General features: G+C 47.9%; 53 protein-coding genes and 3 riboswitches (1 of these 56 running past the window's edge). Of the genes, 45 read left to right on the top strand and 8 right to left on the bottom strand.

All coding sequences use genetic code 11. The features are described 5' to 3' along the window. The 27 genes from ADU24_RS20520 to ADU24_RS23210 form a co-directional block, all read left to right on the top strand. On the top strand, nucleotides 1–1,364 hold the 3' portion of the coding sequence (locus ADU24_RS20520) for a S8 family serine peptidase (RefSeq protein WP_053368384.1). Its footprint begins 928 nt before the window's first position; only the last 1,364 of its 2,292 coding nucleotides appear in the window; its start codon lies off the left edge, out of view; its stop codon occupies nucleotides 1,362–1,364. Between the two features lie 394 nt (nucleotides 1,365–1,758). Then, nucleotides 1,759–1,980, top strand: a complete 222-nt coding sequence (locus ADU24_RS20515) for an AtpZ/AtpI family protein (protein ID WP_053368383.1) — start codon at nucleotides 1,759–1,761, stop codon at nucleotides 1,978–1,980. A 6-nt stretch (nucleotides 1,981–1,986) separates the two neighbouring features. Further along, a complete protein-coding gene (locus ADU24_RS20510; RefSeq protein ID WP_053368382.1) occupies nucleotides 1,987–2,358 on the top strand; it encodes an ATP synthase subunit I in 372 nt (123 codons plus the stop codon). Nucleotides 2,359–2,381: 23 nt separating this feature from the next. Next, entirely contained in the window at nucleotides 2,382–3,092 is a 711-nt protein-coding gene (gene atpB, locus ADU24_RS20505) for a F0F1 ATP synthase subunit A (RefSeq protein ID WP_053368381.1), read from the top strand. Nucleotides 3,093–3,160: 68 nt separating this feature from the next. Next, nucleotides 3,161–3,373, top strand: coding sequence for a F0F1 ATP synthase subunit C (gene atpE, locus ADU24_RS20500; RefSeq protein ID WP_053368380.1), 213 nt, complete (start codon nucleotides 3,161–3,163; stop codon nucleotides 3,371–3,373). A 189-nt stretch (nucleotides 3,374–3,562) separates the two neighbouring features. Further along, nucleotides 3,563–4,078 carry a F0F1 ATP synthase subunit B gene (atpF, locus tag ADU24_RS20495; RefSeq protein ID WP_053368379.1) on the top strand — a complete coding sequence of 172 codons (516 nt, stop codon included), beginning with the start codon at nucleotides 3,563–3,565 and terminating at the stop codon, nucleotides 4,076–4,078. After that, nucleotides 4,075–4,611 (top strand): F0F1 ATP synthase subunit delta, encoded by a 537-nt coding sequence (locus ADU24_RS20490; protein WP_053368378.1) that lies wholly within the window; start codon nucleotides 4,075–4,077, stop codon nucleotides 4,609–4,611. Before atpF ends, ADU24_RS20490 begins: the two co-directional genes overlap by 4 nt. A gap of 24 nt (nucleotides 4,612–4,635) precedes the next feature. After that, complete coding sequence (atpA, locus tag ADU24_RS20485; RefSeq protein WP_053368377.1) at nucleotides 4,636–6,144, top strand: F0F1 ATP synthase subunit alpha; 1,509 nt, start codon at nucleotides 4,636–4,638, stop codon at nucleotides 6,142–6,144. Nucleotides 6,145–6,297: 153 nt separating this feature from the next. Further along, complete coding sequence (locus ADU24_RS20475) at nucleotides 6,298–7,155, top strand: F0F1 ATP synthase subunit gamma (protein ID WP_053368375.1); 858 nt, start codon at nucleotides 6,298–6,300, stop codon at nucleotides 7,153–7,155. A 104-nt stretch (nucleotides 7,156–7,259) separates the two neighbouring features. After that, nucleotides 7,260–8,681 carry a F0F1 ATP synthase subunit beta gene (gene atpD, locus ADU24_RS20470; RefSeq protein WP_053368374.1) on the top strand — a complete coding sequence of 474 codons (1,422 nt, stop codon included), beginning with the start codon at nucleotides 7,260–7,262 and terminating at the stop codon, nucleotides 8,679–8,681. A 20-nt stretch (nucleotides 8,682–8,701) separates the two neighbouring features. Beyond that, on the top strand, nucleotides 8,702–9,109 hold the full coding sequence (locus ADU24_RS20465) for a F0F1 ATP synthase subunit epsilon (RefSeq protein WP_053368373.1): 408 nt from the start codon (nucleotides 8,702–8,704) through the stop codon (nucleotides 9,107–9,109). 465 nt (nucleotides 9,110–9,574) lie between these two features. Then, complete coding sequence (locus ADU24_RS20460; RefSeq protein ID WP_053368372.1) at nucleotides 9,575–10,495, top strand: DL-endopeptidase inhibitor IseA family protein; 921 nt, start codon at nucleotides 9,575–9,577, stop codon at nucleotides 10,493–10,495. A gap of 517 nt (nucleotides 10,496–11,012) precedes the next feature. Then, a riboswitch (cyclic di-GMP riboswitch) is annotated at nucleotides 11,013–11,103 on the top strand. Nucleotides 11,104–11,282: 179 nt separating this feature from the next. Next, nucleotides 11,283–14,231, top strand: coding sequence for an LPXTG cell wall anchor domain-containing protein (locus ADU24_RS20455; protein ID WP_053368371.1), 2,949 nt, complete (start codon nucleotides 11,283–11,285; stop codon nucleotides 14,229–14,231). A 58-nt stretch (nucleotides 14,232–14,289) separates the two neighbouring features. After that, nucleotides 14,290–15,060 (top strand): class D sortase, encoded by a 771-nt coding sequence (locus tag ADU24_RS20450; protein ID WP_053368370.1) that lies wholly within the window; start codon nucleotides 14,290–14,292, stop codon nucleotides 15,058–15,060. 149 nt (nucleotides 15,061–15,209) lie between these two features. Then, nucleotides 15,210–15,302, top strand: a riboswitch (cyclic di-GMP riboswitch). Between the two features lie 15 nt (nucleotides 15,303–15,317). After that, complete coding sequence (locus ADU24_RS20445) at nucleotides 15,318–16,133, top strand: transglutaminase-like domain-containing protein (RefSeq protein ID WP_053368369.1); 816 nt, start codon at nucleotides 15,318–15,320, stop codon at nucleotides 16,131–16,133. Nucleotides 16,134–16,631: 498 nt separating this feature from the next. Further along, a complete protein-coding gene (locus ADU24_RS20440; RefSeq protein WP_053368368.1) occupies nucleotides 16,632–17,006 on the top strand; it encodes an NADH-quinone oxidoreductase subunit A in 375 nt (124 codons plus the stop codon). Next, on the top strand, nucleotides 16,997–17,509 hold the full coding sequence (locus ADU24_RS20435) for a NuoB/complex I 20 kDa subunit family protein (RefSeq protein ID WP_053368367.1): 513 nt from the start codon (nucleotides 16,997–16,999) through the stop codon (nucleotides 17,507–17,509). The genes ADU24_RS20440 and ADU24_RS20435 overlap by 10 nt, the downstream gene beginning before the upstream one ends. Before the next feature lie 3 nt (nucleotides 17,510–17,512). Beyond that, complete coding sequence (locus ADU24_RS20430) at nucleotides 17,513–18,745, top strand: NADH-quinone oxidoreductase subunit C (protein WP_053368366.1); 1,233 nt, start codon at nucleotides 17,513–17,515, stop codon at nucleotides 18,743–18,745. Nucleotides 18,746–18,748: 3 nt separating this feature from the next. After that, entirely contained in the window at nucleotides 18,749–19,849 is a 1,101-nt protein-coding gene (locus ADU24_RS20425; protein WP_053368365.1) for an NADH-quinone oxidoreductase subunit D, read from the top strand. Further along, on the top strand, nucleotides 19,849–20,859 hold the full coding sequence (gene nuoH / locus ADU24_RS20420; protein ID WP_053368364.1) for an NADH-quinone oxidoreductase subunit NuoH: 1,011 nt from the start codon (nucleotides 19,849–19,851) through the stop codon (nucleotides 20,857–20,859). The genes ADU24_RS20425 and nuoH overlap by 1 nt, the downstream gene beginning before the upstream one ends. A gap of 80 nt (nucleotides 20,860–20,939) precedes the next feature. Next, nucleotides 20,940–21,359, top strand: a complete 420-nt coding sequence (gene nuoI / locus ADU24_RS20415; RefSeq protein WP_053368363.1) for an NADH-quinone oxidoreductase subunit NuoI — start codon at nucleotides 20,940–20,942, stop codon at nucleotides 21,357–21,359. Beyond that, entirely contained in the window at nucleotides 21,356–21,865 is a 510-nt protein-coding gene (locus ADU24_RS20410) for an NADH-quinone oxidoreductase subunit J (RefSeq protein ID WP_053368362.1), read from the top strand. The genes nuoI and ADU24_RS20410 overlap by 4 nt, the downstream gene beginning before the upstream one ends. A 1-nt stretch (nucleotide 21,866) precedes the next feature. After that, the gene (gene nuoK, locus ADU24_RS20405) at nucleotides 21,867–22,184 is read left to right on the top strand and encodes an NADH-quinone oxidoreductase subunit NuoK (protein ID WP_053368361.1); all 318 of its coding nucleotides are present in this window, start codon (nucleotides 21,867–21,869) and stop codon (nucleotides 22,182–22,184) included. Between the two features lie 174 nt (nucleotides 22,185–22,358). Then, nucleotides 22,359–24,224 carry an NADH-quinone oxidoreductase subunit L gene (gene nuoL, locus ADU24_RS20400; RefSeq protein ID WP_053368360.1) on the top strand — a complete coding sequence of 622 codons (1,866 nt, stop codon included), beginning with the start codon at nucleotides 22,359–22,361 and terminating at the stop codon, nucleotides 24,222–24,224. Continuing rightward, a complete protein-coding gene (locus ADU24_RS20395; RefSeq protein WP_053368359.1) occupies nucleotides 24,224–25,744 on the top strand; it encodes an NADH-quinone oxidoreductase subunit M in 1,521 nt (506 codons plus the stop codon). The genes nuoL and ADU24_RS20395 overlap by 1 nt, the downstream gene beginning before the upstream one ends. Nucleotides 25,745–25,750: 6 nt before the next feature. Continuing rightward, nucleotides 25,751–27,268, top strand: a complete 1,518-nt coding sequence (gene nuoN, locus ADU24_RS20390) for an NADH-quinone oxidoreductase subunit NuoN (RefSeq protein ID WP_053368358.1) — start codon at nucleotides 25,751–25,753, stop codon at nucleotides 27,266–27,268. 51 nt (nucleotides 27,269–27,319) lie between these two features. Further along, a complete protein-coding gene (locus ADU24_RS23210) occupies nucleotides 27,320–27,478 on the top strand; it encodes a hypothetical protein (RefSeq protein WP_156324653.1) in 159 nt (52 codons plus the stop codon). Nucleotides 27,479–27,739: 261 nt separating this feature from the next. Here the strand turns inward: ADU24_RS23210 and galU are convergent, their stop codons facing one another. Then, nucleotides 27,740–28,618 carry a UTP--glucose-1-phosphate uridylyltransferase GalU gene (gene galU, locus ADU24_RS20380; RefSeq protein WP_053369028.1) on the bottom strand — a complete coding sequence of 293 codons (879 nt, stop codon included), beginning with the start codon at nucleotides 28,616–28,618 and terminating at the stop codon, nucleotides 27,740–27,742. Nucleotides 28,619–28,892: 274 nt separating this feature from the next. Here galU and ADU24_RS20375 point away from each other — a divergent pair, with 274 nt between their 5' ends. The 4 genes from ADU24_RS20375 to spoIID all read left to right on the top strand — a co-directional run bounded on the left by ADU24_RS20375 (nucleotide 28,893) and on the right by spoIID (nucleotide 33,108). Next, on the top strand, nucleotides 28,893–29,129 hold the full coding sequence (locus tag ADU24_RS20375; RefSeq protein WP_053368356.1) for a DUF1146 family protein: 237 nt from the start codon (nucleotides 28,893–28,895) through the stop codon (nucleotides 29,127–29,129). Nucleotides 29,130–29,703: 574 nt separating this feature from the next. Further along, entirely contained in the window at nucleotides 29,704–30,438 is a 735-nt protein-coding gene (locus tag ADU24_RS20370; protein WP_053368355.1) for a YwmB family TATA-box binding protein, read from the top strand. A 32-nt stretch (nucleotides 30,439–30,470) separates the two neighbouring features. Then, nucleotides 30,471–31,781, top strand: a complete 1,311-nt coding sequence (gene murA / locus ADU24_RS20365; protein ID WP_053368354.1) for a UDP-N-acetylglucosamine 1-carboxyvinyltransferase — start codon at nucleotides 30,471–30,473, stop codon at nucleotides 31,779–31,781. 295 nt (nucleotides 31,782–32,076) lie between these two features. Further along, nucleotides 32,077–33,108, top strand: a complete 1,032-nt coding sequence (gene spoIID, locus ADU24_RS20355) for a stage II sporulation protein D (protein ID WP_053368352.1) — start codon at nucleotides 32,077–32,079, stop codon at nucleotides 33,106–33,108. Between the two features lie 1,422 nt (nucleotides 33,109–34,530). Here the strand turns inward: spoIID and ADU24_RS20350 are convergent. Then, a complete protein-coding gene (locus ADU24_RS20350) occupies nucleotides 34,531–34,986 on the bottom strand; it encodes a VanZ family protein (RefSeq protein ID WP_053368351.1) in 456 nt (151 codons plus the stop codon). A 119-nt stretch (nucleotides 34,987–35,105) separates the two neighbouring features. Here ADU24_RS20350 and ADU24_RS20345 point away from each other — a divergent pair, with 119 nt between their 5' ends. From ADU24_RS20345 to ADU24_RS20335, 3 genes are all read left to right on the top strand, one after another. Continuing rightward, on the top strand, nucleotides 35,106–35,939 hold the full coding sequence (locus tag ADU24_RS20345) for a M23 family metallopeptidase (RefSeq protein WP_053369027.1): 834 nt from the start codon (nucleotides 35,106–35,108) through the stop codon (nucleotides 35,937–35,939). Between the two features lie 163 nt (nucleotides 35,940–36,102). Further along, nucleotides 36,103–38,112: a penicillin-binding transpeptidase domain-containing protein gene (locus ADU24_RS20340; protein WP_053368350.1), complete on the top strand. Its 2,010-nt coding sequence runs from the start codon at nucleotides 36,103–36,105 to the stop codon at nucleotides 38,110–38,112. 41 nt (nucleotides 38,113–38,153) lie between these two features. Further along, nucleotides 38,154–38,651 carry a GNAT family N-acetyltransferase gene (locus tag ADU24_RS20335; protein ID WP_053368349.1) on the top strand — a complete coding sequence of 166 codons (498 nt, stop codon included), beginning with the start codon at nucleotides 38,154–38,156 and terminating at the stop codon, nucleotides 38,649–38,651. Nucleotides 38,652–38,744: 93 nt separating this feature from the next. On the opposite strand, the gene ADU24_RS20330 is transcribed toward ADU24_RS20335, so the two are convergent. Then, nucleotides 38,745–40,226, bottom strand: a complete 1,482-nt coding sequence (locus ADU24_RS20330) for a DUF5667 domain-containing protein (protein WP_053368348.1) — start codon at nucleotides 40,224–40,226, stop codon at nucleotides 38,745–38,747. Nucleotides 40,227–40,302: 76 nt separating this feature from the next. Then, nucleotides 40,303–40,389, bottom strand: a riboswitch (cyclic di-GMP riboswitch). A gap of 214 nt (nucleotides 40,390–40,603) precedes the next feature. Here ADU24_RS20330 and ADU24_RS20325 point away from each other — a divergent pair. The 3 genes from ADU24_RS20325 (at nucleotide 40,604) to ADU24_RS20315 (ending at nucleotide 44,132) form a co-directional block, all read left to right on the top strand. Beyond that, nucleotides 40,604–42,208 carry a gamma-glutamyltransferase family protein gene (locus ADU24_RS20325; protein WP_156324652.1) on the top strand — a complete coding sequence of 535 codons (1,605 nt, stop codon included), beginning with the start codon at nucleotides 40,604–40,606 and terminating at the stop codon, nucleotides 42,206–42,208. A 15-nt stretch (nucleotides 42,209–42,223) separates the two neighbouring features. Then, entirely contained in the window at nucleotides 42,224–42,829 is a 606-nt protein-coding gene (locus ADU24_RS20320; protein ID WP_053368346.1) for a pyroglutamyl-peptidase I, read from the top strand. A 514-nt stretch (nucleotides 42,830–43,343) separates the two neighbouring features. Continuing rightward, nucleotides 43,344–44,132, top strand: coding sequence for a nucleotidyltransferase domain-containing protein (locus ADU24_RS20315; protein ID WP_053368345.1), 789 nt, complete (start codon nucleotides 43,344–43,346; stop codon nucleotides 44,130–44,132). Nucleotides 44,133–44,215: 83 nt separating this feature from the next. On the opposite strand, the gene ADU24_RS20310 is transcribed toward ADU24_RS20315, so the two are convergent. Further along, nucleotides 44,216–45,241 carry a Gfo/Idh/MocA family protein gene (locus ADU24_RS20310; RefSeq protein WP_053368344.1) on the bottom strand — a complete coding sequence of 342 codons (1,026 nt, stop codon included), beginning with the start codon at nucleotides 45,239–45,241 and terminating at the stop codon, nucleotides 44,216–44,218. Nucleotides 45,242–46,011: 770 nt separating this feature from the next. Here ADU24_RS20310 and spoIIID point away from each other — a divergent pair. The 5 genes from spoIIID (at nucleotide 46,012) to ADU24_RS20285 (ending at nucleotide 49,157) form a co-directional block, all read left to right on the top strand. Beyond that, nucleotides 46,012–46,284, top strand: a complete 273-nt coding sequence (spoIIID, locus tag ADU24_RS20305; RefSeq protein ID WP_053368343.1) for a sporulation transcriptional regulator SpoIIID — start codon at nucleotides 46,012–46,014, stop codon at nucleotides 46,282–46,284. A gap of 141 nt (nucleotides 46,285–46,425) precedes the next feature. Further along, a complete protein-coding gene (locus tag ADU24_RS20300; protein ID WP_053368342.1) occupies nucleotides 46,426–47,427 on the top strand; it encodes a rod shape-determining protein in 1,002 nt (333 codons plus the stop codon). Between the two features lie 366 nt (nucleotides 47,428–47,793). Further along, on the top strand, nucleotides 47,794–48,069 hold the full coding sequence (locus ADU24_RS20295) for a DNA-directed RNA polymerase subunit beta (protein ID WP_053368341.1): 276 nt from the start codon (nucleotides 47,794–47,796) through the stop codon (nucleotides 48,067–48,069). Nucleotides 48,070–48,156: 87 nt separating this feature from the next. Continuing rightward, a complete protein-coding gene (gene fabZ, locus ADU24_RS20290) occupies nucleotides 48,157–48,591 on the top strand; it encodes a 3-hydroxyacyl-ACP dehydratase FabZ (protein ID WP_053368340.1) in 435 nt (144 codons plus the stop codon). Nucleotides 48,592–48,932: 341 nt separating this feature from the next. Continuing rightward, complete coding sequence (locus ADU24_RS20285; protein ID WP_053368339.1) at nucleotides 48,933–49,157, top strand: hypothetical protein; 225 nt, start codon at nucleotides 48,933–48,935, stop codon at nucleotides 49,155–49,157. Nucleotides 49,158–49,581: 424 nt separating this feature from the next. On the opposite strand, the gene ADU24_RS20280 is transcribed toward ADU24_RS20285, so the two are convergent. Then, complete coding sequence (locus ADU24_RS20280; RefSeq protein ID WP_053368338.1) at nucleotides 49,582–50,019, bottom strand: YwpF family protein; 438 nt, start codon at nucleotides 50,017–50,019, stop codon at nucleotides 49,582–49,584. Nucleotides 50,020–50,281: 262 nt separating this feature from the next. Here ADU24_RS20280 and ADU24_RS22780 point away from each other — a divergent pair, with 262 nt between their 5' ends. Both ADU24_RS22780 and ADU24_RS20270 read left to right on the top strand, forming a co-directional pair. Continuing rightward, nucleotides 50,282–50,797, top strand: coding sequence for a single-stranded DNA-binding protein (locus ADU24_RS22780; RefSeq protein WP_082306992.1), 516 nt, complete (start codon nucleotides 50,282–50,284; stop codon nucleotides 50,795–50,797). After that, complete coding sequence (locus tag ADU24_RS20270; RefSeq protein WP_053368337.1) at nucleotides 50,794–51,024, top strand: hypothetical protein; 231 nt, start codon at nucleotides 50,794–50,796, stop codon at nucleotides 51,022–51,024. Before ADU24_RS22780 ends, ADU24_RS20270 begins: the two co-directional genes overlap by 4 nt. Nucleotides 51,025–51,372: 348 nt before the next feature. On the opposite strand, the gene ADU24_RS20265 is transcribed toward ADU24_RS20270, so the two are convergent. Both ADU24_RS20265 and ADU24_RS20260 read right to left on the bottom strand, forming a co-directional pair. Then, entirely contained in the window at nucleotides 51,373–54,366 is a 2,994-nt protein-coding gene (locus tag ADU24_RS20265) for a DEAD/DEAH box helicase (RefSeq protein ID WP_053368336.1), read from the bottom strand. Next, nucleotides 54,359–55,978, bottom strand: a complete 1,620-nt coding sequence (locus ADU24_RS20260; RefSeq protein ID WP_053368335.1) for an SWIM zinc finger family protein — start codon at nucleotides 55,976–55,978, stop codon at nucleotides 54,359–54,361. The genes ADU24_RS20265 and ADU24_RS20260 overlap by 8 nt, the downstream gene beginning before the upstream one ends. A 570-nt stretch (nucleotides 55,979–56,548) precedes the next feature. On the opposite strand from ADU24_RS20260, the gene ADU24_RS23200 reads away from it, so the two are divergent. Then, entirely contained in the window at nucleotides 56,549–56,713 is a 165-nt protein-coding gene (locus ADU24_RS23200; protein WP_156324651.1) for a hypothetical protein, read from the top strand. Nucleotides 56,714–56,800: 87 nt separating this feature from the next. Here the strand turns inward: ADU24_RS23200 and ADU24_RS20255 are convergent, their stop codons facing one another. Then, entirely contained in the window at nucleotides 56,801–57,289 is a 489-nt protein-coding gene (locus tag ADU24_RS20255; RefSeq protein WP_053368334.1) for a sigma-70 family RNA polymerase sigma factor, read from the bottom strand. Nucleotides 57,290–57,671: the final 382 nt, after the last annotated feature.

Below are 57,671 nucleotides of genomic sequence, written 5' to 3'. Positions count from 1 at the left end.
TGGGTTCACCGGGAACTGCATCCAAGGCAATTTCCGTCGGTGCGTCGACGCCTACTATGAAGGTTCCCACTATTATTATAGAAGAAACAGGGATAGGGTTCAGGATTGAAAAGCTGGCCGGTTCGGGAAAATGGGAACCTGGGGCCTCGGCGGAAATCGCAGACGGAAAATTCGGCAGCCTGGAGGAATTAAAAGGCATAAGGAATAAAATCGCCGTCATTAAGCGCGGAAAACTAACCTTCATGGAAAAAGCGAACAATGCGCTTAAGGCGGGAGCGAAGGCAGTCATTATTTATAACAATACAATGGGTACGTTTAACGGCAATCTTGAGGAGTCTGTTCCAATACCGGTTGGGACTGTGTCAGCGGCGGCTGGCAAGGAGATTTTAAAAAGCGGCGGTCTGGCAAGAATTGGACTCGTTGATGATAGTGATAAGGTTGCGGCGTTCAGTTCGCGGGGCCCTGTCACTGGAACGTGGGAAATCAAGCCGGATGTGGTTGCCCCGGGGGTGGGAATCACAAGCGCGGTTCCCGGGGGCTATCTTGCCCTGAACGGAACAAGCATGGCTGCTCCGCATGTGGCGGGAGTGTGTGCTCTCCTTAAACAGGAGCATCCGGAATGGGGGCCGGCGGAAATGAAGGCGGTATTAATGAATACGGCCCTTGTTTTGAAAAATAGCCGCGCCGAGCCGTACAGGGCATTTGAACAAGGAGCTGGAAGAATACAGGCGGACAAAGCAGCCGCTGCGGGGACACTCGTCCTCCCAGGCTCGCTCACATTTGGAAAAATTGGCAAGCCGTTTTGGAAAGCGAGCCGGAGCAGCGAGCTTGTTGTAAAAAATGTGAGTGGAAAGCCAATTCACTACTCGTTTACAGTTCCCAGCCCTGAAGATGGCCTGCGCTGGCAGATGCCCCTCCCCTTTACCCTGGACTCGGGGGAAGAGCGGAAGGTGCGGGTAGCAGTAACAATAGATCCTTCTCTTTTCAAAGGAAGGATTGTTGATGGGGCGCTTTTTTTACAAGCTGGTGGGCAGCCTGTCCGGATTCCTTTTATCCTCGCTCTTACAGAACCGGACTATCCAAGGGTAATGGGATTCGCCATGGCGGAGGGAGACAGTCCGGGAGCATTTCGGTATGAGGTTTACCTGCCTGGCGGCGCTGATGAATTCGGCATCGCGCTGTTCCGGCAAAGTGATTTGCGGTTTGTGGCCTTCCTGGATTATGGGAGAAAGATTGGCAGAGGGATGCTAAAGCGGGAAATCAATCCGTTGCCGCTTCCGGAACCGGGATTTTACATTGTAAAAGTGTTTGCTAGAAAAGCTGGGAAAGAGGACGTGTTTGAAACGACCATCCAATTTAATTGAACTGAAATACGCTCCCGGAATGGGGGCCTTTTTTATTAAAAAAACAAACCAATAACGGATGAATCCCATGGTGAAAATAGAGCGGGAATTAGTACAATTGTTATGGAACACAAATCCCCTTCACATATATTGGAAACTTTTGCTTTGCGCAAACCTTTACCGGAGTTGCGGTTTCGAAAAGAAAGTTAAATTTCCAGCATCTGTTTGTGAATCTGTTCACCACATTTGGATTGACATTACCAGGGTGCTATTGTATGCTTACAAAGGGCATAAAATGATAGGGTTTTCATGGTTTTCCTGGAGAAATGTAGAACATTGAAACAGGATTTTTTTCATACATAATTTTACGGTATTGTTGCCCGATTTCCATTCTCGAAAGCGAGGATGTGGTAGTATGCGACGAAACGATAGAACCCCTTTCCAGGCAATGGCGCTCATGTCTGGAATCCTGGCCCAGTTGGCAGGGTCCGTCCTCGTCGGCATTTTTGCAGGCAGGTGGCTCGACGGCAAGGCAGGAACCGCACCACTGTTTCTGATCATTGGCCTTTTCCTGGGATTGGCAGCCGGAATCTACGCCATGCTCCGCCTCGTTCAGCAATATTATTCAGGAGACTAACATGATATGTCCGATTTAAGGGCCATTTATTTCCGCATCAGAAGATACCTCTTTTTTTTGCTTTCATTATATGTGCTTGGCTGGGGATTTACAGGGCATAAACAAATTTTTGCCGGGCTCATATTAGGGACAGCCCTAAGCCTGTTCAACCTGTGGCTGATGGTAAGAAAAACAGATAAGTTTGGCGAAGCTGTGATGATGGGCAAAAAGGTCCGTTCACTCGGGTCTTTCAACCGGATGGCCAGTGCGGCCCTTGCGGTTATTATCGCAATGAAGTACCCGGACCATTTCCATTTAATCAGCGTTGTTGTGGGATTAATGACATCCTATATTGTCATTATGATAGATTTTTTTAAGCAAACCTTTTTACGCAAATAGCAAGAGAAGCGAGGTGAATACTATTGCATCATGAAAATCCTATTCGTGAATTTATGGGGCTCCACTTCAACCTGGCGAACATTCTGATGATTACGATTGCATCGTTGGTTGTGTTTCTGATCGCAGTCCTGTCAACACGCAGGCTGGCCATGAAACCTACCGGAATGCAAAACTTCATGGAATGGGTCATGGACTTTGTCAAAGGTATCATCAATAGTACCATGGACTGGAAAACAGGGGGTAGGTTCCATATCCTGGGGATTACCCTGATTATGTATGTGGCGATTTCGAACTTCCTTGGACTGCCTTTCTCAATCGTCTACAATAATGAACTATGGTGGAAATCACCGACAGCCGACCCTGTCATCACTTTGACATTGGCGATCATGGTTGTCGGGCTCTCGCATTACTACGGGGTGAAATTGAAAGGGGCCCGGGCTTACGGCAAGGAATTCTTCAAGCCGTTCTGGTTTATGTTCCCCATCAAGATCATTGAGGAATTTGCAAATACCCTCACGCTTGGCCTGCGTCTCTATGGTAACATTTATGCCGGTGAAATTCTCCTTGGGCTGATTGCCGGGAGCATGGCAACTGGATTTTGGGGGAGTTTGGCTGCAGTTATCCCAATGCTGGCCTGGCAAGGATTCTCTGTCTTTATCGGTGCCATCCAGGCGTTTATCTTTACAATGTTAACGATGGTTTACCTGGCCCATAAGGTCAGCAGCGACCATTAATATATACCTGTTCATTATATGGACAAACAAATAAACCTATTCAACATACATTAAGGAGGAGCTTTTTAATGGGTCTTTTAGCAGCAGCAATTGCAATTGGTTTGGCAGCACTCGGTGCAGGTATCGGTAACGGTCTAATCGTTTCAAAAACAGTTGAGGGCATTGCCCGCCAGCCGGAAGCTCGCGGTATGCTTCAAACAACTATGTTCATCGGGGTTGCGTTGGTTGAGGCGATTCCTATCATCGCGGTTGTTATCGCGTTCATGGTTCAAGGCCAATAATAGCTGGGCATTGTTCAATAATGGCGAAGATCATTCCATAATGAACCTTCGCCATTGCTTTATGCCCTGTTTTTATATTGGGTAAACAATGGAAAAATCCATATGAAGTTTATGACTAGGTAAACTATTTTTCACATACACGTATCCGGGACTTTTTCCGGAATGACTCTTGAAGGGAGTGACTCGAGGGTGTTGACAAGCAGTTTAGTTTTGGGTGCAGTAAAATTTAACGGCGGCGATATTCTTTTCCAGCTCGCCATGTTCATTGTGCTGATGGCACTGCTCAAAAAGTTTGCATGGGGTCCATTGATGGGCATCATGAAAGAGCGTGAAACCCATATTTCCAATGAAATCGGCCAGGCTGAAAAAGCGAACCAGGAAGCAAAGAAACATCTTGAGGAGCAGCGTGAACTTTTAAAAGAAGCGCGCCTTGAGGCACAAGGCCTTATTGAAAACGCCCGCAAACAGGGCGATGTCCAGCGTGAGGAAATCATTTCAATTGCCCGCGCCGAGGCAGACAGGATCAAGGAATCCGCAAAACTTGAAATCGAACAGCAAAAGGAACAGGCTGTCGCGGCTATCCGCGAGCAGGTTGCTTCCCTATCCGTCATGATTGCCTCGAAAGTTATTGAGAGGGAGTTGGGCGAACAGGATCAGCAAAAGCTGATTGACGAATTCATCCAAGAGGCAGGAAGAGGCCGATGAGCACATCGATAATCTCCAAGAGGTACGCGCTGGCATTGTTCCGTATTGCGAAGGAACGCAGCCTCCTCGACGCCATTGAAGAAGAAATTCGCGTTGTGAAAGATGTTTTTGCAAACAGCAAGGAATTGAATGCGATTCTTAACTCCCCAAGGCTTTCTTTGGATCAAAAGAAAGCCATTGTTAAGAGCGCGTTTACAAACCTTAACCCATTTGTCCAAAATACCCTTATGATCCTCATTGACCGCCATCGGGAAAATGAAATTCCCGGAGTCGCGGATGGCTTTATCGAGCTTGCAAATGATGCGAGGGGCATAGCCGAAGCGAAAGTTTACAGCACCCGTCCGTTGTCGGACGAAGAGAGCATCGCGCTTTCAGCTTCTTTTGCGGCAAGGGTAGGGAAAAAGGCTCTCCGGATTGAGAATATCGTTGATACCGACCTTCTCGGCGGCATCAAAGTCCGGATCGGAAACCGAATTTTCGATGGCAGCCTGCGAGGCAAGCTGGACCGTCTTGAACGTAAACTATTGACCTAAGATTTGTAGATAGGGGTGAAACTCATGAGCATCAAAGCTGAAGAAATCAGTGCGCTGTTAAAACAGCAAATCGAAAACTATCAGTCGGAAATTCAAGTGAGTGATGTTGGTACAGTCATCCAGATTGGTGACGGTATCGCCCGTGCTCATGGCCTCGACAATGTCATGGCTGGGGAACTTGTTGAGTTTTCGAACGGCGTTATGGGTATGGCGCAAAACCTTGAAGAAAATAACGTCGGTATCATTATCCTTGGACCGTATACAGAAATCCGTGAAGGCGATGAAGTCCGCCGTACAGGCCGCATCATGGAGGTTCCGGTAGGCGAAGCGCTAATCGGCCGCGTCGTGAACCCGCTTGGCCAGCCTATCGATGGAATGGGTCCAATCCATACAACAAAAACACGTCCAATTGAAGCGGTCGCCCCAGGGGTTATGGACCGTAAATCCGTTCATGAGCCGCTGCAAACCGGTATCAAGGCAATCGACGCCCTTGTTCCAATCGGCCGTGGACAGCGTGAGTTGATCATCGGTGACCGCCAGACCGGTAAGACGGCTGTCGCAATCGATACAATTTTGAAMCAAAAAGGCCAAAACATGATCTGTATCTATGTTGCAATCGGCCAGAAAGAATCAACTGTCCGTAACGCGGTGGAAACACTTCGCAAGTACGGCGCGCTTGATTACACAATCGTTGTAACCGCATCGGCTTCCCAGCCGGCGCCGCTTTTGTTCCTTGCTCCATATGCAGGGGTTTCGATGGCGGAAGAGTTCATGTACGAAGGAAAGCACGTCCTCGTCGTATACGATGACCTTTCCAAGCAGGCTGCCGCATATCGTGAGCTTTCCTTGCTGCTCCGCCGCCCTCCAGGCCGTGAAGCATACCCAGGGGATGTATTCTACTTGCACAGCCGCCTTCTTGAGCGTGCCGCGAAATTAAGCGATGCGAAAGGCGCGGGTTCAATCACTGCCCTTCCGTTCATTGAAACACAGGCGGGAGACGTTTCTGCTTATATCCCAACAAACGTAATTTCGATTACCGACGGACAGATTTTCCTTCAGTCCGACCTGTTCTTCTCCGGCGTTCGCCCGGCGATCAACGCTGGTCTTTCTGTATCCCGTGTAGGGGGATCCGCCCAGATTAAGGCGATGAAGAAGGTTTCGGGAACATTGCGTCTTGACCTCGCCTCTTACCGTGAATTGGAAGCTTTTGCCCAGTTCGGATCTGACCTAGATAAAGCAACCCAGGCAAAGCTTGCCCGTGGTGCCCGCACAGTAGAAGTGCTGAAGCAGGATCTTCATAAACCAATTGCTGTTGAAAAGCAGGTTATGATCCTTTATGCACTAACACGCGGATTCCTTGATGATATCCCTGTCGGCGATATCCGCCGTTTTGAAAATGAATTTTACACATGGCTCGACCACAACCGCAAAGAGGTGTTGGACCATATCCGCACGACGAAGGAACTTGCTTCGGATGATGATATGGCAGCTGCAATTAACGGCTTCAAAAAGACATTTGCAGTTTCGGAATAAAGGCTTTGGCATTGAGCCCTTCCTGATTGCCAGGCTTTCCCGCTTGCGGGATGCCTTTATGGGAGGGCGCCAGGGCCGGTATATTCTCCAACATTAACAGGCGGGGGCCCAAGCGGCTTTCGGCCTTAACTTTGATAAGGGTGGTGAGAACCAATGGCATCATTGCGCGACATTAAATCCAAGATTGTTTCCACGAAGAAAACGAGCCAGATTACAAAGGCAATGGAAATGGTATCGGCGGCAAAATGGAATCGTGGAGTCATGAATGCCAAGTCCTTTGTCCCTTATATGGAAAAGATTCAGGAAGTGACGGCTTCAATCGCTGTTGGCAGCAAGGATGTAAACCATCCTATGCTCCAGTCGAGGCCGGTCAAAAAGACTGGTTACCTTGTCATCACATCCGACAGGGGGCTTGCGGGCGCTTATAACAGCAACATCTTGCGCCAGCTGTACCAGACAATCAAGGATCGCCATAAATCAAATGATGAATTTGGCATTATTGCAATCGGCAGGGTTGGACGGGACTTCTTCCGAAAACGGGGAATGAATGTCGTACTTGACATAGTCGGCATTTCCGACCAGCCTTCATTTGACGATATTAAGGCAATTGCAAGCAGTACGGTGGGAATGTTTTCCGATGGCACATTTGACGAACTGTATATGTATTACAGCCACTACATCAGTGCGATTTCGCAGGAAGTAATCAAAAAGAAGCTGCTGCCGTTAACGGATATTGCCGCTTCCGGAAAGCTTACATCCTATGAATTCGAGCCAAATGCCGAGGAAATCCTCGAAGTTCTCCTCCCGCAATATGCGGAAAGCCTTATTTACGGCGCGCTCCTTGACAGCAAGGCCAGCGAGCATGCCGCGAGGATGACGGCAATGAGGAATGCAACCGACAATGCAAAAGAGCTTATCAATGCATATAGCTTGAAATATAACCGTGCCCGCCAGGCGGCAATCACTCAGGAAATCACGGAGATTGTCGGCGGAGCATCTGCTTTGGAGTAAACGTGCGGCACGAATGAGCGGCCAAGGCCTTTACGCCAGCCTGTTTTTTTATAAAGGCAGGGACACGGCCAAGGCCCCGGATTTTTCAGATTGGAGGGAAAACGATGAACACAGGACATGTCCTGCAAGTTATGGGACCGGTTGTTGACGTTAAGTTTGACAGCGGCAACCTTCCGGAAATCTATAACGCATTAAAAATCAGTTCCAAAGCGCGCAATGAATCAGAAGTCGATATCGACCTGACCCTTGAGGTAGCCCTTCACCTTGGTGACGATACAGTCCGTACCATTGCTATGGCTTCCACAGACGGGCTGACCCGCGGACTTGAAGTAGTGGACACAGGCGCTCCTATTTCCGTTCCGGTTGGGGATGTAACCCTAGGGCGCGTCTTTAACGTACTCGGTGATTCAATCGACCTGGATGCACCGGTTCCGGCAAGTGCCCGCAGGGATTCCATCCACCGCGAAGCGCCTACTTTCGAGCAACTTTCGACAGAAGTTGAGATTCTTGAAACGGGAATTAAAGTTGTTGACTTGCTTGCACCATACATTAAAGGTGGTAAAATCGGCCTTTTCGGTGGTGCGGGTGTAGGTAAAACCGTCCTTATCCAGGAATTGATCAATAACATTGCCCAGGAGCACGGTGGTATTTCCGTATTCGCCGGCGTTGGCGAGCGTACACGTGAAGGAAATGACCTTTACCACGAAATGACCGATTCGGGCGTTATTAAGAAGACAGCAATGGTATTCGGGCAGATGAACGAACCGCCAGGCGCGCGTATGCGTGTAGCGCTTACTGGTTTGACCATGGCTGAGTATTTCCGTGATGAACAGGGACAGGACGTTCTATTCTTCATGGATAACATTTTCCGTTTCACGCAGGCAGGCTCGGAGGTTTCCGCCCTTCTCGGACGTATGCCATCCGCGGTTGGTTACCAGCCGACACTTGCCACTGAAATGGGTAAGCTTCAAGAGCGTATTACATCTACCAATAAAGGTTCCGTTACTTCAATCCAGGCGATTTACGTACCGGCCGATGACTATACAGACCCGGCTCCGGCAACAACTTTCGCCCACTTGGATGCAACAACGAACCTTGAGCGTAAGCTTTCCGAGATGGGTATTTACCCGGCTGTGGATCCGCTTGCCTCTACTTCACGTGCGTTGGCGCCTGAAATTGTTGGCGAAGAGCACTACAATGTAGCCCGCCAGGTCCAGCAGACGCTTCAGCGCTACCGCGAGCTTCAGGATATCATTGCGATCCTTGGTATGGATGAGCTTTCCGATGAGGACAAGCTTATTGTACACCGTGCGCGCCGGGTTCAATTCTTCCTGTCGCAGAATTTCCACGTTGCGGAGCAGTTTACCGGCCAGCCAGGTTCATACGTACCGGTTAAGGAAACTGTTAAAGGCTTCCGTGAGATCCTTGATGGAAAATACGATCATCTTCCGGAAGATGCATTCCGCCTAGTAGGCCGCATCGAAGACGTTGTCGAAGCTGCAAAAGGCATGGGCGTAGAGGTCTAAACAAGCCAGGAGGGTGAAAGATGAGGACTATCAAAGTCAGTGTTGTTACTCCCGATGGCCCGGTTTATGACGCCGATGTCGAAATGGTAAGCACGAAAGCACAAAGCGGTGAACTGGGAATTCTTCCAGGGCACATTCCGATGGTTGCGCCATTGCAAATCGGCGCCGTCCGGATGAAAAAGGAAGGAAAGACTGAACTGGTTGCGGTAAGCGGCGGCTTTCTTGAAGTCCGTCCCGAGAAGGTAACCATTTTGGCCCAGTCCGCGGAACAGTCGGATGAGATTGATATCGAACGGGCTATGCGCGCGAAGGAGAGGGCCGAACAGCGCCTTCGGGAGCGCCAGCAGGAGCATATCGATTTCAAACGTGCGGAACTAGCGCTTCAGCGCGCCATTAACCGTCTGGCCGTAGCAGAGAGAAGATTTTAGGAACCATATATTAACTAGGACACCGCCCCCAAGATGGAGTGAAAGCTTCAGGTTGGGGGCTTTTTCTTTTGGAAAATAAACAATTGGGCTCTTCATAGGGGTTTGGGACCTAAGTTATCGTTTAGAGCCCGAGTGACTGGCTGCCCCTTGCTGTTCGGTCGCTAAGTCATCGTTTAAAGCCCGAATGACTGGCTGCCCCTTGCTGTTCGGTCGCTAAGTCATCGTTTAGAGCCCGGCTGCCCGGCTGCCCCTTGCTGTTCGGTCGCTAAGTCATCGTTTAGAGCCCGAATGACTGGCTGCCTGTTGCTGTTCGGTCGCTAAGTCAGCCTTTATAGCCTGAAAGATGTCATTATGGTAAAGAAACAAAAAGTGTTTTTTGTTTATAAAGGTAGGTAAAATATGTAACCTTTTCCATTCCAGCATCGACTTATCAATTGCATGACAAAATAGCTGGGAGGAATAAACATGAGAAACAATAAAATATTGATTACGGGTCTTACATTGGCATTGCTTGGAGCACCACTTTTCCAAAATACAAATGAGGCGTTTGCTGCCGGAACAAATAAAAGTGCTGCTGCACAAAAAGCAAAGGCATCAACTGAGTTATCCGCCAAACAAGCTGTAAAGTTGGCAGCGGATTTGGCTAGTGCCTCTGCTTACGTACAAATGGGAGGTTCCTATAAGGAAGGTGAGTATAAAACATTTGCTTACAAAGGAACTACTTACCGGTACCTTTCAAGCTCCATCGACACAAAAAAGGAATTGTTGGCTTACTTGAAGAAAACCTTAACACATCATGCGGCGGAAAAGTTCATAGCAGAGCGAGGCATTATCATATATAAGGGTAAGCTCGCCCAACCGGAAGCAGACGGGGGTTCACTTTTGAAATGGGATAAAGCCGAGGCTCAATTTGTGAGAAACGACAAGAATGTGAAGGTTTTCCGCCTCGTTGTCCCAGTTGGTGATACAGGTGAGAAGGCTGCCTATATTGTCAGGTACCACCACTATCCGGCAATTGGCTATAGAATAAGCAGCGAACCAGCGCTTGACCTGGATATTCCTTTTAACGTTAATCCGGCATTAGCCTTCTTTAAATATCTACTGGTAGATTCAAATGTATCCAAGCAACAATTCCTGAATCCTTCTACAACAGCCTGGGTTGATGAGTTCAAAAAAGGAATTAAAAAGGTTGAAGTCCGCGAACTGAAAGAAGTGGCCAGGGCGAAAAACCAGGTAGAATATGCGGCAAAGTTTTACGTTGAACTCGAAGCCGGATATAAAGGATCTTTAAAGCAAGGCGAGAACCAAATGTATTTCCTGATTCAGCCTACCGGTGACATGGAATTCAAGATTGCAAGCCATGGAACAGCCCCACATTTAAAATAATATAAAAAGAAACCTGTCCGATTTGGGCAGGTTTTTTCCTTCTTTTCGTTATGGTATTCCTTTTTAAAAACTATATCACTATTGCTTTCTCAAACCGACGAAGTTCTTTCTTTATAAATCATATTTTAGAAGGTTAGGATGGAACCCCTCATGACCTTTTGTTCTTTATATGAAAATTCTAAAAGGAGTTGATGGGTTATGTTTCTTTGGCATATAAAAAAAATCATAGGCTGTAAATAAGAGGCATATTTACTGCAGAATAACATTCTGAGCAAGGGTTTGAAAAGGTAAAAATATGTTCTTTATTTTGAACAAACTTCTTTAAAGTAATTCTCTATTAAGGTATAATTAGTAAAAAGGTCTACTATTATTCAAAAGTGGAATATCATAATTTGGGTATTTTTTACCTTTATACCAAATTAATTCTTGAAATGGTTTATTGAGTATTTAACCGGGTATTCAATAAACTGAAATGAGGTAAGCGCTTTAGCAAAATCCCTGTTCGCAATTACATACATGATGATAAAGGCAAACCATTCGAAAGGGTGGGACGCAAAGCCTCGGAGCCTGTTTCCGGTCTAATCCGGAATGGCCGTCCAGCTGCCAGATGTATATTCTGGCAGCTTTTTGGTGTTTCATATTATTTTTTAATAATAATGGAGGGTCGTAGAGACCTTTCATTGTTAAATAGAGTACCCAAAGAGGAGGTGTTTCGTTGTAAAGAGACGGAATATTCAGTTAGTTAATCTGCTAATAACATATATGAAGAGGACAGGAGGGTTTGTATTTGAAAAAGAATGCAGTAAAAAACGTTGCAATATTTCTTTCAGTACTACTAATGGTTTTTAACATTCTTCCTATGGGAGCCGCGCTAGCGAATCAGGGGGATGGAAAAGGTAATGGTGGTGAAACTAAAACCTTTACGCTAGATGCATCAAACCTTGTGGCTGGAACATACAAGGATTCAAGTGGCACGCTCGAGGTAACCTTAGAAGCTACCGGGGAAGGAAAGGTTTCCGGTTGGAAAACAAATCTTCCTGTAAGAGTAAGTGTTATAGCTGGAGGGAAGACAGTTAAACTCGAGGGGGGCTTTTCTGGTATTTTAGCTCCGGTCGATGGAATGGACATTACTAGTATTACTTTTTCTTATAATGTAAATACCGAAAATAAAAACGGCAAGGGAGACGAAAAAGAACCCGGAAAGGGCCAGGGCAATGGCAATAACCCGGGGAATGGAGATAATAATGGTGGCGGGCAAGGCGATGAAAATAAACCGGGGAAAGGAAATGACAACGGCGGCGGCCAAGACGGTAAGGCTAAAAAGAACAAATACAAGGTCAACTTGATAAAGGGCTGCAATCCGCTGGCCGAAAGCACATTCTTTATCCTTAAGGACAATACCAGGGTCAATCTTACTCAAGGCATGAATGAACTGGATATTGAGCTGGATGATATCGCCAAAGTAGGAGTAGTCCTTAAGGGCGGCAAGGAACTCGAATACAATAAAGATGAAGTATATGTCGAATCTCCAAAAAATGAAAATGGAACTAAAATTTTCAAAATTGAATGTAAAGAAAATGCAGGAGCCGCGGTTAAGCTTGTTGTCAAAAATTGCGTTGGAACTTTTGACCAGGCGTGGCTGATTCTAGATGGAAAAAACCCAATTGAGTTTACTTCCTTAAGCAATCTAATGCTTGTCCTGGATGAAAACCCTGATGATATCGTAGGGATCAGGTTAAAAGCCGGCGACAAAACAACCGATTATATGCTAACTGATGCAAAGGTAACAAAAGAAACGGTAAACGGAGTAATAGTGATCAAAATTCACTGTGACGAAAAGCCGCCGGTTGAAAAACCTGAAATGACAAAAGTCAAGGTGGTCCTAAAAGGCTGTATCGGTTTGGTTGATAAAGCATGGCTGATTCTTTCGGATGATAAAGAAAAGGAGTTCGCGTCCCTGGGAAAACTTCTCCTCGAGCTTGAAGGGAATGTGGCCCTCGAAGGAATCAAAGGAGTAAAACTGAAGGTTGGAGATAAAGAGACAACCTATCTTTTGGCTGATGCCAATGTAACTGAAGAGAAGGTTGACGGGAAAATTGTAATAACAATTAATTGCGGAGCTAAGCCTCCAGTTGAGAAACCGGAATTGACAAAGGTCAAGCTAGTTGTAAAAGGCTGTATCGGGCCTTTCAATAAGGCATGGCTTGTTCTCTCCAACGGAAAAGAAGTTGAATTCACGTCTCTTCTAAGCCTCCTTTTAACCCTGGAGGAAGGTATTAAGCTGGAAAATATCGTTGGGGTAAAACTACAAAATGGCGATACATCTAAAATGTATTTGTTATCTGATGCCAACGTTACAAAAGAAACAGTAAACGGCACGATCACAATTAAAATCAATTGTGAACAGGTACAGCCGCCAGTTGTGCCTGCGATTAACAAAATCAGGCTATTGATTGAAGGCTGCATCGGGCCGGTGGAAAAAGCAGTACTCGTATTGAAAAGCGGAACAGAGGTAGAAGTTGATTCGAATACACTTGAGCTCTTGCTGAATCTCGGCATCAGTGAATTAGAAGGATTTAAGCTGACCGTGTACGGCGAAGTTAAAATGATCAAACTGGCCGATCTTGCGGCGAACTTGATTACTTTAAAAGATGGGACTTTAACGGTAAAGCTTGATTGCAATCTTGCGGAAGGCGGCAGTGCTTTTACCCAAATCAAGCTGGATCTTTCAAACTGTATCGGAACGATTACTAAGGCCGAAGTTGTTTTGAAAAATGGAACAAAAATCGAAGTCCTGAACAATATGGTTGATCTTAAAGCGGCTTTGGCACTGGGTTTGATTGAGCGTGTTGAAGTAACAGTTAACGGGCAGGTTAAAACATTCATGCTATCTGAACTGTCTGATGCTTCAAAAACAGTTTTGAATGGGTTGTTGACATTAAAGCTGGAGTGCCCTGCAGCACCACCAGGAGATAACGGTGGGGGTGGCGGTGGAACACCACCGGGAGATAACAGCGGAGGTGGCGGCGGCACAACTCCTCCAGGGGATAACAGCGGAGGTGGCGGCGGTACGACTCCACCGGGAGACAATAGTGGCGGAGGCGGTACGACTCCACCAGCTCCACCAGTAATTGTTATTCCGGAAAACCCAACACCAGGTGGGCCAATCGTTGAGTCAAAAGAATTGGCATGGATTAAACTTTTGGCCAGTGGATGTGTAAACATTGGCACCAACGGAAAAATCCTTCTGAACAATGGAGAAGCAATTAACTTCACATTAGGTGAAGATGGCGCCCTCGTTAATGTCAACCTCAATTTGAGTGACATAAAAGGAATAGAGGTCGAATTGAACGGCACGCCGACGGCCTTCACGATGGACAAGCTCATGGCAAATAAGGTTGACAGTATTCTAAATGTAATGATGTCGTGTGAATCATTAACTCCTCCGCCACTTCCTGCTAATCCGGGCAACGGCGGTGGAACTGATCCCGGAACCGGTGGCGAGACCGATCCTGGAACAGTGGTGGATCCTGAAGACCCTGCGAGAGGCGGGGAAAGCGATGAAAATCCTCCAATAAATATTGGCGACAATGAAACGCCTGGAGGAAATGTTGGCGGGTTTGACGGATCGCTTCCGCAAACGGGCGAATCAAGCCCGATGCCATATTACTTTATTGGCATGCTGCTGGCTGTTGCTGGATTCGGAATGCTGCGGGCAAGCAAAGTGCGAAGCTAGATAAGATGGGGAGGGAGGAGGCTGAGCTCCTCCCTCTATTTCATTCAAGGAGTTGCAAATGAAAAAGACTGCGGCAATTTTACTAATATTAATTGGGCTTGGGTTATCACTATTTCCATTGTCCACCAGAATGTACAGTGAGTATATGCAGGAAAAACTGCTTGAGGAATGGGAGCCGTCGGACCGAGCTTCTGCGGCCGAGAGCAGTACCGCTGCGGAACACTATCGTGGCCTCGATGAAGTCTTTTCAGCCGGTCCAGATCAGGACGAGGGAAATCCAGCCGGCCCGGATGATGAAGTAGCTAAACCTGAAACTGGGAAACAGGGTAAGCCGGAACAGGCAGGACAAAATGGGATTCATGTTCCATCGGAGAACAAAAAAGCGCCAACCATAAAAGCTGCTTCGGGGAAAAAGCCGCAAACATCTTCCCAAGTGATTGGGGTTTTGCAAATTAAGAAAATCGGCTTGAAGATACCAATCCTTGAAGGAGCGACAATGAAGAACATGAGAAAAGGGGCGGGCCTTATTAATGGGACAGCTCTGCCGGGCCAGCCTGGTAATAGTGCGATTGCTGCGCATCGAAGCCGTAGCTATGGGCATATGTTTAACAGGCTGAATGAAATGGAAAAAGGTGATACGATTGTTATTAAGGATAAAAACAGGACGTATACGTACAAGGTATATAAAAAAATGGTTGTAAAACCGACAAATACATCGGTTCTTAACGCAATTCCGCAGAAGCGGACCATTACCCTCATTACATGTACCCCCATTAAAACAGCTACCCACAGGTTGATTGTCCAGGCGGAATTAATAGAAAGCAACTAAATGCCATCTTTTTCAACAAGGGTGGCATTTTTTTATTTTTTAAGCTCCTATGTTACAAATCCTGACAAATTTCTGAACTTTTGATAAAATGTATAGAAAATTTTGTAAGTATGAAATATACTACTACTATATCTATAGTAAAAACTTTTCAACGACAACGGCAAACCTATTGAAAAATAGGGACGCAAAGCCATAGGGCCTCAGTCTTTTCGCAGGAAGAGAGTGGCAGCCTGGCTACCGAAAGGAGAGTTATTTTTTTGCGTAAATTTTTTGTGTGCCTCTGTTTTATAGCATTTTTGATCCCTGCCTATACCATTTCAGCTCCGGCAGAAAAGGTTGCAGCCGACATGGTGGTACAGCCGGTTGATACAGGCCTGGTTTCTAAGGGGGTAATCGGAGTCAAGTATAGCAGCCAGGAAGGGAAAAGGGTAAAGGTTGCGATTGAAAAGTCCGGAAACGTCTATTATTATGACCTCCCGAATGATGGGACAATCAACTATCTTCCCCTTCAGATGAATAATGGAAGCTACACGATTAATGTTTACGAGCAGATTAAAGACACCAGCTACGTTCCCGTCCACCAAACTGCCGTACAACTGGCGCTCAAGGACCCGAACCAGGTTTACCTGCAATCCGTCCAAAACATTCGCTGGAATAAGTCAATGAAGCCGATAAAAAAAGCAGCTGAGCTGGCTTCAAAGCTTAAGAGGAACGAGGATAAGGTAAAGGCCATCCATAGCTATATAGTTAAAAATGTAAAATATGATTCTCAAAAACTAAAAACAGTTCAGCCTGGTTACCTCCCAAGTATCGAAGCTACATTCAAGGAGAATAGAGGAATCTGCTATGATTATTCTTCCCTGTTTGCCGCGATGCTTAGAAGCCAGGGCATTCCCGCAAAGGTGGCCATGGGATATACGCCGGGGGTTAAAGGATACCATGCCTGGAACGAAGTCTACATTAAGGAATTGAATAGATGGGTGGTAATTGATACAACAGTTGATGCCAGCTCCAAAAAGGTTTCAACGATCTTTAAAAAGGAATCCCTTTATTCAAAGGAAAAAGAATATTGAGCAAAACTGCCCGCCTAAATTTGCAAATGAAAGCAGGTTCAGGCGGGCATTTGTGTCCATAATTTGGATTAAAGGGTTGGAAGGAATGAATGAAATTATATAGAATAAAATGGAATGAGCTTAGGAACAGGTGGAAAAAATGCAACGGCTTTTCGACATTTTTTTGAAAAAAGCTAAATCGTGGTAAAAATGATGCTCTTCATTGACAAACCTCACTGACAGCCAGAATAGCCACATGTAAAGTTTAGTTGCGGACACATCCGTTTAAGTTTGTCGCGATGCGTGGAAAGCATTCATTATGGCATGTATGCCTTGTATCCAAGCTATATTCTTCCAGGCATTCTTCCGAAATTAGAAGGAATGTACTTGATTATAGGGAAGGAAGGGGGAGCCTCTTTTTGCCAATGGGCTTGTCGACACAGAAATGCAACAATGCTATAATGAATTCGGTTACAAATTTCATTAGTTTGAAAATTTTACAACATTGGAGGGATGGGCATGGAATACCTGAATTTATATCAGAATAACTATCTGATAGTTTTTGTGTTTCTATGTCTGGGGATTTTGCTGCCGGTAGTGGCATTGTTTCTGGGTAAGCTTCTGCGTCCGTATAAGCCAAGCGATGCGAAGTATACAACATATGAAAGCGGTATTGAACCGTTTCACGATTCCCGTGTACAATTCAATGTCCGCTATTATATTTTTGCCCTGATGTTTGTTATTTTCGATGTCGAAACGGTGTTTCTATACCCGTGGGCTGTAGCTTATGAAAAGCTCGGGATATTTGCGTTGATCGAAATGTCTATTTTCGTATTGATGCTTGTGCTCGGGCTTGTTTATGCATGGAAAAAGAAGGTGTTGAAATGGATCTAAAATTGGATAGCATCTCACCTCAGGAAATGGAAGAAATGAAAAGGAATGTGTTTTTAACGACGCTTGAGCAGGTTAAGGCATGGGCGAGGAGCAATTCCCTTTATCCGATGACTTTCGGGCTTGCCTGCTGCGCGATTGAAATGATGGGCAGCGGATCATCGCATTATGACCTCGACAGGTTCGGATCATTTTTCCGCACCTCGCCAAGGCAATCCGACGTCATGATTGTTTCGGGAACGGTTACAAAGAAAATGGCGCCAATCGTCCGCCGGCTCTACGACCAAATGCCGGAGCCTAAATGGGTGATTGCAATGGGTTCATGTGCTACTGCGGGAGGACCGTATGTAAAGTCTTATTCGGTTGTAAAAGGCGTTGACCAAATTGTCCCGGTTGATGTATATATCCCGGGTTGCCCGCCTAATCCAGCAGCGCTGATCTATGGAATCAACAAACTTCGAGAAAAGATTCGCTACGAGGCGAAGACGGGGAAGAAGGTGATCTAACCGATGAGCGGGGAGAAAGATCTGGAGCAATTAAAGAAAGAAGCGGTTGAGAAAGCAAAGGCAGCCGCAGCCGCAAAAAGGGCAGCCAGGGCAGCGCAAGCCGGGGGAAAATCCACGCAGGCGGATAAACCGGCTGATGCAGGTACCGCGACTGGCAAAAGCCAAAAGGAAAATGCGGTTGGGGAAGTTACCGAAAAGGAACATACCGAATCAACAGCCCGGAAACCAGTGGAGGAAGCCATTGAAGTGAAAGCGGTTCCAAACACTTCCGAACCTTCCCTGGCGGATGAAAAAGCAAAAGCAGCAGCCGCCGCGAAGGCAAAGGCAGCCGCAGCCGCGAAAGCAAAAGCGGCCGCGTTAGCGAAGCAGTCGGGAGAAGCTGCGCCAGAAGCAGGCGGGGCCGATGAAAAAGCAAAAGCAGCAGCCGCCGCGAAGGCAAAGGCAGCCGCAGCAGCGAAAGCGAAAGCCGCGGCGCTAGCGAAGCAATCGGGAGAAGCCGCGCCGGAAGCAGGCGGGGACGATGAAAAGGCGAAAGCAATCGCCGCCGCGAAGGCAAAAGCAGCCGCAGCAGCGAAAGCGAAAGCAGCCGCGCTGGCGAAGCAATCGGGAGAAGCTGCGCCGGAAGCAGGCGGGGACGATGAAAAGGCGAAAGCAATCGCCGCCGCGAAGGCAAAAGCAGCCGCAGCCGCGAAAGCAAGGGCCGCCGCAGCCGCCAAGGCCGGTGGGGAAGCAGAAACGGCCGCGCCGGAAGCTCCATCACCAAACCAGCCTTATCTTGATAAGTTCGTAAAAGTCATTGAAGAGCATCTTGGGAAGGACGTTCTTGAAGATTACTATATTAATAAACTTTCAAAAGATGTACCGACTCTGGTCGCCAAACCGGAAACCTACTATAAGGTGGCCCAGTTCCTTAAATTCAATGAACAACTCGGGTTCGATTATTTATCGGAGCTGCATGCGAGTGATTTTGAAACACATTTGGAACTATATGTGCATTTATTCTCATATAAAAACAGGCAATCTGTAGCCCTGAAAGTGAAGATTGACCGTAACGCGCCAACAATTGAATCCCTGCAGCCGCTTTGGGCAGGAGCAGATTGGCCTGAATGCGAGGCTTATGATTTACTGGGCATTACATTCACGGGACATCCGCATTTACATCGAATCCTGCTGGGAGAGGATTGGGTTGGCCATCCACTAAGAAAAGACTACGAGCAATACGACGTGGAGGTATAACCAATGATACGTACAGAAGAAATGCTGCTAAACGTAGGGCCGCAGCACCCGAGTACCCATGGTGTGTTCCGCCTTGTCGTCAAAATCGACGGGGAGATCATTACGCACGCCCAGCCGGTAATTGGCTACCTGCACCGTGGTACCGAAAAACTCGCTGAAGATCTTCAATATACACAAATCATTCCGTATACCGACCGCATGGACTACCTTTCAGCAATGACGACCAATTATGTCATCTGCCATGCAGTTGAAACGATGATGGGAATTCAGATTCCTGAACGTGCTGAATACCTCAGGGTAATCGCGATGGAATTGAACAGGGTTGCGAGCCACCTTGTCTGGTGGGGAACTTATTTATTGGATATGGGAGCGGTCAGCCCCTTCCTCTATGCTTTCCGGGAACGCGAAATGATCATCAATATGCTGAATGAACTATCCGGGGCGAGGCTGACTTTTAACTATATGCGTGTTGGCGGAGTTAAATGGGATGCTCCGGAAGGCTGGATTGAAAAAGTTAAGGAATTCATCCCTTATATGAGGGAACAGCTTAAAGGCTATCACCAGCTGGTGACAGGTAACGAAATTTTCATGAACCGGGTAAAGGGGGTCGGGCGCTATACGAAGGAAGAAGCAATCCAATACTCGCTTACCGGTCCAACCCTGCGATGCACGGGTGTAAAATTCGACTTGAGAAAAGACGAACCATATTCCATTTATGACAGATTCAAATTCGATGTGATCACAGAAGAGGGTGGGGATTGCTGGTCCCGATACCTTGTAAGGATCCGCGAAATTGAAGAATCGCTTAAAATTCTGGAACAGGCATGCGAACAATTTCCCGAGGATGGGGAAATCCTTGCCAAAGTGCCAAAAATCATTAAGGCGCCAAAAGGCGAAGCGTATGTGCGGATTGAATCGCCGCGCGGGGAAATCGGCTGCTACATTGCAAGTGATGGAAAAAAAGAGCCATACCGCCTGAAATTCAGGAGACCGTCATTCTATAATCTTCAAATCCTTTCAAAACTGCTTGTGGGAGAAAACATGGCGAACATGGTTGCCATTCTTGGAGCAATTGATATTGTCCTAGGGGAGGTGGACGGTTAATGGTAGAGAATCTTCTTACATCATCCCCTGGGCTATTGAACTTCGGGATTTTCTTCCTGCTTGCGACCGTTTTGCTATTAGTAGTGCTTGGATTTGTAACATACGGCATCCTTGCCGAGCGTAAAGTAATGGGTTATATGCAGCTCCGGCACGGCCCAAACCATGTTGGAGGCCGCTGGGGGCTTCTCCAGACTGTCGCCGACGTATTGAAGCTGCTTCTTAAAGAGGATGTTATTCCAAAGGTGGCAGACAGGCCGCTCTTCATCCTTGCGCCTGTCATTGCGTTTGCACCGTCTTTCATGGTGCTTGCCGCCATTCCATTTACGGACAAATTGCAGTTTGCCGATATTGGCGTCGGGCTTCTATATTATATAGCTGTCTCGGGAATCACGACGCTAGGAATTGTTACGGGTGGATGGGCCTCGAACAATAAATACGCGCTTTTGGGCGGTATGAGGGCCGCTGCCCAGATGATTTCTTATGAAATCCCGCTTGTCATGTCTGTAGTGGGGATTATCCTCTTAACAGGAAGCATGAACCTTAACGATATTGTGGATGCACAGCGGAATGGCTGGTATATCCTTCTTCAGCCAATTGGTTTTATTGTATTTTTAATCGCATCCGTAGCTGAATTGAACAGGACGCCATTTGACCTGCCGGAAGGGGAATCCGAGCTCGTTGCGGGTTACCATGTTGAGTATTCCGGTTTCCGTTGGGCATTTTTCATGCTTGCGGAGTACGTATACCTATTCGCAATGGCCGCTTTGACAACTGTGCTCTTCCTTGGAGGCTGGCTTCCTCCGCTGTCAATCCTGGATTTCATCCCGGGAGCGGTTTGGTTCTCGCTTAAATTCAGCATTGTCATCTTTATCCTGATCTGGTTCCGCGTAACGTACCCTCGTTTCCGGGCGGATAAACTGATGGAATTCGGATGGAAGGTCCTGCTGCCGGTCGCACTGGCTAACATCTTCCTCACCGCATTGATTAAAGAACTATTTAAGCTGTTTTAAAAATAGACGGGATAGGCACGATTTGCTTTCCCCGCAGGAAAAACAGATTTCTTCTATCACGCACCAAAGGGGTGAAAAACATGCTTGGATTGGCAAAAGGCTTAAAGTATACCCTTAAAAACCTGACCAAGGAAAAAATCACATACGATTATCCAAATAAACCGCTTCCTCTTCCGGACCGGTTCCGCGGAATCCAAAAGTTCTATCCTGAAAAGTGTATCGTCTGCAACCAGTGTGCAAACATATGCCCGACAGAATGTATTCAGCTGACTGGCAAAAAACATCCGGACCCGGCGAAAAAGGGGAAAGTCATTGATACGTATGACATCAACTTTGAACTTTGCATCCTTTGCGATTTATGTACAGAGGTTTGTCCGACTGAAGCAATCGTCATGACGAATAATTTCGAGCTTGCCGAGTATAGCCGGGACAACCTGTTTAAAAACCTTGAATGGCTGGATGAAAATGACGAGAATGTTCGGAAGGTGAATAAGGCATGATTTCAGGTGAATTTTTGGCTTTTATGTCACTTGCGCTAGTGGCAGTCATCGGGGGCGTGCTCTTATTGAACCTGACAAAGGTCGTCCATACTATCATCGCTCTCGTATTTACTTTTATCAGCATCGCCGGGATATTTGTCCTGCTGTCTGCTGAGTTTCTGGCGGCGGTCCAAGTCCTCATTTACTCCGGGGCAATTACGATCATTATGCTAATGGGCATCATGCTTACCAAGCATGACGATGAAAGTGAGGCTAGCACCGGGAAATGGAGGAGATTTATCGTCCTGCTCGGCGTCGCCGGGTTCGCGGCGGCGGTCTATTTTGGAATATACAATCTTGACCTTGGCCCTGGCTCAACCGAGCTGCATGTAAACAATACGGAGCAGATTGGGATTGCGCTCTACTCGAGGTATATTATCCCGTTTGAACTTGTTTCGGTTGTCCTGCTTGTTGCGCTTGTTGGCGCAATCATCCTAGCAAAAAAAGACGATAAGGAGGCGGAATAATATGAACTCGGGAGTTCCTGCTTCTGCCTTCCTCGCGCTTGCCCTGATTTTGTTCTGTATCGGACTTTACGGAGCCCTGACAAAGCGGAACACGGTTATTGTTCTTATATCCATCGAACTGATGCTGAATGCGGTTAACATAAACCTTGTCACATTCAGCAAGTATGGAATCACCCCTTCCATTGACGGGCAAATCTTCACTCTGTTCGCGATGGCGGTGGCAGCCGCCGAAGCTTCGGTAGGCCTGGCCATCCTGATTTCCCTGTATAGGAACAGGAAGACCGTGAACATAGATGAAATGGATATTATGAAAAACTAACGGTGATTCATTCCGGATCTATAAAAACGGGTTGCCGGCACCATGAGCAGGCTGCCTGGAATTCTTCCACCGCGGGGCCTGCACCTGCGGAAACCCTGTGCAGCAGGGTGAAATCAGGCGCGCAGCCAGAATTACTTCTGCATCAGAACGCGCGTTCATAAAGGGGATAGTGTATTGATGGAAAATGCATGGATCATACCGCTTTTCCCGCTTTTATCGTTTTTGATTCTTCTTCTATTTGGCAAACGGCTCAAAGAGGCAAGCGCCTTTGTCGGAATTGCGCTGACACTCGCCTCGCTGGCAATGTCGGTGGTGGTGCTTGTGGACCGGTTTTCGGCGCCAACATACAAGGCTGAGGCCGTATGGCTTACAATAGGGGATTTTCAACTAACAGCGGGCTTTGAAGTGAACCAACTTAATGCATTAATGCTGTTTATCGTGTCTCTCGTCAGCTGTCTCGTACATATCTACTCAAGGGGATATATGCACGGGGACGAGCGCATTCCGGTTTTTTACGCTTATCTTGGCTTGTTTACTTTTGCGATGCTCGGCCTTGTCGTATCGCCGAACCTTCTGCAAACCTATATTTTCTGGGAACTTGTCGGGGTCGGTTCGTTCCTGCTGATCGGGTTTTATTTTTACAAGGAAGAAGCAAAGGCAGCAGCCAAAAAAGCTTTTATTATGACCAGGATTGGCGATGTCGGGCTGTTAATCGGCATGATTCTATTATTCTGGCAAACCAAAAGCTTTGAATATGATGAAATCTTCGCTGCGGTGGATGCGGGAGCCATCACCGCGGGTATGCTTACGCTGATTGCCATCCTGATTTTTATTGGCGCTATGGGCAAATCAGGCCAGTTTCCGCTCCATACATGGCTTCCGGATGCAATGGAAGGCCCGACTCCGGTTTCGGCATTAATCCACGCCGCGACAATGGTAGCGGCCGGCGTCTATCTGGTGGCGGCCTTGTTCCCGCTTTTTGCCGCCAGTAAAACGGCTTTGCTGACGGTGGCAATTGTCGGTGCCTTTACCGCAATTTTCGCGGCGAGCATCGGCCTTGTTCAAAAGGACATCAAACGGGTGCTTGCTTACTCAACGGTCAGCCAGCTTGGCTACATGATGCTGGCCCTTGGCTCCGCTGGTTATGTTGCCGGCGTATTCCATCTCATGACACACGCATTTTTCAAGGCGCTATTGTTCCTTGCAGCAGGAAGTGTCATTCATGCAGTCCATACTCAAAATATTGAGGAAATGGGCGGTTTGTGGAAAAAGCTGAAACTTACTGGCCCGCTCTTCCTGATCGGGACGCTCGCTATCAGCGGTGTTCCGTTGTTCTCAGGCTTCTTCAGTAAGGATGAAATTTTGATTGCCGCTTGGGAAAACGGCCATCCTGTTTTATTCCTGCTCGCGCTTATCGCGGCATTCTTTACTGCGTTTTACATGTTCCGGCTTTTCTTCATGGTCTTCTGGGGCGAATCCCGTTCGAACATGAAGAATGTCCATGAATCACCAGGCAGCATGACAATGCCAATGGTTGTGCTTGGTGTACTTGCGGTCGTGGCCGGTTATGTCAACACACCATGGTTCGGTACCTTCCTCGGCGACTGGCTTGTGGATGGAAACCCGGCTTTGGGCCATGGCCATATTGAAGGCCCGGCCTGGATCATGATTGCTGCAACAGTTGTCTCGCTGGGCGGGATCTACCTTGCCTGGCTGATGTACGGGAAGCGTTCGTTGTCCCGCGACTGGCTCAGCTCGGCGGCGCCTGGTGCTTACAATGTCCTTTACAACAAATATTTCATCGATGAGTTTTACGAGCTTACCATTATCAATGCGACAAAAGTGGTCAGTCATCTTTTCCGCTACATCGATGTGTTCCTCGTTGAAGGAATTGCTTCTGCAGTTGCCGGGACAATCCGTGGATTTGGCAAAACGGGATCCAAGCTTCAGTCCGGGCAAATTCAGACATATGCGGCGGTCGCCTTTATCGGACTGGCCGTATTGACAGTCATCTTTGCGCTGACAGGGGGGTATTTGTAATGAACCTTTCTTATATACTGACTATTTTGGTATTCTCCCCGTTGCTCGGCATTCTCGTCCTGGCATTTTTGCCAAAAACGAACGAAAAAGCGATAAAGCTGGTTGGATTCCTTGCAACCTTGCCAGCACTGCTTCTGTCGCTTGCGGCCTATGCGCATTACCTCGCCGGCAAGGACCTGGCGGATTTCTCGACAAGGGCCGATTGGATTCAGTTTGGCGGTTTCAAGCAAATGGGAGAGAAGTACTTTTCCATTTATTATGAAATGGGTATTAATGGGTTCTCCATGCTGATGATCGTCCTGACAGCAGTTGTCGCTTCATTGGCCGCCATCGCATCGGGCATGGTCAAGAAGGAATGGAAAGGGTATTTCATGCTCTTCCTTCTTCTGGAAGTGGGCATGCTTGGCGTCTTTACAGCGCAAAACCTTGTCCTGTTCTTCCTGTTCTTTGAATTAACACTGATCCCGATGTTTTTCCTGATTGGAAAATGGGGTTATTTTGAAAAGGAAAAAGCAGCTTACAGCTTTTTAATTTACAACGGGCTTGGATCGGCTGTCCTGCTGATCGTCATCATGGTCTTGTTCACAAGGACAGGGACATCGAATATCGCCCTGCTGGAGCAACTGATGGGAAATCCGGACGCACAACTGATGGCTCCGATTTCGGATGGGGCGAAAATGGGGCTTTTAATTGCCCTACTGGTTGCTTTTGGAATAAAGCTGCCAATCTTCCCGCTGCACAGCTGGATGCTCCGCGTCCACGTCCAGGCGCCACCCGCGATTGTCATGATCCACTCGGGGATTCTTTTGAAAATTGGGGCCTACGGTTTAATCCGTTTCGGTATGGGCATTTTTCCGGAGCAGTTTAAACAGCTTGCAGTCCTGCTGGCCATCCTTGGCGTAGTGAATCTCCTCTATGGGGCATTCCTGGCTTTTATCCAAAAGGATTTCAAAATGGTTTTGGCGTACTCGTCAATTTCGCATATGGGTATTGTCTTGATTGGCCTTGCCGCATTGAATGAAGCGGGAATTCAGGGTGCAATCTTCCAAGTCATTTCGCACGGCTTGATTTCCGCCTTGCTGTTCTTCCTGGTTGGCGTGTTTTATGAGCGCCTTGATACGTCGCTCATCGCCAATTTGGGCGGACTGGCAAAAGGTATGCCGATTGCGGCGGGTATCCTTCTCGCCGGAGGGATGGCATCTCTCGGCCTTCCGGGGATGTCAGGCTTTGTCAGCGAGTTCATGGCATTCCTTGGGTTATTTAAGGAAATGCCAGTCCTTGCAGCCATTGGGTGCATTGGAATCATCATGACAGCTGCATACCTCCTCAGGGCAATCCTTGGCATCACGTACGGAATGCCGCACCGTGAATTTACAGGGGTCCTGGATTTAAAAGGGGTTGAATATGTGCCGGCTTTGACATTGCTGTTCCTGATTGTCCTGATCGGCGTATACCCAAGTGTGCTCAGCTCACCGCTGGAATCCGCACTTAAAACTATCATGCTTGGGCTGGGGGGTTGATGAACTATGGAACTCAAAGAATTGCTATCTTACAACTGGGGCATTATGGCGCCTGAGTTCATCATACTCGGTACAGCCGCGCTATTAACGATTCTCGATTTGTTTTTGCCAAAAAGCAGCGACCGCAAAATGTTCGGCTGGTTGTCCCTTGCTGCCATCGTGGCGGCCGGGATTTCCCTGGTCGGCATGCTTGATGCGCCAGTAACGTCCATTCTCGCTGATACGTACAGGCTGGATGGCTTCGGCAAGGTATTTAAGCTGATTCTTCTTGGAGGATCCGCGCTTGTCATGCTGTTGGCCGTCCATTATGAGCCGAAGGACGGATTCCAGGAGTACAAAGGTGAATTTTTCTACTTGTTCCTGACAGCCCTTCTCGGCGGGATGATCATGTCGTCAAGCGGCGATTTGATTACGCTGTTTGTCGGCCTGGAGTTATTGTCGATTTCTTCCTATATCCTCGCGGGTATACGGAGGAACCAGCTGAATTCGAATGAGTCGGCCATGAAGTATGTCATTAATGGAAGTATATCGACTGCAATCACGTTGTTCGGGATGAGCTATGTTTATGGGATTGGCGGCTCCACAAACCTTAAGGAGATTGCCAACACGCTTTCAAACATCTCTTCCACCCAGCAGGTCTATCTTCTTGGTATCGCATTTTTCATGATTTTGGTCGGGCTTTCCTTCAAAATTGCGGCGGCACCGTTCCATATGTGGGCGCCGGATGTGTACCAGGGAGCACCGATTCCTGTAACAGCTTTCCTTAGCGTCGTTTCCAAAGCGGCCGGTTTCATTGTCTTGATCAGAATCATGCTTACGGTTTTCGGCATGACAGTTTCTGAAGGCCCTGAATCATTGCCGCTATTGCTTAAATTGCAGGATTATATCGCATTCCTGGCGGCGGCGACAATGATAGTCGGGAATGTTGTCGCGCTTAGGCAGCGGAACATCAAGCGCCTGTTTGCGTACTCAAGCATCGCGCATGCGGGGTACATCCTTGTCGCGTTTACATCGCTCAGCTATTTTATGTTTGATGCAGTGTGGTTCTACCTGGTGGCATACACGTTCATGAATATTGGGGCGTTTGCTATCATCCAGCTGATGAGCGAAAAGGCTGGGTCGGAGGACATCAAGGATTTCGCCGGCCTTTACAAGAAAGCACCATTGCTTTCTGCCGCTTTTGGCATCTTGATCCTCTCGTTGGCAGGTTTTCCGGGTACCGCAGGATTCATTGGCAAAATGAACATATTCCTGAGCGCGTTCATTGATGAGAATAATCCGCACTATGTTCTCGCATCCATTATGATTGCAACGACAGTCGTATCGTATGTTTACTACTTCGGTATTTTGACGCAAATCTTCTTCCGTCCGGCGGTGGATGATACAAAATTCAAGGTTCCTGCAGGAATTCTCGCCGCTCTTGCAATTACAGTGGCGGCAAGCGTCCTGTTCGGAATCATGCCGAATCTTGCACTGGACTTCCTGCATAACAACTTCGGCGGTTTTGGGGAATTTTTGAAATAGGGAATTGGTGGCTGCCGGAACCTCCATGATTTCTTTACGCAAATCAGGAGGTTGGATAGCCCATTGGATGGCGGGCACCTTTGGGGGAAGGGGTTCGCCAGAGATCGAAAGCCATTCAGCTGCCTTTGGGGAAAGGCGGCTCTTGGCCATGAAGGACTTGCGGGTATCTTTGGGGGAAGAAAGCCGCATGTATTCAAAGGGGAAACATAGAAGCAAAAAGCAAAGGGCCGCTTCCTTCAATTTGGAGGCGGCCCCTAATTTTTTTTGGAAGGTATCCTGTATGTCTGGAGTAGTCTACGCCTCTTAAGAGCCCGGAAATGGAACACAGACTGTTTTTAAGGAGCAATCCTAGTCCCAGCCTACCAATCTGGATTTGGAAGCGTTAATCGGCTCCATATTGAAAAAGCCGCACCCAGGATTAGAGGCGCGGCTGTTTTCTCGTTTAACCGAGATTTTTAATGAGGCTGACCATCATCCCTCGTTCAGGTCGAGCTGTTTTTTCATAAACGCAAGCAAATCCTCTTTGAGTTCAGGCATTTTCAGCGCAAACTCCAGTGTCGTTTCAATGAAGCCTAGTTTTTCCCCGACATCAAATCGTTTCCCCTCAAATTCATAGGCAAAAACCCTCTGTATTTCATTGAGGCTTTGGATTGCATCGGTAAGCTGAATTTCCCCTCCGGCACCGATTTCTTGCTTATCCAGGAACATGAAGATTTCCGGAGTCAGGATATAGCGCCCGATGATTGCAAGATTCGATGGGGCGGTCCCTGGCTTCGGTTTTTCGACGAACTGCCTTACCTGGTAGCGGCGATTGTATTCCTCTAAAGGATCGATTACGCCATACCGATGCGTTTCCGATTCAGGCACCCTTTGAACCCCGATGACGGACGAAAGGGTTTCGTTGTATTGGTTGATAAGCTGCTTGAGGCAGGGCACCTCTGCCTGGACGATATCATCGCCCAGGAGGACGGCAAAGGGCTCATTGCCGATAAAGTTGCGGGCGCACCAAACCGCATGGCCAAGCCCGCGTGGCTCCTTTTGGCGGATATAATGTATATCCACCATATTTGATGAGGCCTGGACTTTTTCGAGCAACTCGAATTTTTCCTTTTCAAGCAGGTTTTGCTCAAGTTCGAATGCATGGTCAAAATGGTCCTCAATGGCCCGTTTGCCTTTGCCGGTAACGATAATGATATCCTCAATACCTGATTCTATTGCTTCCTCGACGATATACTGGATAGTCGGTTTGTCGACAATCGGAAGCATTTCCTTTGGCATTGCTTTTGTGGCAGGCAAAAAGCGCGTTCCAAGCCCGGCGGCCGGGATAATCGCCTTTCTTACCCTCTTCATAAAAATCACCTTCAAACCCAAAATTTTATGTATCCTTTTCCTGCTCCGCGGAGGGTCCAAAAGATTGCTTTTCCCTCGGGCTATCCATACAATAGTATTGGAGAGGCTTTAGATAGAAGCTTTTCTACTATCATATCATGAATGATTATTTCACACTAAATGATAACAGACAAGGGAATGCTCCTAAATATTCCCTTATCTTTTGCCTGTGTTTCTGTAAGTGCTTTATGCTCATCCGCCAAGGCACGAAAAGGCATGCAAAGGGGGCGTTTTATTGATTTTGGATCTCGGAACGGGCGCGTTGGTTGGAATTCTGGTGCATCTTTTGTGCATCACTTTGGCATGGTGGGCAATCCAGGCATTGAATTTCGAAAAACTGCTAAGGGCAAACCGTGTGATGCAGGCCAGGGTTTTGTACATATTGCTGGCAATTGCCATTGGTACCGCTGTGAGCAATTTCTTCCTCGATTACCTTCTGCTGTCCCGCCAGCTGCCGGCTATTTTTGATTAACGGCCAGGCCGCCTTCTTAAGTTCCTTTTTTTTAAAAATAATAAATGGGCCGTGGAAATTCATTATCAAAAGGCCTGTCAAATAAAGTATTCCTTCCATCAGCGGGGCTGTTCATTGCCTATCGATGGTTAGCTATGTTCTGCTCCAACACTGGAACGGGGATTAAACCGCAGTACCCCAGTTTGTTCTACTAAAACGGAGCGAGGCATGGAAGTTTTACCCGTACAGGTGTATTTTCATATGAAATTTTAAAACCAGGGCCTTCCATTGGCCTTGTTTTTGCTGTTATCAAGCGGATGTATTGCCGTTTGTCCAGGCCAGTTGCCTGTGGCTTCGTGATTGGGATAAAAATGCATTCCCGGGGTAACGGTTTTTTATGGAATTTGCGTTTCAAGCCAGCTATATAGGACTTAATACATGTGTTCAAGCTGGCACATTTTGAGTACAATCATTATTGTGCATTATTCTACAAAGTTCGCGTTTTGTCTGCACTTTGTCTAAAAGTGACGGGAATTCCCATGTATGCCCCTCAACCCCTTGGCAAAAATGTAAATGAGGGGAAGGGGATCGGTGCATGAATATAAAGCTGGGTTTATCAATTTTTGCCATTATTGGTTTTGTACTGTTTGAACTTGGGAATAGAACGATAGTAGCTGACAGTGCACCGGAACTAATCAAGCTTGCGGCTGTATTGGAAGCCGAAGATAGTTTGCTTAAGGAGTGGACGGTTTATTCACGCGAAATAATTGAGGACTCCGATTCACCCGGGAAATTGGAGGAGTATGCTGCGCGTCTTCAGGACAAGTTCCCAGGCTGGGAATGGTCCTTCTCGACAACCGGAGGGAAATGGGAAGCGGCGGCTGTATCCCCTCGATTCGATTATGGAAGGGAATATCTTCAAATTATTTCGACCCGCACACCCCACAAGGCAAATGCGTATATAATATATAGAGTCGCGGGCGGAGAATGGAATGAAGAAAGTGAAGCCTTTTTCGCAAAAGGCGGATTCAAGGATCGCCAGCATGACATATTTCGAGGCGAACCGCTAAATTTCTCTTGTATCACTGGCATTTTCAATGATAGAATGGAAAAGGCTTTATCCAAAAAAACCAGCAACATAATGAAACGATTAAATGCCGTTGAAACCGAAGCAATCAGGGAAAAGGATTTCTTCTCAATTTCGGCGTTTTCGCCATTGTTTACCGACACTTTTGAAAATGGAATGAATGTACAAATTGCTGTTCGCTCGACAGGGGGAAAGTATACGGCTGTGACAGTCGGAACCCCCATCATTACGATTGAATATTAATATAGTGAACATGGACGCGGAGGGGAATACACTTGGAAAAAATCATCGTCCGCGGCGGAAATAGGCTGAATGGAACTGTCAGGGTTGAGGGTGCCAAAAATTCTGTACTGCCTGTACTCGCTGCAACATTGTTGGCCAGTGATGGAAAAAGTATTATACGTGATGTCCCGGCTCTCTCCGATGTATATACGATCAACGAAGTATTACGACATTTAAACGCAGAAGTCGTGTTTGAAAATAATCAAGTTGTAGTAGATGCATCCAGAGAGTTGAAAGAAGAGGCACCATTTGAATATGTTCGAAAAATGCGTGCTTCAGTATTGGTAATGGGTTCGTTGTTGGCCCGCAACGGCCGCGCCCGTGTGGCATTGCCCGGCGGCTGCGCGATTGGTTCGCGCCCGATTGACCAGCACCTGAAAGGTTTTGAAGCAATGGGTGCGAAAGTGAAAGTCGGAAACGGATTTATTGAAGCGGAAGTTGATGGCCGCTTGAAAGGCGCAAGAATTTATCTGGATTTCCCGAGTGTGGGAGCTACTGAAAATATCATGATGGCGGCAACGCTTGCAGAAGGCACAACCATCCTTGAAAACGTCGCTAAGGAGCCGGAGATTGTCGACCTTGCCAATCTTTTGAACAAGATGGGCGCAAAGGTTGTCGGCGCGGGTACAGGCACAATCAGAATTGAAGGTGTGAACGTATTGTTCGGCGCGGACCATGCCATTATTCCGGACCGGATCGAGGCTGGCACGTTCATGGTAGCCGCGGCAATTACGGGCGGCAATGTCCTTGTCCAGGGGGCTGTTCCCGAGCATTTATCTTCATTGATTGCGAAAATGGAGGAAATGGGAATTACCATTAACGAGGAAGAGGACGGTGTCAGGGTAATCGGCTCTGATAATCTAAAGGCGGTCGATATTAAAACGATGCCGCATCCAGGCTTCCCGACCGACATSCAATCGCAAATGATGGCGTTGCTTCTCCGTGCGGAGGGCACATCCATGATTACTGAAACTGTGTTTGAAAACAGGTTCATGCATGTGGAAGAATTCCGCCGTATGAACGCAGATATTAAAATTGAAGGTCGATCGGTCATTATCCCGGGTAAATCAAACCTTCAAGGTGCGGAAGTCGCGGCAACCGACCTTCGTGCTGCAGCGGCTCTCATCCTTACCGGGCTAGTAGCGGAAGGGGTTACGAGGGTAACGGAATTGAAGCATCTCGACCGCGGCTATGTAAACTTCCACCAGAAGCTTGCGGCACTTGGAGCCGATGTGGAGCGTGTAACCGATACAGTCGAAGTTTACACTGAAGAGGAAACGCTTGTTACTGATTTGAATGCATAATATGTTCTTTAATAATCGCCATGTTTAGTGCGATTGCGGGAAAGCCGAAGGAAGGGGCTGTCAGATGTCTGACAGATGCCCATCTTCGGCTTTTCTTTTTGGAAAAAAAGTTCGTGCGGCGGTTTCCGCTTAAATTTAATAGGGCTTCCATTTGAACGATAGCGCCTGCCATTTAGTTCCCTGTGTAGGCTCCAAAACCCTATTTTCCAGTCATAACCTCCTGTCCATCGCCATATGTTTTATTGAAGCGGAGCCGGCTATGCCGGCCGTTTACTTTTCAAATGGAGGCTCGTTCATGAAAAATATGAAATCGATCATCGCACTAGCATCCTTCCTGTTTGCGGTAACGCTTGTAATCCCGGCATTGCTTGTTCTCCCCTACAAGGACAGGGGGGCGGACGGAAGCCTGGGTGAAAAACTGCAAAAAGCCCCAGTTGAAGAAAGCCGGCATGAAGCAGACGCGGCCGTTGAGGTCACGGTATACAGGACGGGGCTTAAAAAGGTTGAGAAGCTGCCTCTAAACAACTACCTCGAAGGTGTTGTAGCCGCCGAAATGCCCGCCGAGTTTGAAGAAGAAGCTCTGAAGGCACAGGCGCTCGCCGCCCGGACGTATATTGTCAAACAACTCATGGCAGAGGGAAAGACCGGCCTTCCTGAAGGGGCACAGGTGAGTGATACTGAAATCCATCAGGTTTATAAAAGCGATGCCGAGTTGAAGAAAGTATGGGGCAAGGATTACAACTGGAAAAGAAAGAAAATAGCCGAAGCGGTCCGCTCAACCGACGGCCAAATCCTCACATATAATGGAAACGCCATCACGGCAACATTTTTTTCAACCAGCAATGGCTTCACCGAAAACTCGGAGGAATACTGGGGAAATGCTTTCCCTTACTTGAGAAGCGTTGAAAGCCCATGGGATCGGAAATCGCCAAAGTTCAAAGACAGGGTTAGTATTTCCGTATCCGACTTTGAAAAACGGCTTGGCGTAAAGCTCGGCAATTCTAAAACAATTGGCAAAATAACCGGCCGAACCACAGGCAACCGAATCAGCAAGGTCGACTTCAACGGCAAGGTGCTCAGCGGGAGAAAGATACGCGATGAGCTAAACCTTAGATCCTCCGACTTTTCGTGGGAGCGGCATGGAAATGAAATCGTCATCACGACCCGCGGCTTTGGCCATGGCGTCGGAATGAGCCAATATGGAGCCAACGGCATGGCGGCCGAGGGGAAATCGTACCAGCAAATCGTCAAATACTACTACAAGGGAATCGAAATCMCCCCCGCCGACAGCCTGCTTGTAACTATTACGGCTTCAGCGAGGAAATAAGGAATAGGTTTTAGGAAGCCGGCCTTTTATGAGGTCGGTTTTTTCTGTTTTCACAATCCTAATTAGAGTTTAAAAAGTTCATTCAGGCAACTTCATGCGTACTATAGTTCGCATAGGCTAAATGCTGTTTAAGTGCTGAAGGATCACTTGTCGACAGCCTAACCCGATTCGGGGCCTCCGCTTGTCACACATCCGCGCTATCTCTGACAAGCCAACCCGATTCAAGCTTCTTTAAGTGAACATAAACCTGGAAGAGCCTTTTGATTAGCAATTTGGATTATGCCTTGCCAAGTGGTTCCTCACCCTCGGATTCCTAGCTTGTTCGCCTTTTCTTCGTGTAAAAAAGTTCACCTAAGGAAACAAAATGCGTACTATAGTACGCATAGGCGGTATGAGGCTTTTGTAAAGTGTACGAAAAACCCCTTATTTATAAGGGTTTTCTGTTTTATGAGAAATGAGTCCTAAGGTATGCCTATCCCTGATTAGTTCACAATCTGTTCGCCTTTTTCAGGGGCTAAGATAGTTCACCAAAGAACAAAATGCGTACTATAGTACGCATACGGATTTTTTGTAAGACCAATGAGAGATCCCTTGATTAGTAAATTGGTTATTGAAAGTTCGCTACTTCTGGAAAAATGCGCCTAGGCAATTTCATGCGTACTATAGTACGCATAGACGACATACGGATCTTTTCTAAAGCCCCGTGATTGACAGCTTGATTAGTGAATTTGGATATTTATAGTTCGCTTTTTATAGGTGTGGAAAAACTAACCAGGTTAACTTCATGCGTACTATAGTACGCATAGATGACAACGGATCTTTTCTAAAGCCCCGTGATTGACATCTTGATTAGTGAATTGGATATTGATAGTTCGCTTATTATAGTTGCGGAAAAATTAACCAAGTTAACTTCATGCGTACTATAGTACGCATAGACGACAAACGGATTTTTTGCAAAGCCCCGTGATTGACATCTTGATTAGTGAATTGGATATTGATAGTTCACTTTTTATAGGGGTGGAAAAATGCGCCAAGGCAGCTTTATGCGTACTATAGTACGCATAGACGACAAACGGATTTTTTGCAAAGCCCTGTGAGTGACATCTTGATTAGTGAATTGGATATTGATTGTTCACTTTTTATAGGGGTGGAAAAATGCGCCAAGGCAGCTTTATGCGTACTATAGTACGCATAGACGACAAACGGATCTTTTCTAAAGCTCTGTGAGTGACATCTTGATTCGTAAATTGGTTAGTAATAGTTCGCTTTTTACGGGGCCGGAAAAGTGCACCAAGGCAACTTCACGCGTACTATAGTACGCATAGGTAATGAAATTCAAAATAAAAAAGGATAGAGGCTAGGAATGAATTCATTACTGCCTCTATCCCGGTTTATTATGCCTTGGACCCAATAAGCTGGATGCTAGTCCAATATCCGCCCTCCCCGGCCAACGGCATCTCTCCATCGACAAAGCAATCCTCTAACCTTTGGAAACTTCCCCCTGAACAAAGCGCCATCCACAAAGTAATACACTACTGCAATCCCCAGGACGTCTTTAAAAAGGTCAAACAGCGATGCGGAGCGATAGGGGTAGAACGACTGGTGGATTTCATCCGTGAGCCCGTAAAGGGCAGCAGCGGCCGCGAGGAGCATATTTACACTTCTCTTGAACTTTATTTTCCCAGAAAGAAAGGCAAAGACGTACAATCCATACAGAATTGCGAACTCAATCAGGTGGAGTGATTCCTTGATTGTCCGGTCGAGGGACGAATCGGGAAGTTCGACGAAGTGGTTGCTTGGCAGGCTGGACATGATCCAAATCATGGCCATATAGATGAAAGGGAGCAGCCTGGACGCCCATGTTAAAACAAATTTCATAAAAATCCTCCTTCATGATGCATAAACTTGCGCCTGTTGGCAAAAAATATTCTAAAAATTTGTCAGGCAATGTATATAATTCTACCATTGTGTTCAGAATGATTGCTGAGGTGATGAAAATGAGAGAGGAAGAAAAAAAGCAATCTTCTCGAGGTTTTAAACGTTTTCTTAAAAAGAGCTGGGTAGTACCGGCAGTCTACATTGCAAGTGCGGCAATCATTCTGACAGGTGTCCTTTGGTATCAAATGGGCGGCAATTCAGCGGAAAAGTACAATTACAACAAAACTACTGAAAACGCCAAGAAGAAGTTCAACGAGCCAGCCCTTGAGGTGAACAAGTCGCTTGAGAACTTCGTGATGCCGGTTGCAAACAAGGAGAAGGCGGTCATTCAGAAAAAATTCTATGAAAACTCCGCCGACTCGAAAGAGCAGGAAAAAGCATTGGTTGTTTACAACAACAAATTTGTCCCGAACACCGGCCTTGACATTGCAATGAAGGATGGCTCCGCGTTTGATGTGGTCGCATCCTTAAGCGGCACGGTTACAAGGGTCGAGGAAGATGCGCTGCTCGGCAATGTAATTCAAATCCAGCACGACAAAGGTATTGTAACACACTATCAGTCCGTGAAAGACATCAAGGTCCAGGTTGGCGACCAGGTTGAAAAAGGGCAGGTACTTGCCGCGGCAGGCCAAAGCCTCGTAAACCAAAAAGGCGGCACGCACGTCCATTTTGAAATCCGTAAAGACGGCGTAGCGGTTAATCCGGCAAACTACTTCGACAAGCCGCTGAGCTCGCTCCAAAGCGAACCCTCCAATAAGAAAGAAGCAGCCGAGGGTGAAGGGAACAGCAACGCCCCTGTTGATGAAGAAGATGCCGATTCCGCCGGGGACGAGCTTAATGCACCATCAGGCGACTCCGACGGCAAAACGGATAACGTACAAAAAAGTTCATAATAACACAATGCAGAGGGAGGGTTAACCCTCTCTTTTTTTTTTGTGGAAAATTGGCCCACGCCCAAGTATCGGTTTTACGAAACACCCTGCACGCAAAGTGTCCTCCTTCGGGAATTTCCGCAAACTATGGTAAAATGAGACAAAACGAAAAGGGGGATGGGTGATGAAAAAGCTGTTCATTTTTGTTTCTGCCTTGATTCTGGCAGCCGCTCTGGCTGGCTGTACGGAGAAAAAACCCGACCCGGCAGACCGCTTTTCCGAATACGTGAAACTATGGAACAAACAGGATTTTGACAGAATGTATGGCTATTTGTCATCGGATGCGAAAGCTTCAATCAGCAAACAGGAATTTACGGAACGATATAAAAAGATTTATGGAGACCTCCAGATCGGCAATTTGAAGGTGAGTTTTTCAAAGCCGAAAGAAGACAAGCAGATGGAAGGCAAAGAAGCGACATACGGCTTTACCGCAAGCATGGACAGCATCGCCGGCCCGATTGAGTTTGGCCATGATGCGTACCTTGTGAAGGAGGAGCGGGACAAAAAGGAAGATTGGTATGTTGATTGGAATACAACCTATATTTTCCCCCAGCTTGGGAAGGGCGATAAAATCTCCCTGTCGACGCAAACCCCTGAGAGGGGCGAGATTTTTGACAGGACGGGCAATCCATTGGCGACAACCGGCCTTGTGTTTGAGGTGGGCATCGTTCCAAAGGATATGGAAGGGAAGGAAGCCGAAACAATTGCCCAGCTCGGAAAATTGCTTAATATGGAACCGGAAAGCATTGAAAAGGCGGTTAAGGCAAGCTGGGTAAAGCCCGACTATTTCGTGCCGCTTAAAAAGGTGTCAATGAACGATGAGGCTTTAATCGCGGAATTGATTAAGCTGGAGCCTGTCCATACGCAGAAGGTGGAGTCGAGGATTTATCCGTATGGGGCCGCGGCCGCCCATCTTGTCGGCTACGTTGGGAAATTGACAGCGGAAGAGCTTGAGAAGCTGGAAGGGAAGGGCTATTCCAGCGGTGACACCATTGGAAAGCGCGGCATCGAGCAGGTGTATGAGGAACAGCTTCGCGGGGTGCCCGGCATCCAGATTGTGATTAACAAGGAAGGTGGCGGGCACGAAGTCCTTGCGGAAAAGCCAGTCGTAAACGGCCAGCCAGTCAAGCTTACGGTCGATGCTGAGCTGCAGGTGAAAATTACCGAGCAGATGAAGGGGGAAGCCGGAGCTGTGGCCGCGATCAACCCTAAAACAGGGGAAACGCTCGCGCTTGTCAGCTCGCCGTCCTTTGACCCGAACCAAGAGGTGTTCGGGATGTCGGCGGCCGAACGGAAGGCTCTGAACGATGACCCGAATAATCCGAAGAACACCCGATTCAATAAAAGGTTTGCGCCGGGGTCGGTCATTAAGCCGATTGTTGCCGGGGTTGCGCTGTCCGCGAATGCGATCAACCCGGCCGACACGATGAACGTGAAGGGCTTGAAATGGCAAAAGGACGCCTCGTGGGGCGGATATTTTGTCACGAGGGTGCATGAAGCCGCCAATGTAAATCTGGAAAAGGCGCTCGTGTTCTCGGACAATATTTATTTTGCCCAGACAGCCTTGAAGATGGGTAAAGAGGGATTCGCCGAAGGACTGAAGAAGTTTGCGTTCGAGGAGGATTTCGGCTATCCGTTCCCGCTCCAGGCGTCGCAGCTAGGTTCGCTTGATAAGGATATGCTGTTGGCCGATGCCGGCTATGGGCAGGCACAGCTGGAGATGAACATTGTCCATTTGGCGGCAACGTATACGCCATTCCTGAACGGCGGGAATATGATTAAGCCTGTCCTGCTCCTTGATGACCAGCATGGGCAAGTGCTGAAGGAACAGGCCATCACACCGGAAGCGGCTTCAACGGTGGGCGCGATCCTCAGGAAGGTTGTAGCCGATCCGGGCGGGACAGCGCGTGCCGCGGAAATAAAAGGCTATCCTCTGTCCGGAAAGACCGGCACAGCTGAAATCGGCAAGGCGGTCCAGGGCGAAACCGGAAAGGAAAACGGCTGGTTTGTCGCCTACAACGCGGATGCGGGTGATATGCTTGTGGCCATGCTCGTCGAAAACGTCCAGAAGCGCGGCGGCTCGCAAATCCCGGTCAAGCTCGTCAAAAACATTTTTATGGAAGCGCAGAAATAAGAATTCACCGTAAATTAGGTTAGACGAGGAGGGGGACTGGGGTGGAAAGGCGGACTGTAGCCGAATCGGTAGCTCTAGTATTTTACAATGAGAGCCACCGGGATTATTTCGAAGGGTATACATTGCCTAAGGAGCAGAAGAAGTTCACGGCAATGCCTTTGGAGGCGTTAAAAGCATGCGAGGGGGACAGCGGCAGGCATCCTGTCGTGATTTTGCACAATGGAGAGCCTGCCGGGTTTTTCGTCCTGCATGAAGGGGAGGGGGTTGCCCCGTTTTCTGAGAACCCAGGAGCCATCCTCTTAAGGGGCTATTCCATCAACAGCAACTATCAGGGACTCGGAATCGCCAGCCATTCACTTCGGCAGCTTACGGATTTTGTTAAAAGGCATTTCACGGCTAAAACGGAAATAGTCCTTGCTGTCAACCACGGAAACCGCGCAGCACAGCACGTATACAGGAAGTCCGGTTTCGTGGACCGGGGCAGGCGGATTATGGGCCGGGTTGGCGAACAGTACATTCTTCATAAGGACCTTGTTTAATAGAGCATTGTTTTGAAGAGAGCCCTTTTAGGCTGGCGTTTTGAAAAAATAAAAAAGCACCACCCGATTGGATGGTGCCTCTGAGGCGGCGGATTATTTCCCGCCTTTTTGTTTTGTGTTTTCTTTTTCGGATTTCTCTTCTTTCACTTCTTTCACTTCTTTTTCAGGCTTCTGTTGATGGCCTTTATCGGAGCCGCCACCCGCTTCGCCATTTGTTTTTTCCTCTTTAGCTTGTTCAGAGGTTTCTTTACCTTTGTGGCCCGGATCAGCTGGCTTTTTTGCTTCCTCAGCAGCTTTTTCTTTTTGTGCCGGCTCGTTTTCCTTTTTATTCTGCCCCACTGTTTCTTTGGAGGCTGGAACCGGGGTTTGCGCCTTTACGTTTTCTTTTTCGACTTTGGCAGGCGCGCTTTCTTTCTTCGCTGTTCCGGAGGCTTTGCTAGTCGGGTTTTCCTTTTTAACAGTATCAGGAGACTGTTTTACCGGTTTTTCTTTCTTCACCACAGAAGAAATGACTGTATTTGTTTCTTTCTTGGACAAAGCCGATGCTGCTGTCATTGTCTGATTGGCTTCGGTATCTGCCGTTTCGGCAACTTTATCTGAAGCTGCTTCGCTGGCTGTTTTTTCTTCGGCTGTACCCTGGCCGTCTCCAGTTTGTCCTTCATTTGCCGGAGTACCGCCGTTATCCTCAGCTTGTTCCCTGTCCGTGCTTTCTCCGGATTCTGCAGGGGTTTCACTTTCCTGCCCGTCATCCTCTTTCTCTTCGTCCCTCGCAGCAAATCGTTCTTTTTTGGCAGTCAGGACAGAAAGTTTCTTCTCGAGCTTTTTCGCCTGTTTGGAATCTTCATCTTCTCCCGCTTCCGCAAGTGATTTTTCCAGGTAGGCAATTTTTTTATCAAGGACGATAGATTTGATTTGGCCCATCGTAACACCAAGGCCGGCCATAACTTCATCAATGTCCTTTTCTTCCAGCAATGCTGTTAACTCTTCAATCGTTTTTCCGCTAAGTTCTGATAGGGAGATAATTTTTGTGATTTCCCCATAGCCAAAGTCCTTTGTACGAAGCTCCTTGACGGTTTCAGTATCAAAGCCTTTGATAACGTTCGCGACCAAATAAGCTTCGTCAATAACCTTTGCTGCCTCTTCCAGCTCTGCTTCTTCAAGCTGGCCTTCAATTGCCTCGTCAAGTTCAGCTGTTTCTTCGAGTTCGTTTGTTAATTCCTCTTTCACTTCTTCCGAGGCATCTTCATCGGAGATAACCTCAGATACAGCTTCTTTCGCGGATTCCAGGAGTTTGGCATAATCCGCTACAGCGCCGCTTACAAATTCGGTCTTTTCGCTTTCCGTCATCAAGGCTGCTTCGGCAAGGCGTTCCTTTGCAAATTCCATCAACAGGCTCGCTTCCCTTTCCGAATCGAACGTAAAGAAAAGCCTTAGGTCTTCAAAGAACTGGTCGAAGTGATACATGAACTGATCAGGGGTTGTTCCCGCCGTCCCTTCAAGCTCTGTGCTTGCACTTGCGGTTGTCCCAAACGCAAAGGTTGCCGCCAAGGCGGCACTAAATACAAATTTCTTCATCTCTTTCTCTCCCACGATTTAATTACAATTAAAACCGAAGGGAGATTAAGAAGATGGATTCGAACCTTCTTAGCTCTTCGGCAGCTGGCTGGCATGACCGTTTATGGTCGAAGCCCCTGTAGCTTTGCGGCGCCGGGTTTCCCCAGGTGTGCCCTTTCGGAGTTTAATTGCAATTTTAGTATAAAATAAATTTCCTATTTAAAAAATAGTAAAAAAATTGTTTTCTATTTTTCGGAACCTTTAGACAGTTTAATAGGTCATTTGGTATACTTTTCGTGTAACGAAGTAATTCCAGTTTTACCAGATTTAAACCATGGCTCCATGTGTAAACAGAAGGAATGTAAAAAACTATGTTCTTTTGCCGGGGGGAAGAGGGTTTGTCACTATTAAATTATCCATTTGCATCACGCCGGATGGCGGCTGTTGCAAGAAATGGAATGGTTGCGACATCACAGCCGCTTGCGGCCCAGGCCGGGCTGAGCATTCTTCAACAAGGAGGAAATGCGATTGATGCGGCGATTGCAACAGCGGCCTGCTTGACGGTTGTCGAGCCGACATCGAACGGGATTGGCGGCGACGCATTTGCACTGGTCTGGACGCAAAACAAGCTTTACGGTTTGAATGGAAGTGGTCCGTCACCTGCAAGCATTTCAATCGACAAGGTCAAACAGCTAGGGCACGAGAAAATGCCTTCGGCCGGCTGGGTCCCTGTTACGGTTCCCGGGGTGCCGTCATCATGGGCAATGTTGTCCGAACGTTTTGGAAGGCTGCCACTTACAGACGTTTTGCGGCCTGCCATCGAGTATGCCGAAAATGGTTTCCCGTTATCGCCTATCACCGCGAAGTACTGGGCAAGGGCTCATAAAATTTTTCAAACAAGGCTGAACGGACCGGAATTCGATGAATGGTTCAGGCTGTTTACGCCAGACGGCAGGGCGCCGGAGCCGGGAGAGATGTGGAAATCCCCAGACCATGCCAATACACTGCGGGAAATTGCGGAGACAAAGGCGGAAAGCTTCTACCGCGGCCGTCTTGCTGAAAAGATTTCCGCTGCTTCAAAAGCAGCCGGTGGTTTCCTTGGTAAATCTGATCTTGCAGCCTATCAGGCGGAGTGGGTCGAACCGATTTCTGTCAATTACAAAGGATATGACGTTTGGGAAATCCCGCCGAATGGGCAAGGACTGATTGCTCTTATGGCATTGAATATTTTAAAAGAATACAATTTTACACACCGTGAAAGTCCGGACGCCATCCATATTCAGCTTGAAGCGATGAAGCAGGCGTTCGCGGATGGCAAGGCATATATTTCCGACCCGCGCACGATGAAAGCAAAAGTGGACGACTTTTTATCAGAAGAATACGTGAAAAATGCCCGATCCAATATCCAGGAAACAGCACAGGTACCCGAGCCAGGCAGCCTTCCAAAAGGAGGCACCGTCTATCTCGCAACAGCAGACGGGGAAGGGAATATGGTTTCTTTTATCCAGAGCAATTATATGGGCTTCGGTTCAGGGATTGTGGTGCCTGGCACCGGGATTTCAATGCAAAACCGCGGATGTGATTTTTCGCTCGATCCGAACTATGAGAACTGCCTGCAGCCGGGCAAAAGGAGTTACCATACGATTATTCCGGGCTTTCTTACAAAGGACGGGGAAGCGATTGGACCGTTCGGGGTCATGGGGGGCTATATGCAGCCCCAAGGCCATGTACAAGTCGTAATGAATATGGTCGATTTCGGGCTGAACCCGCAGGCTGCCCTCGATGCTCCGCGTTGGCAGTGGATTGAGGGGCTTCGGGTCGATGTGGAGCATGAGTATCCTAATTATGTCATCCAGCAGCTTGCCGCCAAGGGCCATGCGATTTCGGTAGCCTATGATTCGGGCGGTTTCGGGCGCGGGCAGATTATTGTCCGGGATCCTAAGACAGGTGTGCTGACGGGCGGTACCGAGCAACGGACCGATGGGAGCATTGCCAGCTGGTAGAGGAGGATTTTTCAAGTGAAGAAATTGCTTTTGACAGGCTTTGAGCCATTTTTGTCCTTTCCTATCAATCCGACGGAAAAGATTGTTTCCGCATTGGACGGGCAAGAAGTTGGCGGTTACAAAATCACGGGTTTGCTTTTGCCAGTAGACTACAACTCGGCTTCAGGCCGGCTTTTGGAAAAAATCCGCGAAGAGGGGCCGGATGCGGTCATCTCACTTGGACTTGCTGCAGGGCGCTCATCGATTACGCCGGAGCGGATTGCAATCAACTGCCGGGACGGAGCCGCCGATAACTATGGAGTTGCGCTTGAGGATGCGCCGATTGTCGAGGGCGGGCCGGACGGCTACTTTTCGACACTTCCAATCAGACGGATGGTAAACGCACTGAAGGAAAGCGGCTTTCCCGCCGAAATTTCCAATACTGCGGGAACCTACCTTTGCAACAATGTTATGTATGCCACGCTTCATGAACTAGCGGAAACTGGCAAGGAGGTACCCGCCGGTTTCGTCCATATTCCCGCGTCCCATAAGCTAGCTGTAGCTGGGAAAAAGACCATGCCGTCCTGGAGCGACAGAGACCTGCTTGACGCGGTGAAGGTTTTAATAGAGGCGCTGGATTAAGGAGAATTAATAGTGGCTCGTTTAGAGCGTTTTGGATAGAATTCGGCGGCTGAAACGGTCATGACGGCGATTCTAGAGAACGTTCGATAAGGTTTGCGTGCTGAAATGGTCTTTACTCAGCTTATAAGGCAATTAAACGAATTTTAAAATGAACCAGGGGACCGAATACCCTGGTTTTTGTTATACTATTAGGAATCTGACAGGGAAAGTTTTCCGAATGTTGGTCAAATCTATTTGTTTGCTGATAAAGTTTGCCTGTTTACTGATAAACCATTAGCAATTACTGATAAAGCTTGTCCATTTACTGATAATCCATTCCGATTTACTGATAAAAGACAACTAACGGCTGATAGAGTACCCAAAAACAGATAAAAGACAACTAACGGCTGTTAGAGTGCCCAAAAACTGATAAAAGGCGACCTACGGCTGATAGAGCTTTGAAAATCTGATAAATGACTCAACAGCTGTTACAAACGAAAAACCATTCCAGGAGGAAACCACTTTGTGAGACCACATCCGCGATGTCCTTGCCACAATTGAAAAAGATTACAACGTAAAAATATTGTTTGCCTGTGAGTCCGGGAGCCGGGCCTGGGGGTTTCCGTCCAAGGACAGCGACTACGATGTCCGGTTTATCTACATTCACACACAGGACTGGTATTTGTCGATTGACCAGGGGAGGGATGTAATCGAAATTCCAAAGCATGATCCCATTTCCATTCCGATTGATGAGCTGCTTGATGTAAGTGGATGGGAGCTAACGAAGGCGTTTAGATTATTTCGAAAATCGAATCCGCCATTGCTGGAGTGGCTCCGTTCTGGCATAGTGTATGGTCAGTCGGGTACGGTAATCGATAAATTAAGAGAACTGAGCAGCAACACTTACTCGCCGGTTTCGGGAATCCACCATTATCTCAATATGGCAAAGGGAAATTACCGTGATTACCTAAAGGGCCCGTCGGTAAAAATTAAGAAGTATTTTTATGTTCTGCGCCCAATCCTGGCGGCAAACTGGATTGAAAAATACAATACAATCCCGCCAATGGAGTTTATGGAGCTTGTGGAAGATATTCTTCCGAATGGTTCCCTCAAGGATGAAGTGATGATTTTGCTGAAGCGAAAAATTGCCGGTGATGAGCTGGACCAGGAGCCAAGGATTGAAGCAATTAATCAATTTATTGAAGGGGAAATTAGCCGCCTAGAGGCATATGCCAAAACACTCAATGTCAAAATTGAGGACCCCACCGAACAGCTGAACCGGCTTTTCCGCGAGACGCTGGAGGAAGCCTGGAGCATTCCGTAAAGGAATATGGGAAAATCCGAAGCACTATGACAAATCCATCCTAAAACAAAAAACACAGCCTCGCCGGCTGTGTTTTTGTCATCTTATTTAGGTGAAACTTCGTATGCGCGCAGGATGATTTCCATCGCTTTTTTACCTTCTTCACCGTTGACAAGCGGTTCCCTGTTGTCGTTGATGGCATCGATAAAGTCCTTGTAGAGCGGCGTGTGGCCTTCTCCGTAGACGCTGTCGATATCGGTGCTTGTGTCTTCCTTGTCGTAATCGCGCTCATCGGCAAATTGCCATGTTTTGATTTCGTTGACTGCAAGGCCGCCGATGACGACAGTTCCTTTTTCGCCAAAAATGCTCAGTGTTTCTTCAAGGTTTTTCGGGTAAACAACGGCGCTGCCTTCGACAATACCGATCGAGCCGTTCTTGAACCTGATTAGGATGGCGCCGAAGTCCTCCATTTCAATATCGCGAAGGAATGTTTCACGCTCGGCATGGATACGCTCAATTTCAGAGCCGCCAAGCATCCACTGCAACAAGTCAATGTTGTGAATGCACTGGTTCATCAAAGTCCCGCCATCCAGCGCGGCAGTTCCCCTCCATGGAGCCTGCTTGTAATAATTCATGTCACGTGTCCAAAGGATTCGCGCCGTTCCGCTCATAATGCGGCCGAAGCGGCCCTCCTCGATAGCCCTTCTTAGCTTCTGGATTGGAGGGTTGAACCTGTTCTGGTGGGAAACGCAGATTTTCTTGCCTTTCTCCTTCGCAACCGCAATCATCTTATCCGCATCTTCTACGGAAAGCGCCATTGGTTTTTCAACAAGCACATGGGTGCCGTTGTTCATGCAGTCAATTGCATGCTTGGCATGGTAGCCGCTTTCTGACGCGATGGTGACAACGTCAAGCTGCTCCTTTTCAAGCATTTCTATGTAGTCAGTATAAACCTTCACGTCGGAACCCTGAACTTTTTCCTCGTACTGTTCCTTCCGTTGCACAGCCATTTTCTCATCAATATCGCAAACCGCTGCCAACTCGGCATACTCATTGTTGTTAATCAATGCTTCGACATGCTTGTATGAAATTCTTCCACATCCAAGTATCGCAAACCTTAATTTCGTCATTGTATCCTCCTGTTTGGCAAGTGAAATTTTTGGCCCGGATTATACCGGGCACTTAAAGACCTACGGATATTGTATCAAATTGAATCGTGAAAGGAAAACAACGATGTATCGGTGTACGGACTGAAGGAAACCGGGTACTCCTATCAACCTAGTCACTGCGGCCGGTTTTTTTGTGATAATTGCCCGGTTTTCCGGCTGATTTTTGCACTTGCCTTTTTTGTAAAAGTCGAGCAGGTATCGGTCGGAAATCTGCTATTGCCCTTTTCGTAAAAGTCGCCCAAGCAGCTTAATCTCTTTTTTCATTGTGTCCTTGACATGGGTACCAGTTTAACCCGCTGTTATCTCTTTTGTAAAATCCACCATGGTATCCAGTGATTATGTGCAGATGTAGATCGGGGTTCCCAGCTGTTTTCCTCGTGGAACCGGGTGTGTCCGGGGAACAAAAGGGTGGGGAGGAACGGGGTGCATTGCCCCCTTTTTCAAAAACTTCCCGACACTCCTTGTCCGGTGTGCATATTCGCCTATCCAAGCTAATAAACTGTTATCAAACCTKTACAAGAGAGTGTTTGAGGTGAAGAGTCGTTTTGAGGAGAACGTGTATTTAGCCAGGGATTTGTTTAGACCTCACAGGGTCAGAGGGCAGGGCTTTTTTTGTAAAAAAGGCTGCCGTCTGCCGCGCCGGTCCATGGGTGCGGAAGGCAGAATTTCGTCGAAGTGATAACGGGTCTCATTTCACACTTCTCACATCCAACTAAGGGAGGGCGAGTGGTGTGCACGATTACATCAAAGAGAGAACTATCAAGATTGGAAAGTATATCGTGGAGACGAGGAAGACGGTTCGCGTGATTGCGAAGGAGTTCGGCGTATCCAAAAGTACGGTCCATAAAGATTTGACGGAAAGGTTGCCTGAGATTAGTCCGGAGCTTGCAAATGAAGTAAAGGAAATCCTTGATTACCATAAATCAATCCGCCATTTGCGGGGCGGGGAAGCAACGAAGATGAAGTACCAGAAGGAAGATGCGGAAAGCGAGCCTGTTAAGTAGTCTTTTACCATTAAAATGTAACAAATTTCGTCAAAATTCTCCTTAAACGCCTTTAAAAGGTATTGAAAACGGAATCGTTATGATACAATAGAAAATTAGGACAGTATGTGGAATCCGTTTTCGAGGAGGAAGAAAGAAGCAATGTTTGCAAGGGATATTGGGATAGATCTGGGAACGGCCAACGTGCTTATTCACGTGAAGGGCCGGGGAATTGTGCTGAATGAACCATCCGTTGTTGCGATTGATAAAAATACAAACCGTGTACTTGCTGTTGGGGAAGAGGCGCGCCGTATGGTTGGGCGTACACCTGGCAATATTGTTGCAATCCGCCCGTTGAAGGACGGGGTTATCGCCGACTTCGATGTGACGGAGGCCATGCTGAAGTACTTTATTAACAAGCTTGACGTGAAAGGCTTTTTGTCGAAGCCGCGCATCCTGATTTGCTGCCCGACGAACATTACGAGCGTTGAGCAAAAGGCGATCAAGGAAGCTGCGGAGAAAAGCGGCGGCAAGAAGATTTACCTTGAAGAAGAGCCGAAAGTGGCTGCGATCGGGGCAGGAATGGATATCTTCCAGCCAAGCGGCAACATGGTAGTTGACATTGGTGGAGGAACGACCGATGTCGCCGTCCTTTCGATGGGTGACATTGTTACTTCCTCCTCCATTAAAATGGCTGGCGATAATTTCGATATGGAAATCCTCAGCTATATCAAACGCGAGTACAAGCTGTTGATTGGTGAGCGGACGTCTGAGGATATAAAGATAAAAATCGCCACCGTTTTCCCTGGGTCGCGCAAGGAATCACTGGAGATCCGTGGCCGGGATATGGTCAGCGGCCTGCCGCGTACTATTACGGTCCATTCCGAGGAAATCGAATTGGCCCTTCGTGAATCGGTAGCGGTAATCGTCCAGGCGGCGAAGAGTGTCCTCGAACGAACTCCGCCTGAGCTTTCTGCCGATATTATCGACCGCGGCGTAATCCTTACCGGAGGTGGCGCCCTTTTGCACGGGATTGACCAGCTTCTTGCCGAGGAACTGAAGGTACCTGTATTGGTTGCCGAGAATCCAATGGATTGTGTAGCGATCGGGACTGGCGTGATGCTCGATAACATCGACCGGATTGCCAGAAGGAAACTGGGTTAAAAGTGAATGGATTACAAGCCTGGCAGGAGTTTTAGCCGGGCTTTTATTATTTATTGGAGAGGGAACATGAAAGTTTTTGCCGATTTGAAGAGTGGTTTGTGAAGAAATTTAGCTATTTTCAACCCCGGAAGGCTTTGGCTAAGGATACCTAAAGCCCTACCCGGATTAGTTGCCATTTCACGCCCGAATGAGTTAAACCGGCGAATATGAGTTGGCTGTGCTGTATAAAGTGTTTCTAAATTAAGGTATTGGTGAAAAAGGATGTTTAATTTGCTGTTTTTCCTTATAATAGGGATAGAGAAATTTCGATACATTTTTCAAAAAGGAGCCTGGTTTGCCATGGTTCCCGAATAAAAGGAGTTCACTATGTCTTCTATCTCATATAAGCAGCAAGGGCCGAAAACACGCGAACAGTATAAAAAGTCGAAGAAGGAAAGAATGGGAAAAGCCACCGGGAACCGGAAATACGTACGGGTCAGGCTTATTCCAATCTGGCTCAGGATTATCCTGTTCATCCTTCTGATTTTCCTCTGCGCTGTGGGCGGGGCGATGTTCGGGTATGGAGTGCTCGGGGATGGAAATGCCGGGGATGTTTTTAATAAGTCAACATGGACACATATTCTTGACCTTATCAAGAAATGAATAAGGAGGAGGGGAGAAATCCCTTCCTTTTTTTATTGAGAAACAGTAGAATGGTTTTATTAGTTCATATTATGAGGAGGTACTAATATGCTTGATATTAAACAAATTAAAGAAATCATCCCTCACCGTTATCCATTCCTGCTTGTAGATAAAATTGTTGAAGTCGAAGAAGGGAAACGCGCGGTCGGCATTAAAAATGTCAGCGCCAATGAGGAGTTTTTTAACGGCCATTTTCCGGATTTCCCGGTCATGCCAGGGGTCCTGATTGTCGAAGCGCTCGCCCAGGTTGGTGCTGTCGCCATGCTAAAACGTGAGGAAAACCGCGGCAAGCTTGCATTTTTCACCGGCATCGACAACTGCCGCTTCAAAAAGCAAGTCTATCCCGGAGACCAGCTTCGCCTTGAAGTAGAAATGATCCGATTCCGCGGCCCAATGGGAAAAGGCAAGGGAATCGCCACAGTCGACGGAGAACTCGCCTGCGAAGTCGAAATCATGTTCGCCCTCATCGACCAAAACAAATAATTCACTGTGCAATCTAAATTCGGTGGCTTAAATCAGGTGCCAATCGGGTGCCAGGCACCGTAGTGGGCACCAAAGTGTGGCGGCATAGTGGCCACATATTAATGATGGGTATTTTGGCTTATTTTTGCTTGAATGGGTTTATTGTTTTTGATTTTGGTTTATTTAGTAAGAACATTAAAGCATACAGTGCCGCATACTTTCCTTCAAAGACTGTAACTGGCACTGTATGTTTATTGTTGTTTTATACCGACTTCCATTTCCGGATGCAAGTTCCTTTCGATTTTGGGCATTTTAAGAGAAGCCGATGACCGGCCTAACTCAAAATGAAAGGAGCTTTTACTATGAAAAAGATAGTGTCCATTCTCCTCACAGGGACGATTTTCGGAGCGATGCTAACGCTAACAGGCTGTGGAACGAATGACGATGAACAAAATCCTCCGTCTCAGAATCGCATCCAGGACTATAAAGGGAACGATGTAAATCCGAATAATGACGGCAGGGTTGACGAAGATGGCCTGCCAAGCGATGCAAATGATGACAACAACGGCAGGAAAAAGCACCGCTAAAAGCAATCAAGCGAAAAATAAGGACGGAGAAATCTTCCGGCCTTTTTATATTTCCAGCAGGAACAAGTTCCAGCATGAACCAGGAATTCACCGGCTCCCATCTTATAGACCCTCCCTGCGGTCCACAGCCCTCTCCAAATCCCGTCAATTTCCGCGGGGATTTATTTCGCAAACTCCCTGTACTGCGCGCAATCCAGGAAATTCAATCAAACGTTTGATTGAATTCCAATTGTCGAAAAGATTGTGTGCGCATGAAGTTATTCGCCACTGGATGAAGGTGAGAGAGATTTCAGTATGCAAGGCCGCACTAAATCATCATTTGGCAAACCATTTATCCAGCAAAAATGCCATCCAAATCCCCCATCCCAATAAAAAAACAGCCCCAATGGAGCTGCCCTTGTTTCGTTCATTCAAACCCCAAACCTCAAACCTCGGTTTTCCTGGTCTTCAGCTTCGGTTTGCGCTGCATTTTGTCCTTGAATTCATCAAGCAGGATGTTTCCCTTATAGCCCTGGTCAAGCAATTGGCCAAGAAGGATTTCGGCATAGTTGTTTTTCGTTTTTCTTAGCTGGCCTTCCAGGAGGACGCTGATATGCTCTTCAAACTTTTTCAGGGAGCAAACCCTGGTCTGGAAATATGCCGGATCGTTATCCTTGTGCGTAATAACTGCCTGCACGATAAATTCATTTCCCGTGTCAGACAAATTTTTAAAATAGTCATGATGCTCGAGTCCGGTATAGGCTTCAAGAAGCCAGTTGGAATGCTCGTCTTCCTTGTTGATAATCAAACCGCTTTCCAGGTTGATTTCCGTTGACTCCTCGCCATCGAGGATTTCAAGTGACACCAGTTTAAATGTTTTCACTCCAGCAACCCTCCCTGCAATGATTTTGCCTGTATTATAACATAATCGCCCATTCAAGCGTCGACCTGGATTTGTCGAAAAGTAATATCCGAAATGCTGAATATCGCGAAAATTGGGGGAAAACAGCGGCAAAAGTTTCTCTTTGCAGCCTGGAAACTGCTTTTTAGGGCAAAAAGTAGCCCCAAAATCGTTTTTTGCCGGTTTTACATAAATCCCCCATAGGCGTTAAGATGGACGCATCAACGAAAGGAGCTGGAAGCTAATGATAAACCAAGTAACGCTTGTGGGGCGGCTGACCAAAAATCCGGAATTGAAGCTCACAACGGAAGGTACGCCGGTTTCAAATGTCATTCTGGCCGTGAACAGGCAATATAAAAATAGCAATGGCGATTATGATACCGATTTTGTTCAGTGCACCCTTTGGAAAAAAGCCGCGGAAAACACCGTTCAATATTGCCGCAAGGGTTCGGTGGTCGGGATCACCGGAAGAATCCAGACACGGCATTATGACAACCAGGATGGAAAACGGGTTTATGTGACCGAGGTCGTTGCCGAATCCATCCGTTTCCTGAGCAGCAAGCCGTCCGAGGCAACTTCGCATGAAATGGAAAATTCGAGGGCAGTCCCAGTCCCTGTCATGGGTGCCCAGCAAGCCCCTCAAGCCGCTCAAATTCCGGCGGCAAGCCATGATCAATACCAACGCTCCCAGCCGGTTCCACCGCCGTTTACTTTTGAAAAGGAGCCATCCGACGCTGCAAAGGAGGAGTTCCCATTTTGAATAGAAACAAGAGCAATGTAGGGGAGAGCCTTGAAATGCTGCTCGAAAGCCTGATTAGAATGACCGGGAAAACAAATGAACATGTCAGCAGCCTTCACAGCAGGATACTCATTTTGGAAAACCGGCTTGCTGAATACGAGAATGAATGGAAACAAACATGCGACGGCTGCCCTTCAAAAATGCCGCAGCTGCCTTTAAAGGAACAAGGATTCCTCTTTCGCCTCTAGTCCCCCGCATCGGCTTCGCATCATTACGATGTATGCCCCTGCCGAGAGTCCCTCCCTTTTAAAAAAACTTCACCAAAGATCCCCGCAGAAATAAAATCAATTGGCTCCCCGAAACCTACCCCAACTCTACCGGCGCATTGATTCGCCGGCTTTTTTTTTCGAAAAAAATTATCCTTTCCCTGACAAAGGGGCCAAACATCATAATAATATTGTTACAGAATCCGTGAAAAAAACAACCTGAATGTATATTTTTAAATGCCATGGACATACTGGATAAAAACCCCCTGTTATATAGGAAAAGGCCGCTGAACTGCCAATTCAGCGGCCTTTTCCGTTTGCGGAACCCTATTATTTCAAAAAGACGAGATTGCGTAATTCCTCTGTCGACAGTTCGGTAATCCAGTTTTCACTCTGGATAATCTGATCGTTGAGGTGCTGTTTTTTCTCAAGCATCGCATCAATTTTTTCCTCCAGCGTCCCTGTGCAGATCAGCTTGTGGACGTGGACGAACCGCTGCTGGCCAATCCTGTAGGCGCGGTCGGTCGCCTGGTTCTCGACGGCTGGGTTCCACCAGCGGTCATAGTGGATGACATGGTTGGCAGCGGTCAGGTTCAGCCCTGTGCCGCCGGCTTTCAGGCTCAGCAGGAACACAGGAAATGCATGCTCCTGGAACTGGGCGATCATTTCGTCCCGTTTCGCTTTCGGCACGCTGCCGTTCAAGAATGGAACATCAATACCAAACTTTCTCTTCAACGCGGCTTTGATCATTTCCCCCATCTCGATGTACTGGGTGAAAATCAGGCAGCTTTCGCCCTGGTCGAGGACCGCGTCTACAAGGTCAACAAGCTTCTCCATCTTGGCCGACCTGGCGACCAAATCCCTCCCGGAAGCGCCGGCGCGAGTGGTTAATGTACCCGGACGTTCTTTTCCTCCAACTATTTCTACAGCAGGGGTTTGGCTGTCATCCAATCTGGCGCCATCTTCTTCCTCGCCGCTTTCCGCCATGCCTGACAATCCGACAGCCTCCCCGGCCATCCACGTTTCCTTCAAATACAGGGCTGGATGGTTGCAAAGCTGCTTCAACTTGCTTAAAAGCTGGAGGATCATTCCTTTCCGTTCAAAGCCGGTCAGCTTCTCAAGCTGGGTGAACGTATCCTGGACAAGCTGCTCATACAGCGAGGCCTGTTCGGCGGTCAGCGGGCAATATTCCTTTTGCTCCTGTTTATCCGGCAGGTTGAGCGCGACATCCTCATCCTTTTTCGTCCTCCTGAGCAGGAATGGGCGGATGAGAGCCTGAAGTTCGCGCACCTTTTCAACCTTTTCTTCCTTTTCGATCGGAATCACGAACCGCTTCTGGAATTGCCCGAGGCTTCCGAGATAGCCATGATTCGTAAAATCGAAAATTGACCACAGCTCGGATAGGCGGTTTTCCATCGGCGTCCCGGTCAAGGCAATGTGATGGAGCCCGCGAAGCTTCCGGACAGCCCGGGACTGCTTCGTGTTCGCGTTTTTAATATTTTGCGCCTCATCAATTGCAATCGCACCCCATTCCATGCGGCTGAACTCTTCTTCATCAAGATGGCTCAGCCCATACGACGTTAGGACGACATCGCTTTCCGCCGCAGTCTCCGCGAAGCTCTCGCCCTTATGCCTGTTGGAGCCGTAATGGAGATGGACGCGCAGGCTAGGGGCAAAACGCTCGAGCTCCTTCTGCCAGTTTCCGAGTACCGAAGTCGGGCAAATGATCAGGGCGGGCTGCCCGGTCCCTTCAGCTGAACCATTTGCTTCGGCGGCCTTTTCTTTTACCGAAAGAAGGTAGGAAATGAGCTGGATTGTTTTCCCGAGCCCCATGTCGTCGGCGAGGACCGCCCCAAAGCCGAATTGGCGCAGGAACAAAAGCCAGCTCATGCCGTGCTGCTGGTAGGGGCGGAGCGTCCCGTTCAGCCCCGCCGGCACATCAACGACAGGAATCTCGTTCAATTCGCCAAGCTGCTTGATCATTTGCTTCCATTGCCGGTTCAGTTCGATCTGGATTTTCGCAAAAGTACGCGGGTTCTCAAGCTCGTCGCCCTCTGGTTCTTCAACAAGTTCCTGCTCAAGCAGGTCGCGGACATGAAGGCCTTCCCGTTCAGCCTTTTTCATCATATCCTGGATTTGCCTGATGAAGTGCGGGTCGAGCTTGACCCAGCGGCCGCGCACATAGACGAGCCTGCGTTGTTCTTCTACAAGCGAACGGAATTCATCCTCGCTCAAATCAACCCCGTTCATCGAGAAGCGCCAGTTGAAATCAAGCATTGCATTGAGGCCGACGAATGACGGCCTGTGGCTCCCCGTACCCTTCAGAGAGGCTTTGACACGGAGGTTTGCGTTTTTCATCGCCTGCCACCAGCCGGGCAATAGGATTTCAACCCCGAGAGCGAGCAGCATTTCGCTTGATTCGGTTAAAAAGATCCACGCTTCTTCCTCGGAAAGGGACGTCTTCAGCCGCCCATATACCCCTAGCGACGGAATCAGTTCCACCCAGCGCTCTTCTTCACGGGCAGCTCTGTCCAGAAATGGCCGCCAGGAGGAAGGGATACTCGAATCATCGGAGCGATACAGCTTATCCGGGTTCTTTTTCCCGCGCAAAAACGTCTCAAGGAGCCAGAAACCTTCTCCATCCTCCGGCTCATCGAGGCGGAGCCCGATCGTGAACGGCGCCTCGTTTTCCTTGATGCCGACCCATTCCAGCCAATTTTCTTCGTCAAAATAACGCGCCAACGCAGCCGCAGGAATATTGCTGCTCTCAAGAAGGCCAAGCTTCGGGCCGAACAGTTCGCGCATTTCGGCGTTCCGGGTCAAATACGAATCGAGGGAAAGATTATACAGTTCCTCGACAAAATCGTAGGCGGTCATCCGGTTGCCTCCCGATTCAAGCTCCTGCTCCCAGAACGAGCTGTCGAATTCATCGCTCACCCGGGCAGGAAGGTGCCAGCGGAATGTCCCGGCTTCCCATGCGGCGAAATCGGGCAGCCATTCTTTCGCCAGAATGCTTTCATAAAGAACGTGGGAGGAGGCAAGGCAAATTTCGGCCGCTTCGTCCCAGTCCCATTCAAAAAAGCGATTGAACGATTCGCGTGCGAAGAGCGTCACAAGCTGCCAGGCGTTCAGCTCAATCACATCAGCTCCGTAATCCTTCATTGGCTCCAGGAACGCGCCATAATAGCTTTCAGGATGGCGGCTGAACAACGGATATTTCCAGGAATCGGGAGGAAGCCATCCACCATTCTTCCCCTGCGCGCCAACCAGGCATCTTTTTTCCTTTACTGTTACAACCAATTTGATAAAAGGTTCCTTATACATCGATTAGCTTGCTCCTTTGGCATTCTTCATGGAAAGCGCGCAGTCGTTTCGTCCGTTCCATAAGTTCGTCAAAAAACGCATTCCACTCAGCCTGCCGCTTCTGCTTCTTATACAAGGTCCGCAATTTCTTCAGCATCCGGACAGCACTCTTGTAGCCCGGGCGGTTCTTGGCGGCAATATGTTTCGCCGCCGCCTGGTGCAGCATTGAAATTACCGCTTCGGGCTGCTCTTTTTCCAGTACCTTCAGCCGCGCAGTGGGCAAGTCCGCGTACTGGTAGCCCATGAACACCTGAAGGTCCGCCCATTTCGCATATTCGCCGCGCTCGAATAAAAGGCTGCCGTAGTCATAATAGCTGTAGGGGAGCGACTGCTGGAGAAGCCTTTCGAGAACATCGCCGCGCCCTGTCCCTTCCACATAAGGGATGGCCGATTCAAGCACGGCCCTGGCAAATTGGGTCCGACCTTGGTAGCCCCCAATCTCGTCCAATGTCCCCCGCAAATTTTGCGTAAGCGCATCAATATAAACGCCGGAGCGGCTCCACTCTTTCTGCGCCGCCAGCTCATCCGTCCAATACAGGAGGAACGGGGCTTTCTCCTGCCCGTCAAGCCCTGACAGTGACTCAATCGCCATCCCATCTTCGGACTGAAGGAAATGGATATGCGCCATCGCAATTTGGACAGGATGGCTGTTTTCTCCCTCGTTCAGGCGGTCCGCGGCTTCCTCAAGCTTCCGGGCCTCGTCTTCAAGGCTCCCTCTCTTTTTAAACAATGCCGACCAAACATTGATATAAAGGAACGCCCGCTCATACGGGACGAGCCTGAGCCCTGACAATAGCCCGCGCACATCCCCCTTCAGGCTCTCGAGAAACGGATCGAATGAAAGTGGCAGCGCCATCCCGGCCAGCTTCTTGGCAATCCGTTCAGCCGACCTTTGCAAATCATCAAACACATGCCCATAATACCGCTCCGCCGTTTCCGCCTGATGGCGAAGCTCCGTTGAAAGCCCGTCGAGCGCACGGAACGAATGCACAATCCCGGCAAGCTCATAAAGAAGCGCCCACTCCTCCCCGCGCGGTGAAGCGGCCCTCAATCGGCGCCAATGGATCCCGAACAACTCGCCGACCACATACGGATTCAAATAATTTTTTGAACGCAGAATCGAGTCGAAACTCTCGGAAAAGGAGTTAAGCCAAGATTGATAATCCCGGTCCGCCACCCCAGTCGACTTCACAATCGTGCGGGCACGCTGCATCCCCCAGTCCGCAGCCTCCTTCTTTTCCCGAACCGGATACCGCCAATCCTCAATCCACTCAGCCACACTGCCTTCCCGGCCATACGCCGCGAAAAACACCGCAACCTGATGCCGGCAAACCCCGCGCCCCGGACACGAACAATCACTCATATCAAAAAACAGCAGCTCCAGCCGCACTTTCGCAGGCACCACATCCTGAACCACCGCCGTAACCGTTTCCTCATCCATCCGCAGCTGCGAAACAAGCCCCTGCCTGTACAGAAGCATCCCCTTCTGTATCAGCCGCGCATCCTCTTCCGAATGCGGCGATAGCATATCCCGAAGCCGTTCCGACACTAAAGCCAAATTCTCATTCCGCATCCGAACACCCCACTTTTTTAAAAATGAACCCTAGTTCCTGCCCGCAGCCCTAAAGCTGCCACGGACAAGGGATACTATCCGACACAAGCCTCCACTACGCCCGTTCTTGCATGCGCCACATGTCAACGCACCCCGATTCCAATCACGGTCCGGAACACCGTCCAATTCCCGTAAAGTGGATTGAGATGCAATGTACACCAAACATCCCTGGCGATTTCCAACGCTGTACAATTTCCACACAACCGGAACCTCCGAACGGCAAAAACCATATTCTTTTATTATAACCAAAACTGGCTTCCAGCAGAAACCCCCGGGGTTTAATTAACGGAAATTGAACTTATGCCCACATAAAATGTGAGGCATTCGAAGTTTATGGCGAGCAACAATTTACCTGGTTTCCAGTTTCAAAATAAGGACAAGCGGGAAAAGAAGCACCACGCAAGTGAAAACTTTTCCGAAGTCGAACTTTGTCACAAAATAGCCATCTATGAAGATACTGGAATACATTTACAACCGACAAAATTTTTAATAGAATGGTGAAAAGTAGCGAAAAAGGAGGCGAAAAAGCGAGTGAAGGAGAACAGCAAGGAAGACGGCCAAAGCATCTTTATAGAAATTCTGAAAAAGGCCTATGATCGTGGACGCACCGAGAATGAGATGACATCAAGAAAAATGATTGAAGATTTAAAAGTAGACTTGAAGAATATGCCGATTGCCCAATCGGATACAATATAATAGAAAAGGAGGGATGCCTGATACGGCACCCCTCCTTTTGATTTTATATAGGTATTCCGCCAGCACCCCTACGGAGAATAATTCATGTTAATTCAAATGGGCTATTTCGGCTTTCAGTTTCTCTTTCGCACCCTTCCGCCAGCTTTTCACAGCGGATACGCTGACATTCTCTTTATCGGCGATTTCTTTAATGGATAGGGCATCCAGGCAAGTGTAAAGAACCCATTTTTTCTGATTTTCGGTCAGGCCCTTGCAATAGGATAGGAGAAGCAGCTCGGGCAAGGTTTCGTCCTCGACGGCTTCACCGGTTAATTCCCAGAATTCCTCACTTTGGTAAACGTTCCTCTCCGCAAAGGTGGCCGATTTTGTGAGTTCGGTCAACATTCGCCCTCTTATAAAGCTATATGCGTAGCCCTCGAAATTCCCTTTTTCCGGATTGAATCCCCTGGTTGCTTCCCAAAGGGCAATCAAGCCTACTTGATAAAATTCGTCTTTATTTTTATAAATTTGCAGCGAGCGGATGATACTGTTAATCATTGGAGCAAACTGATGTGCGATGTACTCAAAGCTTTCCACTTTCGTCCCTTTCAGGAAAGCGCGCTTGCCATTGTATTCCCGGGTACCTTCACCATACAGGCAGCCAAATTGTTTGACGAATCGCGGAAATTGAATTTTCGAGCAGAAAAACGTTCGAAAAAGGTCTTTTTTCAGGGAGAATTAGGGATTTTTAACCTAAAAAGCGGTCGAAAATCAAATTTTATTACTTTTTGAAAAAATTCGGATTATTTTTTCGACAAAGCTTGGCGGCCAGCCTACAGGAAGGGCGGCTACGACTTAAGGCTTAGTTGTTTTTACATTCGCAGGCTGTGGAAACACATGGATTTTTCGTGTATTGTTAAGGCAGGAAGCAAAAACTTCCATAAACTTTTCGCAGCATGATGAAACAATTCGAATGTTT

Source organism: Bacillus sp. FJAT-27245 (assembly GCF_001273955.1).
Lineage (GTDB): Bacteria > Bacillota > Bacilli > Bacillales > Cytobacillaceae > Bacillus_D.
Note: the sequence above shows the minus strand (reverse complement) of the source record. Positions and strands in the feature narration are given on the sequence as shown.

What these genes read in the sequence shown, in the direction of transcription:
- ADU24_RS20515 (WP_053368383.1), top strand. Translation starts at nt 1,759, where the DNA reads ATGCGACGAAACGATAGAACCCCTTTCCAGGCAATGGCGCTCATGTCT.
- ADU24_RS20510 (WP_053368382.1), top strand. Translation starts at nt 1,987, where the DNA reads ATGTCCGATTTAAGGGCCATTTATTTCCGCATCAGAAGATACCTCTTT.
- atpE (WP_053368380.1), top strand. Translation starts at nt 3,161, where the DNA reads ATGGGTCTTTTAGCAGCAGCAATTGCAATTGGTTTGGCAGCACTCGGT.
- ADU24_RS20490 (WP_053368378.1), top strand. Translation starts at nt 4,075, where the DNA reads ATGAGCACATCGATAATCTCCAAGAGGTACGCGCTGGCATTGTTCCGT.
- ADU24_RS20475 (WP_053368375.1), top strand. Translation starts at nt 6,298, where the DNA reads ATGGCATCATTGCGCGACATTAAATCCAAGATTGTTTCCACGAAGAAA.
- atpD (WP_053368374.1), top strand. Translation starts at nt 7,260, where the DNA reads ATGAACACAGGACATGTCCTGCAAGTTATGGGACCGGTTGTTGACGTT.
- ADU24_RS20465 (WP_053368373.1), top strand. Translation starts at nt 8,702, where the DNA reads ATGAGGACTATCAAAGTCAGTGTTGTTACTCCCGATGGCCCGGTTTAT.
- ADU24_RS20460 (WP_053368372.1), top strand. Translation starts at nt 9,575, where the DNA reads ATGAGAAACAATAAAATATTGATTACGGGTCTTACATTGGCATTGCTT.
- ADU24_RS20450 (WP_053368370.1), top strand. Translation starts at nt 14,290, where the DNA reads ATGAAAAAGACTGCGGCAATTTTACTAATATTAATTGGGCTTGGGTTA.
- ADU24_RS20440 (WP_053368368.1), top strand. Translation starts at nt 16,632, where the DNA reads ATGGAATACCTGAATTTATATCAGAATAACTATCTGATAGTTTTTGTG.
- ADU24_RS20435 (WP_053368367.1), top strand. Translation starts at nt 16,997, where the DNA reads ATGGATCTAAAATTGGATAGCATCTCACCTCAGGAAATGGAAGAAATG.
- ADU24_RS20430 (WP_053368366.1), top strand. Translation starts at nt 17,513, where the DNA reads ATGAGCGGGGAGAAAGATCTGGAGCAATTAAAGAAAGAAGCGGTTGAG.
- ADU24_RS20425 (WP_053368365.1), top strand. Translation starts at nt 18,749, where the DNA reads ATGATACGTACAGAAGAAATGCTGCTAAACGTAGGGCCGCAGCACCCG.
- nuoH (WP_053368364.1), top strand. Translation starts at nt 19,849, where the DNA reads ATGGTAGAGAATCTTCTTACATCATCCCCTGGGCTATTGAACTTCGGG.
- nuoI (WP_053368363.1), top strand. Translation starts at nt 20,940, where the DNA reads ATGCTTGGATTGGCAAAAGGCTTAAAGTATACCCTTAAAAACCTGACC.
- ADU24_RS20410 (WP_053368362.1), top strand. Translation starts at nt 21,356, where the DNA reads ATGATTTCAGGTGAATTTTTGGCTTTTATGTCACTTGCGCTAGTGGCA.
- nuoK (WP_053368361.1), top strand. Translation starts at nt 21,867, where the DNA reads ATGAACTCGGGAGTTCCTGCTTCTGCCTTCCTCGCGCTTGCCCTGATT.
- ADU24_RS20395 (WP_053368359.1), top strand. Translation starts at nt 24,224, where the DNA reads ATGAACCTTTCTTATATACTGACTATTTTGGTATTCTCCCCGTTGCTC.
- nuoN (WP_053368358.1), top strand. Translation starts at nt 25,751, where the DNA reads ATGGAACTCAAAGAATTGCTATCTTACAACTGGGGCATTATGGCGCCT.
- galU (WP_053369028.1), bottom strand. Translation starts at nt 28,618, where the DNA reads ATGAAGAGGGTAAGAAAGGCGATTATCCCGGCCGCCGGGCTTGGAACG.
- ADU24_RS20370 (WP_053368355.1), top strand. Translation starts at nt 29,704, where the DNA reads ATGAATATAAAGCTGGGTTTATCAATTTTTGCCATTATTGGTTTTGTA.
- ADU24_RS20350 (WP_053368351.1), bottom strand. Translation starts at nt 34,986, where the DNA reads ATGAAATTTGTTTTAACATGGGCGTCCAGGCTGCTCCCTTTCATCTAT.
- ADU24_RS20345 (WP_053369027.1), top strand. Translation starts at nt 35,106, where the DNA reads ATGAGAGAGGAAGAAAAAAAGCAATCTTCTCGAGGTTTTAAACGTTTT.
- ADU24_RS20340 (WP_053368350.1), top strand. Translation starts at nt 36,103, where the DNA reads ATGAAAAAGCTGTTCATTTTTGTTTCTGCCTTGATTCTGGCAGCCGCT.
- ADU24_RS20330 (WP_053368348.1), bottom strand. Translation starts at nt 40,226, where the DNA reads ATGAAGAAATTTGTATTTAGTGCCGCCTTGGCGGCAACCTTTGCGTTT.
- ADU24_RS20310 (WP_053368344.1), bottom strand. Translation starts at nt 45,241, where the DNA reads ATGACGAAATTAAGGTTTGCGATACTTGGATGTGGAAGAATTTCATAC.
- ADU24_RS20300 (WP_053368342.1), top strand. Translation starts at nt 46,426, where the DNA reads ATGTTTGCAAGGGATATTGGGATAGATCTGGGAACGGCCAACGTGCTT.
- ADU24_RS20295 (WP_053368341.1), top strand. Translation starts at nt 47,794, where the DNA reads ATGTCTTCTATCTCATATAAGCAGCAAGGGCCGAAAACACGCGAACAG.
- fabZ (WP_053368340.1), top strand. Translation starts at nt 48,157, where the DNA reads ATGCTTGATATTAAACAAATTAAAGAAATCATCCCTCACCGTTATCCA.
- ADU24_RS20285 (WP_053368339.1), top strand. Translation starts at nt 48,933, where the DNA reads ATGAAAAAGATAGTGTCCATTCTCCTCACAGGGACGATTTTCGGAGCG.
- ADU24_RS22780 (WP_082306992.1), top strand. Translation starts at nt 50,282, where the DNA reads ATGATAAACCAAGTAACGCTTGTGGGGCGGCTGACCAAAAATCCGGAA.
- ADU24_RS20265 (WP_053368336.1), bottom strand. Translation starts at nt 54,366, where the DNA reads ATGTATAAGGAACCTTTTATCAAATTGGTTGTAACAGTAAAGGAAAAA.
- ADU24_RS20260 (WP_053368335.1), bottom strand. Translation starts at nt 55,978, where the DNA reads ATGCGGAATGAGAATTTGGCTTTAGTGTCGGAACGGCTTCGGGATATG.